This window comes from Marinococcus halophilus (assembly GCF_002265875.1).
GTDB lineage: Bacteria > Bacillota > Bacilli > Bacillales > Marinococcaceae > Marinococcus > Marinococcus halophilus.
Map to the genome: position 1 here is coordinate 1 of NZ_NPFA01000016.1, position 57,339 is coordinate 57,339.

Below are 57,339 nucleotides of genomic sequence, written 5' to 3' on the forward strand. Positions count from 1 at the left end.
ATGCAGGAGGAATATGATACGGTAGACATGAGGCAGAATCCTTTCTCGATGGTGTTTTCGTCGATGTCATCGTACCGTATCAACGGGGATTCTGTCTCTTTTTTATTTTTAATGGAAATAATTGTTAGCAAACCTGCAACATAAGAGGTCTTTATAATGATAATAGATAAAAAGGAGAAAATGCTGCTTTGAAGAAGGTCCTTTTTATAACAGTCGGGCTTCTGGTCTTACTTTTGGCGGGGGCAGGGGGATGGTTTGTAATGAAATCAAACGCTTCGCTTGGTAAAAATGCGGAGGAGACCGGACATTATCTCGGGGCTTCGGTGCGCTGGGACCCTCTTACAGAAAACGAAAAGTACGAAAGCCTGCTCGTTGAAGAATTCAGCAGCGTTACGGTGGAAAATGAGATGAAAATGGATGCTGCGCATCCAGCCCCCGAGGAATATAATTTTCAAAAAGCCGACGAGATTGTACAAGCTGCCGAACAGAATAACATGAAGGTTCGCGGCCATCCGCTCGTTTGGGGAGAAGCGCTGCCGGAGTGGGTTTATGAAACGGTAGTGGATGAACAAAGTGCCAGGAAGGTGCTGAAAGACCATGTACAGACCATGGCCGGCCACTACAGGGAACGTGTCAACGAATGGGACGTGGTCAACGAGGCATGGAATGATGATGGAAGCTACAGAGAAACAATCTGGTTGGAGCATATCGGGCCTGAATACATTCCTCTGGCTTTCGAGTGGGCACGTGAAGCGGCTCCGGAAGCAAAGCTGTACTATAACGATTACGGTAACGAAATGACAAATGAAAAAACAGAAGCCATGTTTGCAGCTCTGAAAAGGTGGAAAGACGAAGGTGTTCCAATTGATGGTATTGGCATGCAGACTCATATAGATGCTGCCGACCCGAGGTTTTCAAAGGAGAAAATGCAAAAAAACCTCCGGCGCTGGGGGGCGGAGGGCTTTGAAACAGCTGTAACGGAACTGGATGTAAAACTTCAGAACCTGGATGCTTCCCGTGAGGAACGCCTGGAGAAGCAGGCAGATATTTATGCAGATGTGACGAGCGCCTGTATGGAAGAGCCCTCCTGCAAAGGGCTTACCGTCTGGGGTGTCGGTGATACAGAAAGCTGGGTCACGGAGCAGGAGGCAGCAAGCGGCGAGCCGCTGCTCTTTGACAGCAGCTGGAAAGCAAAGCCTGCGTACGAACGGATCAAACGCACGTTTATTTTTAATCAAATGCTATAGTAGGGAGGCAGGACATGAACGACACATTCTGGTATATCATCACTGCAGAAATAATTGTACTAATGCTGCTGTATTTTTCAGCGAAAAGATGGACTTGGTCCCGGCACATACTGCTCTCCCTTTTTCTTATCGTTAATGCTGTTTATCTTTTTTGGCGGGCGGCTGAAACGATCCCGACAATTGGTGTTATCAGCTTCATCGCCGGGATTCTTTTACTGGCTACAGAAGTAATGGGGTATTTCCAGTCAATTGTGTTTACGATTTTATCCTGGAGACCATTCAAGCGAGAACATATTCCACTCTCAGAGCTGGAAAGCCTGCCTACAGTTGATGTGTACATTGCCACATATAATGAACCCGAAGACCTCCTGAAGCGAACCATGATTGCGTGCACAATGATGCGCTATCCTGAAGATCTGCTGAAGGTATACGTCTGTGATGACGGGAAAAGAGAATCAGTGCGCCGGCTTGCGGAAAGCTTAGGCGTGGGCTATATTTCCAGGCCCGGCAACGAGCACGCCAAGGCCGGCAACCTGAACGACGCGTTAACGAAAACTGATGGAGAAATAGTCGTCACGATGGATGCGGATATGGTACCGAAAGCCGAATTTCTGGAGCGTACCCTGGGGCAGTTTAAGGATGAAAAAGTGTCTTTCGTCCAGGCCCCGCAGGTATTTTATAACGCAGACCCTTTTCAGTATAATTTGTTTTTTGAAGACAATATTACGAATGAGCAGGACTTTTTCATGCGCAGGCTTGAAGAAGGAAAAGACCGCTTTAATGCCACTATGTACGTAGGCAGCAATGCTTTGTTCCGTAGGCAGTCACTTGAGGATATCGGCGGATTTGCGACGGGCGTGATCACCGAAGACATGGCTACCGGCATGCTCCTTCAGACCGGGGAACAAAAGACGGTATTTGTAAATGAAACACTGGCCGTCGGTCTTGCCCCGGAAACATATGCCGACCTTTTAAAGCAGAGAGACCGTTGGTGCCGGGGTAATATTCAAGTCACCCGGAAATGGAATCCGATGAAAATAAAAGGGTTGTCCTTCATGCAGCGGCTGTTGTATATGGACGGCATCAATTATTGGTTTTTCGGCGTGTACAAAATGATTTTCCTGCTTGCGCCACTGCTATTTTTGATTTTTTCCATTTACAGTCTGAATGCAGAGTTTGAAACGCTCGTGCTTTACTGGCTGCCGGCATTTCTTTCGTCCCAGCTGGCCTTCCGGTTAATGTCCGACCAAAAACGGACAGTTCTATGGAGTCATGTTTATGAAGTGGCAATGGCCCCGTATATGGCTATCTCGGTAATTACAGAAGCGTTTATGCGGAAAAACATCAAGTTTAATGTCACCGCCAAAGGAATTCAAAACGACCGCCGCCAGTTTCTATGGAGGGTCAGTATTCCTTATCTGGTACTGCTTGCGCTTACTTTTATTGCCCTGGCGAGAGTGCTATTGCACTTCGTTACACCACTGACACTTTTTCAAAATGAAGACGTGCTGTATATTAACATTTTCTGGATTCTTTATAATGCGATAGCTCTTGTACTGGCCTTGATGGTTTCCGTGGAACGTCCGCGTTTTCGCGGGGCTGAACGGCACAAAGTAGAACTGAATGGCACCGTTTCTGCCGGAGGAAAAAAGCTTCCTTGTAAAGTACTGGATTTAAGCGAGACTGGGGTGCGTTTTGAAGTAGCTAACCCGGAAGCAAAGGCTTGGCTTTCACAGGAAGAGCAGTTTACGCTAAGCGCCGGGCCGATTAACGGCCTTCGCGTACACAAATTATGGGTCGGCGATCAGGCAGAAAACGCTGCAGCTGCCGGAGGCAAATTTCAAAATGTGACCCTCGAACAGTACCGGAGCTTGATTCAGGTCATGTTTTTGGAGATGACAGATATTTATACGAAGCGAATTTACGAGCGGTCATCCCTCGGCAGAGCCTTCCTGAAATTTTTCAGGGGCACGGAAAAACAGCCGGCTCAGGCAAAACGAATGGCTGTCCGGGAGCAGGTGAATATGTCTGCCACTGTAAAAGTAAACAACGTTATTCATGAAGCAGTAGTTAAGGATTACAGTATGAGCGGCTGCCGGGTACAGGTGAAAAACATTAAAAGTATTCAGCCAGGGGATATTGTCTATATTTCGGGAAGCGAAGACCATTTTCCGGATAACTATGCGCGTACCCAGTGGATCCAGCAGCGTGGCCGCAAAACATGGGTGGGAATGCAGTTTTTACAGGAAAGCAGCACTCATCAGGCATCAGCTAAATAAAGCAAAAGAGGAAGGCTTCCTGGCAGCAGGAGCCTTCCTCTTGTTGTTTTTTACAGTAAAGGTAAAGCATATTAAGCTTTTAGAAAGAAACGGCAACTCCCGGGGTTACGTTTGTTCCGGGGACTCGGAAGAAGAGGAGGAGTTTCCTCGCCGGCGGTGGTAAATAACGTTCAGTTCAGCACCGATCATTAAAATCAACCCGGTCAGGAAAAACCAAAGCATCAGAATAATAATACCGCCAAGGCTTCCGTAAGTGGCAGAGTAGTTGCCGAAGTTGCTGACATAAAAGGAAAAAGTGAGAGATATTAGCTGCCAAAGCACGGCAGAAGTAATAGCACCGGGGAGAATTTCTTTCCATTTTAACGTTTTGTTAGGAGCAAAACGATATAATACGAGAAGCACAGCTGACATCACGGTCAAAGCTACGACCCACCGCAGAATTTGAAACAGCAGCGCCGTCTGTGGTGGAAGGCTGACAGTGGCATTAATAAAATTAATAATCAGATTGCCGAATATGGGAAGAATAAGAGCGGCAGCAAGCGCAATAATCATGCCGAGCGTCAGGGCAATGGAAAGGCCGCGGACTTTAAAGAAGGAACGTGTTTCTTCGACATCATAAGCTGTGTTGGAGGCATTAATAAAGGCGTTAATACCGTTTGATGCTGACCATAAAGCGCCGATCAGACCAACAGTGAAAAGCCCGCCCCGCGGTGTTTCCACGATACTCAGAATATTTTCCTCGAGAATAGATGTCATACCGCTTGGCGCAGTATTCTGTACAAGCGTGACTACGGCCTGGGAATCAATATTAAGGAAGGGGAGGATAGTGAGTATTAAAATCATCATTGGAAAAATGGAAAGCAGGTAATAGTAGGACTGGGCAGCAGCAAGTAAAGGGAGATCGTCCTTTTTAAATTCGCCCATCAGTTCTTTAATATAAGATTTGATAGTGTTCATATGTTTATACCCCTCTCTTTGCAGCTTGGTGATATATTATATACATCCTTTCCTTACCGTACCACCAGGAGGGCGGGCTTAAACTGCCGGGAAAGCAGAAGGGGCATATTTATTGTGCATAGGGGATTGATGGATCAAAATAAAGTGGAGAATGAAAGGAGGAAAAAGAATGATTTATATAGACAGCCGGGCGTTTCAGGAGGAAACGTTGCGGAGATACGATCGTACGGAAGAAGGAAAACAACTTGTTGAATTTACGTTTCTGGTCACCCATGAGGAATACCATGATGTAACGGTACTGCTCTACGAAAACGATTTTAACGTGCAGGTTGGGGAATCAGAACCATTCCAGGCTGAAATTCTGCAGTATTCTACGGATACGGTGAACCTGTACGAGCCCGGAAGCAGGAGCCGTTATACGCTGGCATTGATTGAAAAGCTAACCGAAGAGCCGCAGCTCTTCGGTTAGCTTTTAGAATAGTCCTTAATATGATAAGCTTCTGCAAGTTTTTCATTATCCTCCTGATACTTCAGCTGCAGCACTTTTTGAAGATTTACCGGAAGGGTGTAGCGTTTATAATGAAGAGCAAAGCTGGCGTTATTTTGAAGCAGCCGACGTGGAGACACAATGCCGATCTTTGGGATATCGGCGATGGGAATTTTTCCTTTTGGGTTCAGCGGCGTTTTAACGAAATAGTTCAGTTTGCGGGCGATTACCGCCTGCATGACGCCATAGCTCCGGTTCAGTTTGGAGCGGTTGTATTTTGGCACGCGGTCGATGCCCATATACTGAAGCAGCTGCAAAATCTGACCGTATTCATCATTGCGGAAATTTTCGTACTGGAGGAGATAATAATTCTCCGGGCCGAAAATCTCTTCAACCTTCTGAAGATAGTGGTAATAATGGTAATGATCCAGAATGCCGTGGTCTTCCCAATCTTTAAATAAGGTTTTGGCACTTTTGTACCCACCCTGATGAAGATATTGTACATAAAGGGAAGTTAACAGGTCAATCTGATCCCGGACGCCGACGATAATATGGGTGTCATATGTATCTGCTGGAAACGTGCGGCGGAGGTCTTCAAGCACCTTTAGATTATTTTTTGATTTCTTTTGGGAAAACGGGCTGCCCGAAAGGCCCTCATAGGAGATAAGCACCGGCTTGTCCGGCTCCATAAACGCTTCAATGTTCGTGCGGATCGTATGAATGTTTTCATCGTTCAGCCGTTTCAGCCGTAAATCATACAGTTCCTGATTAATTCGTTTTTTCCGTATGTATTTGATTTCCTGCTTTAGTTTAGGATATACATTCTGCTGTAGAAATGTAGTTGCTGTTTTATGAAAACCGATATGTATAAACACTTTTTTTCGCATAGGTTCCTCCGCATAATTTGTTTAATTATTATTATCATAACGAAAAAAATGAAGCTCCGCAAAGCGTTTAGCCGAGTGAAGTGCTAATGGAAAAAATGAAAGCGCAGGCCCGGCCGTGCGCCTGCTACTCGTAGGATTTCTTTTCAGCCCCGGCGCTTTCGCAAAGCTGTTGAAGAAGTTCCTTCGGAGAGGAGGAAACGATAACTTTATCGCGGTGGTCAGCGGGGAGGAACTGCTCTTGTTCCATATGATTGAAAAACTGAAGCAGATGATCGTAATAATGGTGAATATTTAAAAGGGCGCACGGTTTATGATGCAAACCTATTTGGGCCCATGTAAACATTTCAAAAAACTCTTCGAGAGTACCGGGGCCGCCTGGAAGTGCAATGAAACCATCGGCGAGCTCTGCCATCCTGGCTTTTCGCTCATGCATCGTAGATACCGTATAAAGTTTGCTTAAAGACGGATGGGCAATTTCGCGCTCGATAAGTTTATCGGGTATGACTCCAATAACTTCACCGCCTGCTTCAAGGGCGGCATCCGCCAACCGGCCCATGGTTCCGGCATCGGAGCCACCGTAGACCAGTACACAGCCGGAGGAGGCTATCTCCCGGCCAAGAGCTTCTGCCGAGTCTTTATACACAGGGTCGCGTCCGAGGCGGGAGCCGCAAAATACAGCAATGCTTTTCATCGGGCATTTCTCCTTTTATATCTCAATCACTGAATAGTATAGCACGAGTAAAAAAAGAGAAAGAACAGGCAAATTTTCATGTTAAGATAAAAAGGTAGATGAAAAGGGGGCGTAAATAACATGACTTCCCAACAGGATCAGCCTATTGTACGCATGGTACAGCAGCATATTAAGGGCCAACCGGCGTCCTTTCATGTACCGGGGCATAAAAACGGCGCTGTTTTCCCAGTATCATTGCGGGAATGGGAAAGAATACTTCCTTACGACCTTACAGAAATCACCGGACTCGATGATCTGCACGAGCCTGAAGAGGGGATTGCAGAAGCCGAGGGCCTGGCGGCGGAAGTGTTCGGAGCCGAAAAAACCTGGTTTTTAATTAACGGGTCTACAACGGGAAATCTTGCGATGGTGCTGGCCGCTTTTTCCCCGGGAGAGCAGGTGCTCGTGCAGCGTGACGCGCATAAATCAGTAATGAACGCATTAAAGCTTGCCGGTGTGCGAGCAGTATTTGCGCGCCCGGAAATAGACGAACGCACCCAGATGCCCATCGGTATTTCCCGGGAAATATTAGTGGAGGCATGGGATCGTTACCCGGAGCTAAAAGGGCTGATTATCACCTCCCCCTCGTATGAGGGATGGAGCAGTGATATTGCCTCCCTTGCAGAGTTTGTGCACCAGAAGGAGGGGGTGCTGCTGGTGGACGAAGCCCACGGAGCCCACTTTGCAGCAAGTCCGCTGTTCCCAAAGGGAGCTCTTGCCCAGGGGGCAGATGTGGTCGTCCAGTCCGCGCATAAAATGCTTCCGGCTCTTACCATGAGCGCGTATCTGCATGTCTCCGGCGCCCGCGTCTCCCGCGAACGTTTATCGCATTATTTGCGAGTACTGCAATCGAGCAGCCCCTCTTACCTGCTGCTTGCTTCCCTCGACGCTGCCCGTCATTACGTACATACGATACAGCATCAGGGCTGGAACGCTGAACAGCTTTCGTTTCAAAAGCAGCAGCTCGAAGCAGCCATTGGCCGCAGACTGATACAGCCGCCGGATGCTGTAGCCGCTGACCCACTAAAATGGGTGATACCAGTGCCTCCAGGATACACGGGATGGGAAGTGCAGCAGGCTCTCGAGCAAGAGCATATCTATTCCGAGCTGGCCGGAAGCAGTTATGTGCTCTGGACACTCCCTTTAACCAACGCTGACATTAATTTCCCCTGGCAGGCTGTTAAAAGGGTGTGGGAAGGACTTGAACGCCGGCCGGAACATCGGAACCAGGCTTCTTCTATGCTTGCATTATTTCCGCGGTTTTCCGAAGGAGTACGGGAAGAAAAGCGAGGTGAAGAAGAGTGGGTGAGGCTTGAAAACGCAGAGGGAAGAATCGCCGCAGCGCCGCTGATCCCCTATCCTCCGGGCATTCCTCTTTGGCTTGAGGGTGAAAGCTTGAAGGCGGAGAGAATCCGATATGTCCGTAATCGTTTGGAGGGCGGAGGACGCCTGCAGGGTGGCAGGAAAGAAGAAAATCGTTTTTTTGTAAAAGTGAAAATGACGAAGAAAGGATAGAGTTATATGCAGGATACCAGCAAAGGAAACTTTATTACATTAGAAGGGGGGGAAGGCTCCGGAAAAACGACGGTTATTACAGCTCTTGAAAAATGGCTTCAGGAAAACGGGTTCAAAGTGGTAAAAACAAGAGAGCCCGGGGGCATTCCGATTGCTGAAAAAATTCGGAGCCTGGTGCTTGAGCCGGAATATTCAGAAATGGATGCACGTACTGAAGCACTTTTATACGCTGCTGCAAGACGCCAGCACCTGGTGGAACGGGTTTTTCCGGCTCTTGCCGAAGGTGCTGTAGTACTCTGTGACCGTTTCGTCGATAGCAGCCTCGCCTACCAGGGGGCCGCAAGAGGCCTCGGCATGGATGCAGTGGCAGCTGTCAATGAGTTTGCTATTGAAGGATGCATGCCGGATCTCACGCTGATGCTGGACGTGGATCCTGAGGAAGGGATAGCAAGAATCCAGCGGGCTGAAGAAAGGGAATGGAATCGCCTGGACAATGAAGCCGCCCGGTTTCACTCAAAAGTACATGAAGCGTATATGACGCTAGCAGAAAAATACCCGTCACGCATTAAAAGAATTGACGCCGAGCAACCGTTGGAAAAAGTGTTCCAGGACTGCAGGGAAAAAGTCCAGAATTACTTAAATGCAAAAAATTAAGGACGAATATAAATTCAGTACATACTATAAAATAAAAACGGGAAAAGGTATTAGGAAAATATCGCAAGAAAGGAGCCGGACAGATGATTGCTATTTTATATGTAAGTATCGCTATTATTGTTTTGGCACTTGTCTGGTTAGTTATCGGTGTAGTGCAGGCTGTTAAAGCAGCATCTTCCCAGATGAAAACCATCAATGAAACAATGGAGCGCATTCAAAAGAAAACAGATGGTTTAATTAATGAGTCAGAGACACTGACCCAGCGCCTGGAGGTTATTAATGATTCCGTCAATCGGGATATGGAAACGATCCAGGAATTTACAAATACGCTGAAGGAGTCCAAAGAAGCTGTAGGTAAATATCATATAGCGACGCGTGCAGTAGCTACAGAAACACTTCACGAAAATCAAAAGCGTACGAAAGAAAATGAACAGGTGGCCCAAATACGCGATATTGGCGACACGGTGGTCGACCTGTATGCGAAATGGAAAAACCGTAAGCAGGCATAGATAAAAGCAGCCGGAGATATTTCTCCTGGCTGCTTTTTTACTGGGAGGAAGCTTTATATTCACGGATATTCAGACGATACGACTGGATTAACCCGAATAGAAATAAGATGCCGGTGCAGATTAAAAGCGGCACTATCAGCCCTGAACAGACAGCAGCAAGCCACGGGTAAGAGGCTTCCCCGATACGGCAGAAGACCCACACTCCCAGGACAGCTACGGTGCTTGCCGCCCCGACTAGAAGCGGGCGGTATTTTTTATGCGCAGCAATAATGAACCAGCTGCCAAACAGGGTATAGAAAAAACCAATCACATATACATTAACGGCTTTCTGGGCTGCCCCAAGCCCTGCTGCAAGAAGCGAATCACCGGCTTGATTCATATTGACGGGCACCACTTCATCAGCCCCGGTTTCGCTATTTACGATACGCAGTTCAAACTCCGCCGGTTCCTCCGGCCAGTTTTTCTGGTGCATGTAGGCAATATCCTTCGAGTGATGAAAGAAAGAAGGAGATTCAATGTTACTTTCATGATTGGTCAATCGTTTAGCCTGCATCTCTTCAAGATCATACAAAAATAAATCGTACTGGTAGCTTGGCTCCTGACTCGAAGCGACATTGGTTGTGTAGGCATAGAGGCTTTCTGACGGCGAAGCTGTCGGGTTGTACAGTCCTCCGGGGAGGTTATTCGCAAATTCAATATGTTCTTCGTATACTTTGTTATTCAGGGTTTTCATCCCTACGTGTATTTCATCTTCAGGGCCTTCGGTGTATGTGTATAAAAGCATGTTTCCCGTAGCGTCAGGAGAAATATTCCCCATCAAATACTTGCTTTCACTGGTAATTTTTTTATAAGCTCCCCCGTCCGCGGGCATGGAGTAAATATTAAATCCTTCCTCCGTGTTTCGGCCTGCCGATTTCCATGCCTCCGCTGGCATGCCTAAGAAGTAAATGAGCGTGCCATCCGGGGAATAGGCAGCATCACGCACATGAAGTTCACTGCCGGTTAATCGTTCAACCTGGCTGCTTGGTGTCTCTGCTGTATAAAGAGAGCGAACCGAGTTTTTCTGTTCGGATAAGAACAGAATATCGTCCGGCGAATGCGGATGAAAAGAGGGCGAAAACTGCGGCTGATCAAGGTCAGTAACCGGTTCGGGGTTTTTACCGCCAGTGGTGGAAGTGTAAATTTTTTCCTGTCCGTCCTTAATGTAAGTAAAAGCTAATTTATCATCAGAAGGAGCAACAGAGACACTGCTTCCCATTCCATTAAAGGACCGGTAAGGGTCTTCGGCCTTGGAATAACCGATAGCTGTTGAACCTATTAATAAGACGGCAGTAATAAGGACGGCCCGGATCAGCCAGCGGGGAAAGCGCATGAGTCTAACTTCCTTTCTTCGTTAATCTAATAGATCAGCAATGTCATAAGTAGGAAACTGTTACTTGAAGTATTCCATATTTTATATCTGGCTTCAATTCTGGTGTATTTGTTCCTGTATATTGATAAAAAAGTCGTAGGCTTAAGGGATCGATCCCGTGTGTAAAAAAACGGCTGTTTTGCTGGCATGCTTCACTTTTTCCTGTATATACAGTAAAATAAAAGTAATAAATATTGTGGAATTGGACGAAATAGGAGGTACGGAGCATGAAGCTGTTAGTAGCTGTGGTGCAGGATAAAGATAGTAACCGGTTGTCTAATGCGCTCGTAGAAGCAAATTTCCAGGCAACCAAGCTCGCGAGTACTGGTGGTTTTTTGAAAGCCGGGAGCACTACGTTTTTAATCGGCGTGGAAGATGAGCAGGTGGATGAAGTAAAAAAAGTCATCCAGGAAAACTGCAAAACCCGGGAACAGCTCGTCGCTCCTGTTTCACCTATGGGCGGAAATGCAGATTCCTATGTACCGTATCCTGTCGAAGTGCAGGTTGGCGGAGCGACTGTGTTTCAATTAAACGTAGAAGAGTTTGAAAAATATTAAAGACGGAGAGATCAATATGAGTTGGGAAGCCATGCAGGAAGAACAGCCTACAGTAATGTCGCTGTTGGAAAGAAGCATGAACAAAGACCGCGTGGCCCATGCTTATATATTTGAAGGAAAAGCGGGTGCCGGCAAGCGCGAAACAGCGCTTTTAATGGCACAGCGCTTTTTTTGCGTGGGAAAAGACGTCCCTGCGCCGTGCGGAGAATGCCGGGAATGCCGCAGGATCACGCACGGGAATCATTCGGAAGTAATGTTTTTACAGCCGGAAGGTGCTTCGATTAAAAAAGCACAAGTGGAGATGCTTCAAAAAGAATTCACTTACAAAGGAATGGAAGCCCGGTTAAAAATTTATATTATCGAAGACGCGGACCGGATGACGGCAAGTGCGGCCAACAGCCTGCTGAAGTTTCTCGAAGAACCGGAAAGCCCGACACTGGCAATTTTATTAACAGAGAATGCGCATTTCCTTTTGGACACTATCCAGTCCCGTGCCCAAAAGATTTCGTTCTCTCCCCCATCCATTGAACGGCGGCGCCGTCTGTTTCAGGAAAGGGAGGGCACAGGGGAAATTGCAGCCGGCCTGCTTGCAAAGCTTCCTCATGTGCCAGAGCGTGAAAACGAGGCGGCACAGGCTGAGTGGATTGTACAGGGCCGAAATCTAGTGATACAATTAACGGAAGAGGTGCATCAGCGCCTTCACAGTGCATTATTGACACTACAGGATAAATGGCTTGGACATTTTTCAGATAGAGAAGAACTGGACATCGGCTTAGATATGCTGCTTTTTTGGTATCGCGACCTCCTGTCGATCACATACGGTTCGGATGACATCACATACTTCGATCAAAAAGCGACGTTGGAACGAGTAGCCCTTCGTTTTTCAGAAATGGAGGTCGTTGCCCGACTGCAGGCAATTTTAGAAGCAAAGCGCCGGCTCCGGGCCAATGCGAATGCGCAGCTTCTAATGGAACATCTGCTGATCCAGTTACAGGAGGGATCATGACATTGCATGATGTAGTAGGCGTTCGGTTTAAAAAGGCGGGAAAGATTTATTACTTTTCCCCAAATGGTCATGACGCACAGGTAGAAAGCTGGGTCATAGTAGAAACGGCGAGAGGAATTGAGTACGGAAAAGTAGTGCTTGAAAATAAACAGGTCAGCGGCGACGACGTCGTGCTGCCGTTAAAAAAAGTCATGAGGCTTGCCAACGAAGATGATCATGCTGCTGTTAAAGAAAATAAACAGTTGGAGCAAGAAGCATATGATCTTGGCTGCGATAAAATTGCCACACACCAGCTGGATATGAATCTGGTAAACGTGGAGTATACTTTTGACCGAAATAAAATTTTGTTTTACTTCACGGCTGAAGGGCGGGTGGATTTCCGCCAGCTGGTGAAGGATTTAGCTTCTCAGTTTCGTACAAGAATTGAACTCCGGCAGATCGGTGTTCGGGATGAGGCCAAAATGCTCGGTGGCATAGGCCCTTGCGGAAGAATGCTGTGCTGTTCGACGTTCCTTGGAGATTTTGAACCGGTTTCCATTAAGATGGCAAAAGATCAGAATCTTTCCTTAAATCCGGCAAAGATTTCCGGTCTGTGCGGAAGGCTTATGTGCTGTTTGAAATATGAAAATGATCATTATGAAACAGCTAAGCGTGAAATGCCCGACGTAGGAGAACATATCAACACTCCGGAAGGCAAAGGAAAAGTAGCCGGCATCAATATTTTAGAACGCCTCGTCCAGGTAAATTATGCAGAAGAAGAGAGAGTGTTGGAATTTTCGCTGGACGAACTGCTGGATGAAGGCTTCATCGCAGGATAACAGCCATACGGACGGAAAAGGGGGGGTGCGAGTGGATAAAAAAGAAATCTTTTCCCAGGTGATTCATATGGAAGAGCGGATCGGAAGACTCCATGATGAATTGGGGGAGCTCAAAGAACAGCTGGCGATGCTGATTGAAGAAAATCAGGCACTCGTACTCGAAAATCAGCATCTGCGCCAGCGCGTGGAGGACAGCGGCGAAGAGGTGCAGGAAAAGGAATTAGCCGGGGGTACCTCTCAGCCAGGCCCGAGCCGCATTCAGGCAAGCAGTATGGGAGAAGGGTATGACAACCTTGCCCGCCTGTACCATGAAGGCTTCCACATTTGTAATATGCATTATGGGAGTCTGCGTACGGATGGAGACTGTTTATTCTGTCTTTCCTTTTTGAACCAAAAATAAAGCATAAGCTATCTGAAACCGCCTGTCTGTAAAGACAAGCGGTTTCGTTTATATCTTCAGGACGTTCAGGAAGACGTTTCTTAAATAGGAGGACATAAAGTGATCAGGCTAGTAGAAGATGAAGATTATGAAGCGGTGCGCCGGGTAGCTGAAATAACGTGGGAGCACACATATGAAAATTTAATCCCGGCCTCGACAAGGCAGGCGTTTATGGAAACTGCATATTCTAAAAAAATGTTTGACGTTAAACGCAGGGAATCCATTTTTTTAGCGGCTGTTACCGGGAGCAGGCTGATCGGCTATATCAATGTGGTGCAGCAGGAGGAGGCAGAGCTTGCAGCTCTTTACGTACTGCCGGAGCATCAACGGGCTGGGTGGGGCCAGAAGCTGTTTGATGTTGGGAGGGAATATGTTTCTGTCGAAAAAAAGTTAATGACGGTTTATGTGGAGGAGGGCAATGCCGGCGCCGAAGCTTTTTACCAGAAGCAGGGCTTTCTGGAAACGGAACGCTTCACAGAATTGTTTATGGAAACGCCGTTAAAAACGATAATAATGAAAAAACAGCTGCACAGGTAAAAAGTTTGACTTGCTTTTAAAGAAGCTCCCGGTGGTACAAAAAACAGAGTGAAAGGATGGATGACCCATGAGCAGCACCTCGAATACTATTAAAGAATATGTACAGGCGTGTACGGTAACTCTCCGGGACGGCACTGTACTACCATCACTTGGCCAGGGCACTTGGCATATGGGTGATGATTCCGGTTTAAGGCAGCAGGAAATAGAGGCTCTTCGTACAGGTCTTGATTGCGGAATGACGGTCATCGATACAGCGGAAATGTATGGCGGCGGTAAAGCAGAAGAGCTTGTCGGAGAGGCGGTGAAAGGCAGGAGGGAGGAAGCTTTCCTCGTTTCTAAAGTTCTCCCGAATAATGCCGGCGGCAAAAAACTTGAAGAAGCCTGTGAAGGATCTCTCAGTCGTCTCGGTGTAGATCAGCTGGACTTGTATTTACTTCACTGGCGCGGGAGTATCCCTCTCAAAGAGACCGTACGGGATATGGAAAAATTAAAGGCAGACGGAAAAATTAAGCGTTGGGGTGTTTCTAACCTGGACGTAAGGGATATGAAAGAACTGCTATCGCTCGAGCACGGAAACAACGCCGTCTGCGATCAAGTACTGTACCATCTGGCTTCAAGGGGCATTGAGTTTGATCTGATGCCGTGGATGAAGGAGCAGCAGATGCCGGTAATTGCCTATTGCCCGCTCGATCAGGGAGGAGGGCGAACGCTTGGGGAAAGCCGTACCTTACAAGAAATCGCTGAACGCCGGAGTATGACGCCGCTTCAGATTGCCCTCGCCTGGACCATTCAATCCGGTATGGTGTTAAGCATTCCGAAGACGTCCAATCCGGCACATGTGCGGGAGAATGCCGGGGCGGCAAGTGTGACGCTGGCAAATGAAGAACTGGAAATGCTGGACCGCGCTTTTCCAAAGCCGCAGACAAAACAACCACTCGACATCGTGTAGCTGCCAGCCGGCCTTTTCTTAGGAGAAGGCCGGTTTTTGTGCCGTACAGAGAAGAAATTAATCATAGGCATGTGCTAAAATATAAATAATTCATTACGCGGGCAGAAATGTGCAAGGAGTCTTTTGATGAAAACTATTTTACGTTACGTTCGTCCTTATAAAGCAGCAGCGGTGTTGTCTTTTTTTCTGCTTTTGATTGAATTGTCGGTTGAATTGTTTCAGCCGCTTCTGCTTGCGCGACTGATAGATGAAGGTCTCGCAAACAATGACCTTGGCCTGGTTGTGAGCCTTGGACTTTCGATGGCAGGCCTAGCCCTGCTCAGCTTTGGTGTTGGGGTACTGAACTGTTTTTTCGCTGACCATGTCGGGCACAGTACCGGCTTTGATCTGCGCAATGAAATGTATAAACGTCTCCAGGAGTCAAGTCTGGAAAAGCTGCAGGGCTTCCCGCAGTCCTCTTTACTTACCAGGCTGACCAACGATATTACCCAGGTCCAAAACATGATTGTAATGCTGTTGCGGTTTATGCTTCGTTCACCGCTTCTGTTGGTTGGCGCGACTATCATGGCTTTTGTGGTAAACGCCCGTATGGCTCTCATTCTGGTGGTTTTTATTCCTTTTTTATTGCTCATACTCGCATGGCTGATGAGAAAAGGAATGACTTATTTCGGCAGTTTGCAGCAGCGTATTGATGCAGTAAACAGGGTAATGAAAGAAAACCTTGGTGGTTTGAGGCTCGTTCGGGTATTTGGCCGGGAACAGCATGAAATTAAACGCTTTTTTATGGAGAATGAAGCCCTTCAGGCGAGCGCTCTCAAAGCATTTCGCTATACCGCTCTTACCTCGCCAATTCTGTTGTTTTTAATGAATGCTGCAATTGTGCTCATGCTCTGGATTGGAGGAGCTGCTGTGCAAAACAATGAAGCTCAGGTAGGCGAAGTGGTGGCGGTAGTTAATTACGCCACGCGAATGACCGGGGCTCTTGGTGTTGTAGGTATGCTAATCACGTTGCTGGCCCGGGCAAGAACTTCTGCTTCCCGGATTGAAGAAGTACTTGAAGGAACCGAAAAAGAAAATTCGGGGCAGTATAACGTGAAGGATGAAGGAAGCATAGATGTTCAGTTTGAGAATGTAACTTTTGCTTATAATGAGAGCCGGGTTCCGGCTTTAAATAATGTGACGTTTCACGTGAAACGCGGGGAACAAATGGCAGTTCTTGGGGCGACAGGAGCCGGCAAGTCTTCTTTGTTTCAACTGATGCTTCGTTTGTATGAGCCGGCCAGCGGCCAGCTTCTCATCGATGATTCGGATGCCCGGGAGCTTAATATTACTTCTTTAAGAAACCAGATTGGCTATGTGCCCCAGGAGGCAAAATTGTTTTCAGGAACGATCCGGGAGAATGTAGAATGGGGACTGGAGGGAGCGGAAACTGAGGAAATAAACAAAGCACTGGAAACGGCCCAGCTCGGGGAAACGGTGCGTGCGCTGCCGGAGCAGGAGGAGACATTGATCGGACAGAACGGGGTGAATCTATCCGGTGGCCAGAAACAGCGGGTGACAATTGCCCGGGCGTTGCTTCGCAACCCTGGCCTCCTGCTTCTGGATGACAGCACGAGTGCGCTGGATGCGGAAACGGAAGCAGAATTTCTGGGCGCGCTTGAAGCGTATTCTTGTACTTCCATTTTAGTGACCCAAAAGCTTTCCACAGCGCTGAAAGCAGATAAAATGCTGCTTCTCGAGCACGGGGAAGTCATTGGTTTTGGCACCCATGAAGAACTATATGGAGAGTCTGCATTCTACAGGCAGCTGTATCAATCACAGTACGGGAAGGAGGCGGCGACATGAAAAAGCACTGGCTCACTTCACCGTTTCGGTATAAACACCCGGACATTGATCCTTCTAAGAAAGACAGCCATCCCGGGACCGACAGGGTACAGAACTGGAAACAGACGACAGCCCGGCTTTGGTCTTATCTGGCCATTCAGAAATGGCGGCTTACCGCTGTTTTTATCTGTGTAATTTTTACTGCTGCCTTTATGCTTTCCGGCCCGCTGCTCCTTGGCCACATTGTTGATCATTATTTAGTCCCGCAGCAGCTCGACGGATTTGGAACGGTTTTATTACTATTATTTGCCGTGTATATTGGCTGGGGAGTCATGAGCACCGTCCAGACCTATGTGATGATCTCTCTCGCCCAACAGGCGGTTTTTAAGCTGCGTTACCACCTGTTTTCCCACTTGCAGACACTTCCGATTTCGTTTTTTGATAAACGAAAGCACGGAAATATCATGAGCAGAATGACCAATGATATGGATAATATATCGACAACGTTAAACACTTCAGTAGTACAGATCATGACCAGCCTGCTGACGTTTACAGGGATTCTCATTATTATGCTGGTGATCAGTCCTTTACTTACCTTTTTTACGCTCCTGTTTTTACCGATCATGTTTGTTGGCCTTCGCTGGATTACGAAACGGACCAGGCTGTTGTTTCAGAAACAGCAACAGGCAGTGGGAGCAGTAAACGGATATGCTGAAGAAACCATTTCCGGCCAGTCGATCGTAAAGGTGTTTTCTAAAGAACCGCGCGTGATGCAGGAGTTTGAGCAGGAAAGTGAAAGCCTTCGCCATGCAGGTTTCTGGGCTCAGACATATTCCGGGTTTATTCCGAAGTGGATGAACTTTTTAAACAATATCAACTTTGCGGTCACCGCAGGCGCAGGAGGCATTTTGGCGTATTACGGTATCGGGACAGTTACTATCGGTACAATCGTTATTTTTGTGGAGTATTCCCGTCAGTTCACCCGTCCGCTGAACGATTTAGCCAACCAATTTAATGCCCTTTTTGCAGCGCTTGCCGGAGCCGAGAGGATTTTTTCGTTTTTGGACGAAAAAGGGGAGGATCACCGGATAAAAGAAGGAACAGCAAAAACTGTTTCTGGAGAAGTGAAGTTTCAGGACGTTTCATTTGGCTATGAAAATGAACAAGTGCTTCATGGCGTTGATTTTCACGTAAATGCCGGAGAAACGGCTGCGTTTATAGGTCCTACCGGTTCGGGGAAAACGACCGTCATGAATTTAATTATTGGTTTTTATACGGCAGAAGCCGGCGAGGTCTACGTGGATGGGACTCCTCTTTCCGAGTGGAATATCAAACGCCTGCGGGAGCAGATGAGCGTGGTGCTGCAGGATGATTTTCTGTTTGAAAAAACTGTAATGGAGAATATACGCTACGGTAATTTGGAGGCTTCAGATGAACAAGTCATAGAAGCGTCGAAAGCTGCCAACGCCCATGCGTTTATTGAGCGGCTTCCGGAAGGCTACCAGACGATGCTTGGAAAAGAAGGCAGCGGGTTCAGTCATGGCCAGCGGCAGCTGCTTTCCATTGCCAAGGCAGTGCTGTCCGATCCGAAAATTTTAATTCTCGATGAAGCAACGTCAAGTGTGGACACAGTAACAGAAATGAGAATACAAGAAGCGCTGGGACGCTTAATGGAGGGGCGTACATCCTTCGTAGTGGCCCACCGCTTAAACACTATCGAAAAAGCAGACACTATTTATGTAATGGATAATGGAGAAATTGCAGAACAGGGCACACACAGTGAACTTCTTCAAAAACAGGGGCGCTATGCGGCGTTTCAGCAAGCAAATCAGCAGAAGGTAGACATATGAGGTGGGTCCTGGGAATAAGTATAAAATCAGGGGGCGGAGGCAGTGAAAGAAACATTACAAAAGGGAGAAAGAATCGATCACACTCCCTCCAAAAAGCCTATTATCCAGCAGGACAATGCTTTTGCGTTCTCCATTGATTCGGTGCTACTTGCGTATTTTTGCTCTGCACCGAAAACTGTTGGAAAGATTATCGATCTTGGCACTGGAAATGGGATTATTCCTCTTTTATTGACAGAGCGCAGCCGCGTCCCTATTACAGGGGTAGAGAGGCAGTCCGTACTTTGTGATATGGCGAGACGAACGATGGCCATGAACGGGGCAGGCGGGCAGGTTACTGTCGAGCAGGCGGACGTGCGGGAAGCCCGTGCCAATTATCATGGAGATCAGTGGTCACTGGTAACATGTAATCCTCCTTATTTCGATACTCGTCAGGAAGCGCTGAAAAATAAACAGGCAAAAATGGCAAATGCCCGCCATGAAGAGCATGGAAGTCTGGAAGAATTCGTTCAGGCGGCTGCTTTTTTAGCCAAGCAGAAAGGCAAGGTGGCTATGGTTCTCCGTCCGGAGAGGATTGCGGAACTGTTTGATTATTACCGGAAATATCGTCTCGAGCCGAAGCGGATGCAGCTTATTCATCCAAAGGCAGAGCGAGCGGCAAACATTGCGCTGGTCGAAGGAATAAAAGCAGGGAAGCCTGGTTTGGAATGCCTGCCGCCGATTATTGTGTATAATACTTCCGGCGAATATACAGAGGAGTTTCAATCGTACTATGGAACAAAATAAGCACGTTGTCTATATGCTTCAATGTCGGGATGGGAGTCTGTATACAGGCTATACGAACAATTTGCGAAAACGTCTGGAGGCGCACAATGCAGGCCGGGGGGCAAAGTATACAAAGGGCAGGGGGCCGGTGCAGCTCGTTTACCTTCGGCGGTTTACGACAAAAACAGAAGCGATGCAGGAAGAGTACCGCCTTAAGAAGCTTCCGCGAAGTCAAAAACAACGATTAATAAAGGAGGCGCACGATGACCCAGCAGTTCAGCTTTCAAGCTTCTGAGAGAACGGGCATGCTCTATTTAGTGCCAACGCCAATTGGGAACCTGGAGGATATTACTTTTCGTGCTGTCCGTATACTTCAGGAAGCGGACTATATTCTGGCTGAAGATACCAGGCAAACGAAAAAGCTTACCCAGCACTATCAGATAGAAACCTATTTAGAAAGCTACCATGAACATAACAAACGCCAGAAGCAGGAAAAAATTCTGCAATGGCTCACGGAAGGAAAACAGGTAGCGATGGTAAGTGATGCGGGCACTCCGCTTGTGTCCGATCCCGGGAATGAGCTTGTGCAGGAATGTATAAAAAAAGAGCTGCCGGTGGTGCCTCTTCCTGGCGCAAATGCTCTTCTGCCAGCTTTAACCGCTTCCGGACTTGGAGGAGGCTTTTATTTTCATGGCTTCCTGCCGCGAAAGAAAAAGGATATACGTTCAGTTCTGCACCGTCTCCCATCCGGTGTGCCGGTTATTTTGTATGAATCGCCGTACCGCCTGCTCGGTACAATTCGTTTTCTCCATGAAGAATGGGGAGATGGGCCCGCTGTCGTGGCAAGGGAATTAACGAAGAAACACGAAGAGTTTGTCCGTGGAAGCCTGCTTGAAGCGGCGGCCGCATTTGAAAACAGAGAGGTCAAAGGGGAATGTGTATTAATTGTAGAAAAGCCTGATTTGCATGAACCTGAAGAAGATGTGCCGATGGAGGAGGAAGTTCGGAAGTATGTGGAAGAGGGGGCTTCAAGCAAAGAAGCTATTAAAAAAACAGCCCAGCGTCGAAATGTTAAAAAGCAGGAAGTATATGCGGCATACCATGGGTTAAATAAACCCTAAAAAAAATCTTTCCCCGAAAGGAAAGACTTCTTATGAACTTAAGCGTTCGATTTATGATTTTGCACGTATTCCTGAAGATCCTTAATAATGGACTCAGCTCCTTCAGGAGAAAGAATGATTTTACCGTCGGCAAGGGAAAGGTTGTCATCAGACACTTCTCCGGTTACCTGGCAGGTCATGTTTGGTTTGTATTTTTTTAATACAATGCGGTCATGGTCCACATAAATTTCAAGAGCGTCTTTCTCTTGGATTTCAAGTGTGCGGCGGAGTTCAATCGGAATAACTACACGCCCTAATTCGTCAACCTTACGTACGATACCTGTTGATTTCATTGGTAGGTCCTCCTTAATTTTAGCTTTATTCGTCAAAATTCGACATTTTCTATCTGTATGCTAACAATACCAATGTTTTCTAATACCGTCAACGAATTTGAATCATGATTTCTGTGAAATTTAACAAAAATTTCAAAGTGATTTATTTAAATAATTCAATATTATTTATCATTTTTATACTTATTTTTGAAATAAAAAACTATAATTCAGGAATAAGAAAGAAATTTTTCATAATAAGGAAATATTTACTGTGTTGAAAACATTTTTGTCGAATTGTCGAATAAAAATATTTTTGACGAAAAGGGAAAAAACACATAGTATATTATTGTAGAAAATATATGGTCTGAAGAATGGATAAGTATCTATGGAGGTCGGCACAGAGAACCGGGAAGGCTGGAAACCGGTGCGGCATAAATGGAGAAAATGGTCCGGGAGGACGTCCGTGTGAGCTGAAACAGTAAAGACGGGCCGTCGGCGGCGTTAACGCTGAACTTCCGGGGCCGGGTGTGCCTGGAAATAAGCCGTTATTTGTAAAAATAGCGGAAATTTGGGTGGTACCACGTGAGCGCAGCTTTCGTCCCTTTGGCGGACGGGAGCTTTTTTATATTGGAAGGACCTTTACACATTTTTAAAGGAGGACATAAACATGCCAGAAGAAAAGAACACGTTTTATTTAACGACACCGATTTATTATCCGAGTGGGAAGCTTCATATTGGACACGCATATACGACAGTAGCCGGAGACGCCCTTGCCCGCTATAAACGCCTGAGGGGCTACGATGTAAAATACTTAACTGGTACCGATGAACACGGGCAGAAGATTGAAAGAAAAGCGGAAGAAAACGGGGTCAGTCCGCAGCAGTTTGTCGACGAGGCAGCACGAAATATTAAACAGCTTTGGGATAAATTAAACATCACCTACGATGATTTTATCCGCACGACTGAAGACCGCCATCGTGATGCTGTACAGATCATTTTTGAAAAACTAAAGGACAACGGGGATATTTATTTAAGCGAGTATGAAGGCTGGTATTCTGTGCCGGATGAGACCTTCTATACAGAAACCCAGCTTGAAGACAAACAGTACGATGAAGCTGGCAGCGTGGTTGCCGGCCTCAGTCCGGAAAGTGGTCATCCAGTAGAGAAGGTGCGGGAAAAATCGTATTTTTTCAGAATGAGCAAGTATGCGGACCGCCTGCTGCAGTTTTATGAAGATAACCCGGAGTTTATTCAGCCGGAGTCCCGTAAAAATGAAATGATTAATAACTTTATTAAACCGGGGCTTGGAGATTTATCGATTTCGAGAACAACATTTGAATGGGGCATTCCTGTCAAAAGTGACCCTGAGCACGTGGTATACGTATGGATTGACGCACTGAGCAACTATATTACTTCGCTCGGTTATACGACAGATCACGATGAAGAATATCAAAAATACTGGCCGGCAGATGTGCACATTGTTGGTAAAGAAATCGTGCGCTTCCATACTATTTATTGGCCGATTATGCTGATGGCACTCGATCTGCCGCTGCCGAAAAAGGTGTTTGGCCATGGCTGGCTGTTAATGAAAGATGGAAAAATGTCGAAATCCAAAGGGAACGTCGTTGATCCAATTCCTCTTGTTGACAGGTACGGTCTGGACGCCGTGCGCTACTATCTGCTCCGGGAAGTGCCGTTTGGCTCGGACGGGGTATTTACGCCAGAGGGATTTGTGGATCGCCTAAATTATGACCTTGCGAATGATCTGGGTAATCTGTTAAATCGGACTGTAGCGATGGTGAATAAATATTTTGACGGCTCGATCCCGGCCTACGTAAAAGATGCAAGCCCATATGACGCTTCTCTGCTTGAATTGATAGATTCTACTGTCGTCAAAGTGGAAGATGCGGTGGAAGAAATGGAATTTTCGGTAGCTTTAACAGCTATCTGGCAGCTTATTAGCCGCACAAACAAATATATTGATGAAACCCAGCCATGGATTCTTGCACGAGACGAGAGCGAGCGGGAAGTGCTCGGTTCTGTGCTTTACCATCTAGCAGAGTCTCTGCGGGTAATCAGCATACTGATTCAGCCGTTTATGACAGAGACACCGAAAAGTATTTGGTCGCAGCTTGGAATAAATGAAGAAATTATGGACTGGGAGACGACAAAATCCTTCGGGCATATAAAAGAAAGCACCAAGGTAGCCACCAAGGCCACTCCGGTCTTCCCTCGTCTCCAGCACGAAGATGAAGTGAAGTATATTATCGAGTCGATGGGCGGAACGGTAAAAGAGGAAGAAGACCAAGAGGAAGAAGCGGAAGAAAGCAATGAAATTACGATTGATGATTTCGGAAAAGTCGAGCTGAAGGTAGCAGAAATCATCGAAGCAGAGCCGGTGAAAAAAGCGAATAAACTGCTTAAAATCCAGCTCGACGTAGGCGATGAGAAGCGCCAGGTCGTTTCCGGCATCGCAGAGCATTATGCCCCGGAGGACTTGAAGGGCCGGAAGGTGATCTGTGTTACCAATCTGAAAGCAGTGAAGCTTCGGGGAGAATGGTCGGAAGGAATGATTCTGGCTGCTTCCAAAGGAAAAGAGCTTACGCTTGCTACCATCGACCAGACTCTTCCAAACGGGTCGGTCGTAAATTAAGGAAAGGACGAGAACGTGATGCTTTTTGATACACATGTTCATTTGAACGTAGAACAATTCGAAGGAGAAGTCGCAGAAACCATCGAACGGGCGAAAGAAGCCGGGGTTGGATACATGACGGTCGTCGGCTTTGACAGGGAGACGATCCCTAAAGCGATAGAACTCGCGGAAACGTATGATTTTATTTACGCAGCAGTCGGCTGGCATCCAGTTGATGCTGTCGACATGACCGAGCAGGACCTGGTCTGGCTGGAAGAGCTCACCGCCCATCCACGGGTGGTGGCTCTCGGGGAAATGGGACTCGATTACCACTGGGACAAATCTCCGAAGGACGTGCAAAAAGACGTATTCCGCCGGCAGATACACCTGGCGAAGAAAGTAAATATGCCGATCATTATTCATGACCGCGAAGCTCATGATGATATTGTCGATTTGCTGGAGGAAGAAAATGCAGGAGAAGTCGGCGGTATTATGCACTGCTTTGGAGGAACCGCCGAAACGGCTAAGCGCTGTATGGATATGAATTTTTATATCTCCTTTGGTGGACCGGTTACATTCAAAAATGCCAGACTGCCAAAGGAAGTAAGCAGAGAAATCCCTATGGACCGGCTGTTAGTGGAAACCGACTGTCCATTTTTAGCGCCCCACCCGTACCGTGGTAAACGAAACGAACCAGCTTATGTAAAGCTGGTGGCTGAAAAAATCGCAGAATTAAAGGAAATTCCGTACGAAGAATTGGCTGAACAAACGACGAAAAACGCTAAACAGCTTTTTCGTCTGTAAAAGAGGATCCGGCCCGCTATTTCCATAAAATGGGAAGGCGGGCTGTATCATAGAAATAGACTAAAATGGTTTCAAAGGAAGGTAGCCGTGCGTATTTATGAATGTATCGTAGTGGAGGGCAAATCTGATACCGCAGCTGTCCGTAATGCTGTGGAGGCGGACACAATTGAAACAAACGGTTCAGCAGTAAGCGAGGAGGCACTGCGGCGGATTGAACTAGCTCAGAAACGGAGAGGAATCATCATTCTAACCGATCCAGATGTGCCGGGCGAGAGAATCCGCCGAATCGTCAGCCGGCGTGTGCCGGGCTGCAGGCATGCTTTCTTAACAAAAGATAAAGCATCCGGGCGCCCGGGCGAGAGCCTGGGTGTGGAGCACGCCTCGGCGGAGACGATCCGGGAGGCGTTAAGACACGTTCGTAGTGAGAAGGAGCACCCAGAAGTGACAGCCGCAGTAACAAGGCAGGAGCTTCTGGAACTGGGATTGTTTGCCGGAAGAGGCTCAAGAGAGAAACGGGCCCGCCTGGGGGAAATACTGAACATTGGTTATGCCAATGGGAAGCAGCTTCTAAAAAGGCTGGAAATGTTTCAGATCAGTCAAGCTGAATTCACTGCAGCTTATGAACAATTAATGAAAGAGGAGGAAAAGGAGTGAAGGATATAGCGACCCCCGGCCGCACAAAAGACATCTTGGAGCGACACGGATTTTCGTTTAAAAAAAGCCTGGGACAAAATTTCTTGATCGACGCAAACATTTTAACGCGTATCGCAGAAGCAGGAGGTATAGAGCGGGAAGACGGAGTCATAGAAGTAGGGCCCGGCATTGGGGCCCTGACAGAGCATCTCGCAAAACAGGCAGGCCAGGTGGAGGCGTTTGAAATTGATCAGCGCCTGCTTCCGATTCTGGAAGAAACGATGGCTCCTTACCCGCATGTGCACGTGCACCACCACGATATTCTGCAGGTGGACCTCGGGCCGTTTATTCAAAACCGCATGAGTGAATGCCGCAGTATATCCGTGGTGGGAAACCTTCCGTATTACGTTACGACTCCTATTCTAATGGCTTTGCTTGAACAAAGGCTGCCAATTAAAAATATCGTAATCATGCTGCAAAAGGAAGTGGCAGAGCGGATGGCGGCCGTGCCAGGCACAAAAGCCTACGGCTCCCTGTCCATAGCGGTGCAGTATTTTGCAGAAACAGAGAAAGTAATGACTGTTCCTAAAACCGTATTTATTCCGCAGCCGAGAGTCGATTCACTGATCCTTCGTTTGAAAAAGCGCGAGGCGCCGCCAGTGCACGTAGTAAACGAGGAATTCTTTTTCCAGGTGGTGCGGGCGTCATTTACGCAGCGTCGAAAAACTCTTTGGAACAACCTGCTTCACCAGCTCACTGGAACAGAAGGGAAAGACAGGCTGATGCAGGTATTTGAACAAACCGGCATCGATTCCGGCAGGCGGGGCGAAACGCTTTCTATGGAAGAGTTTGCGCTTTTAGCCAATGAACTTGCTCCTTTTTCTCAAGAATTTTAAGACCTTGCCAAAAAGAAAGATTTAGTAATTGACATTCAAATTAAAGAATTGTTATAATGAAAAATTTTTGACAACTAACCCGAGTTATGTTAACATGATTTTTAGTGAGGTGGGTTAGACAATGGGAAAAACATTGGTGGAGATTAAAGAAGCGTTGGATTTAAAAGTAGGTAAACGAGTTACGGTGATTGCTAATGGCGGACGCAAGAAAACCGTCGAACGTTCCGGTTATTTAGAGGAAACATATCCTTCCGTCTTTATTGTCAAACTAGACAGAGCCCAGCATCCTGTCGAACGTCTTTCTTACAGCTATACAGATGTACTCACCCAGACAGTCAAACTGTATCTAACGGAAGAAGAAGAGCTTCAGGCTTAACTAACACATACGAATGCAGTCCCCGGACAGCATACAGGCTTTCTGCGCTAAGCGGAAAGCTTTTTTGCGTGGGCAGAGCCCTGCTGAAGTGGGCGTAAGACTTTAGTTTCCCGCGCTCCATGCTCCAGTCGCATCCTGGAGAGCTTTTCCTGCTGTACATGCTGCTGTTTTTCCACTAAAATGTTAGAAGGTTGAAAGTACGGTAAACGTGGAGGAAGATGAGAGAAGGAGAATGATGGTGAAGTTATCAAAAAAGGCTCCGGCGAAAATAAATCTGACGCTCGACGTTTTAGGTAAACGGGCGGACGGCTATCACGAGGTGAAAATGGTGATGGCCCAGGTGGATTTGGCTGATCGACTGGAGTTTGAGCGAAGAAAAGATGGAAAAATTGTCGTGCAGATGTCAGAAGGTTTTCTTCCGGAAGACCACAGAAACCTGGCCTACCAGGCTGCAAAACTGTTAAAGGATAAATACCAGATTGCTTATGGCGTGTCGATCTTCATACATAAAAACATTCCTGTGGCTGCCGGGCTTGCCGGAGGAAGCAGTGACGCTGCAGCTACGCTGCGGGGGGTTAATGAGCTGTGGGAGATCGGTGCAGATACGGAGGAGCTGGCGGAAATAGGAGCGCTGATCGGATCAGACGTATCCTTTTGTGTGCACGGAGGAACGGCGATCGCTACCGGACGGGGTGAGCGAATTGAACACATTGATCCGCCCCCGTCCTGCTGGGTAATTTTAGCTAAGCCTCCTACAGGTGTTTCTACCGGGGAGATTTACCGCAGAATCGACGCGGCTAAAAAACGTAAGGAAATGACGCCGGCAATGGTGGAAGCGATTCGGAACGGCAATTATGAACAACTTTGCCAGTCTTTATCCAATGCCCTTGAAGAGGTCACTCTTCCGCTGTATCCCGAAGTGGGCCAGATCAAAGCCCGTATGCTTGATTCGGGAGTGGATGCTGCGCTGATGAGCGGCAGTGGCCCTACCGTTTTCGGGCTGGTAGATAAAGAAAGTAAAGTGAGCCGTGTGTATAACGCGCTTCGCGGCTTCTGCTCCCAAGTGTACGCGGTTCGACTGTTGAACAACCGAAATGCTTGATAAAATCCGTATAAAAATGGTATATTCTTGCTAAATATTCGGATTTTACGGAGGTAAGCATGAAAAAACTGAAACGAAGCGGCCGATTGGTGGATATGACCAACTTTTTGCTGCAGCATCCACATGAACTTATCTCTCTTGGTTATTTTACAGAGAGGTATGAATCCGCCAAATCCTCGGTAAGTGAAGATTTGACTATTATTAAAGAAATTTTTGAAACGCAGGGCGTGGGGGCCCTGCGGACGGTGGCAGGCGCGAGCGGCGGTGTGCAGTATGTGCCGAAAGTGGAAAAAAGCACTGCAGAATTGTTTGTCGACGGGCTGTGCGAGAAGCTTGAAAACAAAGAACGGCTGCTCCCGGGAGGGTATTTATACATGATGGATATCCTTGGCCGTCCGCGCACGATGAATGAAGTAGGAAAGATGTTTGCTTCTGTTTTTGCGGACCGGCAAATTGATGCCATTGTTACTGTGGCAATGAAAGGTATTCCGCTTGGCTATGCAATTGGTACATACTTGGACGTTCCTGTAAGCATTGTGCGAAGAGATCACCGGGTTACGGAAGGATCGACGGTGAGCATCAATTATGTATCAGGATCATCGAGGCGTATCCAGACGATGTCTTTAGCGCGCCGGAGCCTGCCGGAAGGATCCAATGTCCTTGTAGTAGACGATTTCATGAAAGCAGGCGGCACAGTAAGCGGAATGATAGAACTACTCCAAGAGTTCCGGGCGAATGTGGCAGGCATTGGTGTGCTCGTAGAAGCTGAAGGCGCAGGCGAACGGCTGGTGGACGACTATGTAAGCATTGCTCGGGTAGAAGAGGTAAACGAAAAGACGAAAAACATCCGCGTAGTGCCCGGAAACTTTCTAACAAAGCTGGAAAAGGAGAGATCGAGATGAAGGAAGTATTTACTAAGCAGGCACCAGAGGCCATTGGGCCGTATTCCCAGGGGATTAAGGTAAATAACGTATTTTACAGCTCCGGCCAAATTCCTCTGACGACCGCAGGCGAAATTGTAAGCGGCGGCGTGGAAGAACAGACGCACCAGGTTTTTCAAAACCTGCAGGCGGTACTCGCTGAAGCCGGCTCTTCGCTGAATCATGTTATTAAAGCCACAGTGTTTATAAAAGATATGGATGAATTTCCGGTTATTAACGAAGTGTACGGATCTTACTTCCAAGAACATCAGCCGGCCCGCTCGTGTGTGGAGGTGGCCCGCCTGCCGAAGGATGTAAAGGTGGAAATCGAAGTTATTGCTTTACTGTCTTCATAAAAAAACAGCGCTCTTTGCTGCCTGCGTGAATCGCGCTAATGGCAGCTGGAGCGCTGTTTTTTTATGATAAGGGTAGAAAAGGCCACAAGATAAGCCGATAAGAGTTATAACGAAAAAAATTTTGAATACAGGACTTTTAGCTCGCGTAAAAAGATGTGGTAACATAATTAAAACATCGTTATACTGGATATATGTTTATATACTTAAAAATTAAATATATTTGCGGGTGATTACAGACCCAGGCAGGATTTTGCAGAGCAATATAGAAGTCACTAATCATCCTCTCCATGTTCAGCTGGAGAGATACATAGAGACAGGTGAGTTAATAAATCAAAGGTGGTGAAAACATGCAGGTAACAGACGTCAGGCTGCGCCGGGTAAATACTGATGGACGAATGAGAGCCATTGCTTCGATTACATTCGATGAAGAGTTTGTTGTTCATGACATCCGGGTCATTGATGGAAATAACGGTCTCTTTGTTGCTATGCCGAGTAAACGCACCCCTGATGGGGAATTTCGTGATATTGCCCATCCTATTTCGTCAGCGGCAAGAGAGAAGATCCAATCCGCTGTATTAGCAGAATATGAAGAGCAGGATGAACAGCCTACAGAAAAAAATTTTAACGAAGCCGGCGCTTCGTAACATTATAACGTACCACCGCAGCAATAACGGTCTCAAAGAGGGACCGTTATTTATTTTGGTCTGTAAGCGAAATCAGGTGGATAGGCGGGCTTTCATTATGTAGAATAGGTAATAGTGTATTCTTGAAAACCTACAGCTTTTAAGATATTATTCTTAATGGACAAAAATGCGCATATGGAGGAACCTACATGAACAATCGCTATGCCGTTATTTTAGCTGCCGGGAAAGGCACCCGTATGAAATCCAGTCTTTATAAAGTACTCCATCCTGTTTGCGGAAAACCGATGGTGGAGCACGTCGTGGATGAGCTCGAAGAAGCCGGTGCCGATCAATTAGTCACAGTGACCGGCCACGGGGCAGAAGCTGTCGAGGAGCGTTTACAAGAGCGTACTTCTTATGTGCTTCAGGAGGAGCAGCTCGGAACTGCTCATGCCGTGATGCAGACTAAAAAGCTGCTTGAAGGCAAAAAAGGCACAACCATCGTCGCTTGCGGAGATACCCCTTTGATCCAGGGGAGTACGATGCGGGCACTGATGGACCATCATGAACAAATGGAAGCAAAAGCAAGCATCCTGACAGCCATAGCAGATGAACCTGCCGGATACGGACGGGTCGTCCGGAACAGCAGCGGAGAAGTCGTGCGGATCGTGGAACATAAAGATGCAGACGAAACGGAAAAAGGGATACGGGAAATTAACACAGGCACATACTGCTTCGATAACGAAGCATTATTTCATGCGCTCAGCCAGGTAGATAACAATAACGTACAGGGGGAATATTACCTTCCTGATGTCATCGGCATACTTCAGGAAAAGGGCGAAACAGTAGCCGCCTGGACCACTCCGGATTTTTCTGAGACAATCGGGGTGAATGACCGGGTGGCTTTATCCCAGGCTGAGAAAGCTATGAGGCGCCGCATTAATGAACATTGGATGCGCCAGGGGGTAACTATTATCGATCCGGAGAATACTTATATCTCTAAAGAAGCCGTGATCGGTGCTGATACAGTCATTGAGCCGGGAACAATTCTTCGTGGCAGTGTGCATGTAGGAACCTCCTGCCAGCTCGGCCCTCATTCAGAAATCAGCAACGCTGTCATCGGCAGCGAAACGGTGGTCCGGCAATCGACAGTGACAGACAGCGAGGTAGGGAACTTGGTACAAATCGGGCCTTACGCTCATGTCCGCCCGGCCTCATTAATTGGGGACGAAGCTAAAATCGGCAACTTTGTTGAAATTAAAAAAGCTTCTATCGGCCAGGGAAGCAAAACCTCCCATCTAAGCTACATCGGAGATGCAGAGGTAGGGAAAAATGTGAATATCGGCTGTGGTTCCATTACTGTTAATTACGACGGTGCGGGTAAGCATTTAACGAAAATCGAAGATGAGGTATTTATCGGATGCAATTCCAATCTTGTAGCGCCGGTAAACGTGGGGAAAGGCGCTTACGTAGCGGCTGGCTCCACGATCACTTCGGATGTTCCGGAGGATGCCCTTTCTATTGCGAGGTCAAGGCAGACAAATAAAGAGAACTATGTAAGTGAAAAATTAAACACAGGTAAAAAGCAAAACAAGTGACGGAGGGAATTAAAAAATGTCCACGATGGATCGCTCCAATTTGAAAGTATTCACCCTGAACTCGAATCCAAGGCTGGCCGAAGAAATTGTTGAGCAGATCGGCACAACAATGGGGCTTAGTTCTGTAAAACGATTCAGCGACGGAGAAGTGCAGATAAATATCGAAGAAAGTATCCGCGGCTGCGATGTCTTTTTGGTCCAGTCGACCTCAGACCCGGCCAATGAGCATATTATGGAACTGTTAATCATGATTGATGCCTTGAAGCGGGCGTCGGCAAAAACGATCAGCGTTGTGCTCCCTTATTATGGTTATGCACGGCAGGACCGCAAAGCCCGGGCTAGGGAACCTATTACAGCCAAGCTGATTGCCAATCTGCTGGAGACAGCTGGAGCGACAAGGATTTTAAGCCTGGACCTGCACGCAACACAAATTCAGGGATTTTTTGATATTCCGGTGGATCAATTGCAGGGAGAACCTATTTTATCCCGTCACTTCAACGAAAAAGGTTTGGAAGACCTCGTTATTGTTTCACCAGACCACGGGGGCGTGGTGCGAGCGCGTAGAATGGCAGACCGCTTAAAGGCGCCTATCGCAATTATCGATAAGCGCCGGCCGCGGCCGAACGTTTCAGAGGTCATGAATATTGTCGGTGATGTAAAAGGCAAAACGGCGATTATTATTGATGATATTATTGATACTGCCGGAACGATTACGCTCGCAGCAGACGCGTTAATTGAGTCAGGTGCAAACCATGTGTACGCGTGCTGCACTCATCCGGTACTTTCCGGCCCGGCCATAGAGAGAATTGAAAACTCTAAGATTGAAGAACTTGTAGTAACGAATTCCATTGTGCTTCCGGAAGAGAAAAATATTGATAAAGTAACTCAGCTCTCCGTCGGCCCGCTTATGGCTAAAGCGATTATTAACGTCTTCGAGCAGACTTCGGTAAGCCGTTTGTTTAATTAATCGACAAGAAAATCAATGGTTTGAATAAGCCATTGATTTTTGATGTGGATTCTGGTATAATTCTGTCTCAAGTGGGCAAAATTACGCGAACACGTGAAAATAAAATTTAACTTATGAGGTGAATACCATGGCTACGCAGTTAACTGCAGCTCGTCGTCCTGAGACAAAACAGTCAGTGACGAAAAAACTACGCAGAGAAGGCACAATCCCAGCCGTTATTTATGGCAAGAAAACGGAAAGCCAGCCTATTTCTGTCGACAACATTACATTTTTAAAAACGATCCGTGAAGCTGGAAAGAATGGCATCATTGATCTGACTATTGAAGGCGAAAACAAAAAACACCAGGTCATTGTGCATGATATGCAGGTGGACTCTATTAAGGATTACTTTATCCATGTTGACTTCTTTGAAGTAGACATGACTTCCGAAATGGAAGCAGACGTTGCTGTAAACCTCGAGGGCGAAGCGCCAGGGGAAAAAGAAGGCGGCGTTGTCTCCCACATGATGTTCAATATTACTGTCAGCGCACTGCCTGCTGAAATTCCTGACAGCATCAGCGTGGACGTTTCAACATTGAACATCGGCGACTCCATCCAAGTAGCAGATCTGCCAGAAGGTCTGAATTACACGATCACGAGCGAGCCGGAAGAAACGATTGTTACTGTTCTTGTACCGGAAGAAGAGCCGGAAGAGCCAGGCGAAGAAGAAGTAGAAGAGCCTGAGCTTGTAGATGCGGATGAAGAATCCGAAGAAGGCGGCTCTGAAGAAGGCGGCAACGACAATAACAATTCATAATTTCTGTATCAAAGCGACGGAGGGCTTCAGGCTCTCCGTCATAAATAAAGATCGCAGGCAACGCTGCTCGACAGGCGCCCTGCGATCTTTATTTATGCTATGCTGTAAAGCTGAAATATCTTAAAATAAGACAAGCACTGCAATCGTTTCGAACGTCAAAAATCAGTTTTTTTAGTATAATACAAAGAAGCAGTCCAACCTATATGTACGAGGCAGAGCGGGGGTCCAGCATGAAATTTATTGTCGGGTTAGGCAACCCGGGAAAAAAATATAAAAAAACACGCCACAATATCGGATTTGAAGCTGTAGAAGAGCTTGCTTCCATGTGGCAGCTATCATGGAAAAAAAGCAAATGGAAGAGCGAAACTGCCGAAACAATGGCAGGGGGCGAAAAAGTAATACTGGTAAAGCCGGTAACTTATATGAATTTATCAGGAGAAGCAGTAGGCCCGATGCTTGATTTTTACAAAGCCGCGCCAGAGGACATTTTAGTAGTATATGATGACCTGGACCTGGCGCCCGGTACGGTTCGCCTGCGCAAGAAGGGCGGTCACGGAGGCCATAATGGTATACGGTCATTAATTGAACATTTAGGTACGAAGGAGTTTAAGCGCCTGCGTATTGGTATCGGGAAACCGGAGAAGGCGTCTGTCATTGACTATGTTCTGGGTACTTTTCCGCCCGGGGAGCGAAAGCAGATGGATGAAGCTGTGAAGAAGGCGGCAGCGTCAGCAGAAGCGTGGAGCAGTAAATCATTTGATGAAGTAATGAACGAGTTTAATTAATAGAGGGCCGGAGTGGGACTGAAGCGTTCCGCTCTCCTTTTGCGTGATAAAAAAATAACATCATGAATAGGGAGGAATGAGCATGAAGGGTTTACCATCAATATTGGTCTCCAACCCAGAGATCGAAGCAGTTGTCAGTGATCTCCAAAACGGTGTGCCGGAGCAGCTGATTTCAGGGCTCAGCGGCTCGGCAAGAACACTATTTATGGCGCTTGCCCAGGATAAGACACAAAACCCTCAGCTGGTTGTGACACATACGCTGTATCAGGCGCAAAAACTGTACGATGATTTGTTGGAATGGTCGGAGAAGGAAGTGCTGTTATACCCGGTTAATGAACTGATTTCTGCTGAAATTGCGGTGGCGAGCCCGGAAATGAGATCGCAGCGGATCGAAGTGCTCGACCGTCTGGTCAGCGGCTTTGATGGAATTGTCGTAAGCCCGGTTGCCGGCCTGCGCCGCCTGCTGCCGCCTGCTGCCGTGTGGGAAGCAGCCCAATGGCCGCTGCATACTGGGGAGGATCTTGACCTGGATAAGTTTCAGCAGTTTCTTTATGCTTCGGGATATCAGCGGGCCGATATGGTAGCTGCACCCGGAGAATTCAGCATACGGGGCGGTATTATCGATATTTATTCGCTTACGGCGGATAACCCGGTGCGTCTGGAGCTGTTTGATACAGAAATTGACTCCCTCCGCTTATTTAACCCGGAAGACCAGCGAACAATTGAGCAGATCACCGAAGTGAATATCAGTCCTGCCCAGGAAACGATTCTTTATCCGGAGCAATTTCAGCGTGCAGCAATGGAGCTCGAAGCGGGACTCAGCAAAACGCTGAAAACGGTTAAAGACGAGACAGTAAAGCAGAAGGTGCAGGAGCGCCTTTCGGAAGAAAGGGAGCAGCTGCTGCAGCACGTACGTTTTCAAAGTTTATACAAATATATGCAGTTTTTCTATGAACAGCCGGCTACCTTGAGCGAGTACTTTCCTCAGGAAACAATCCTTTTTATCGATGAAGTGAGCCGGGTGCAGGAAACCGCAGAACGGTTAGATGAAGAAGAAGCCGAATGGCGTACAAATATGGTGGAACAGGGAGAGCTGCCAGTAGAGATGCAGCTTTCATTACCGTTTCATACGCTGATAAAAAATATTGATTTTCCGAAGGTGCTTTTTTCTTTATTTACCCGCAGTTTATCCTATTTTCATCCGCGCCGGGTGGCCAATATCACGAGCAAGGCCATGCAGCAGTTTCACGGCCAGCTGCCGGTGCTGAAAAATGAAATTGAACGTTGGCAGAATGGCGGATTTCGTATCGTCTTTGCTGCTGAGACAAAGGACCGGCTCGAACGGCTGCAGAGAATTCTTGATGACTACGGAATAGAGGCCGAACGGGCTGCGAAAGACGGACCATTTACACCGGGGCGCCCGGCCATCGTGCAGGGACGGCTCGACAGCGGGTTTGAGCTGCCGCTTGAAAAGCTTGCTGTTATCACAGAGCAGGAGACGTTTACAAAGCAGGTGCGCCGGTCAAGAAGACGGGAAAAGCTGAATAATGCTGAACGCATTAAAAGCTATTCAGAGCTTCAGGTGGGAGACCTGGTCGTTCACGTAAACCACGGCATCGGGAAATACCTGGGAATGGAAACGCTTGATGTTGGGGGCGTGCACCAGGATTTCTTAAATGTATCCTATGCGGGTAACGACAAACTGTATGTGCCGGTCGAGCAGATTGACCAGGTTCAAAAGTATGTAGGTTCTGAAGAAAAGGACCCTAAAATCTATAAGCTCGGCGGCAACGACTGGAAACGTGTTAAACGTAAGGTGCAGTCCTCGGTGGAAGATATCGCTGACGACCTGATCAAGCTGTATGCAGAGCGGGAGGCTACAAAAGGGCACGCCTTTAACCGGTACGAGATGGAGGAGCAGGCATTTGCTGCTGCGTTCCCTTACCAGGAAACCGAGGACCAGATAAAAGCAATTGAAGAAATCCGCGAAGACATGGAACGCGAACGCCCGATGGACCGTCTTTTATGTGGGGATGTTGGTTACGGAAAGACAGAGGTGGCGATACGGGCAGCGTTCAAAGCAGTGATGGATGGCAAGCAGGTGGCCATTTTAGTGCCGACAACGATTCTGGCCCAGCAGCATTTCGATACGCTGACAGAACGTTTCGCCGACCAGCCGATCAACATCGGCTTAATGAGCCGCTTCCGGACGAAAAAACAGCAGAACGAAACGACCCGCGGACTGAAAGCAGGAAGCGTTGATATTGTTATCGGGACGCACCGTGTACTTTCCAAGGACGTACAGTTTCATGATTTAGGGCTGCTGATCGTCGATGAAGAGCAGCGGTTTGGGGTTACTCATAAAGAAAAAATCAAACGGCTCAAGGCAAACATTGATGTGTTAACGCTGACGGCGACACCGATTCCAAGAACGCTGCACATGTCGATGCTCGGCGTTCGTGATTTATCAGTAATCGAGACGCCTCCGGAAAATCGTTTTCCTGTTCAGACGTATGTGATGGAATATAATCCAACGCTTGTCAAAGAAGCCATAGAACGCGAAATCAGCCGCGGCGGCCAGGTGTATTTTATGCATAACCGGGTAGATAACATCAGTCGGATGGCAGACCAGATTTCTATGCTTGTGCCGGAGGCGGAGGTTGCTTACGCTCATGGACAGATGAATGAGCAGGAGCTTGAGTCGGTCATGGTGGAATTTTTAGAGGGAAATAAAGATGTGTTGGTTACGACAACGATCATAGAAACAGGGGTCGATATCCCGAACGTAAATACGCTTATTATTAACAATGCAGACCGGATGGGGCTCTCCCAGCTATATCAGATCCGCGGCCGGGTCGGTAGATCTAATCGCGTAGCGTACTCGTATTTCACGTACCAGCGTGACAAAGTGCTTTCTGAAGTGGCAGAAAAGCGTCTGCAGGCAATTAAGGAATTTACGGAACTCGGCTCCGGTTTTAAGATTGCCATGAGAGACCTCTCCATCCGCGGGACGGGTAACCTGCTCGGCGCGGAGCAGCATGGCTACATTGAATCCGTGGGCTTTGACTTGTATTCGCAAATGCTCAAAGAAGCTATTGAAGAACGTAAGGGCGATCAGCCAAAGCAGCAGGAGCCGGAGATGGAAATGAATATGAAAGCAGATGCCTATATCCCTGATTTCTATATTGACGACTCCAAGCAGAAAATAGAGATGTATAAGCGCTTCCGGGGGCTTGAAACGCTTGATGATATGGAAGACCTGCAGAGTGAAATGATGGACCGCTTCGGGGAATACCCGGTGGAGGTGGAAAAGCTGTTTATTCTCAGTAATATTCGTCTGCGCGCGGTAGCTTCCGGAGTGGAATCCATTTCCCAGGAAGCAAACAAAACCATTATTCTGGTAGGAGAAGCAGCAAGCAGTGAAGCAGATGGCGCTTCGCTGTTCGGACTTGTAAATGAGCTGGGACGTCATATCGGTATTGGCACCAGCGGGAAAAAGATTCAAATATCAGTACAGCACCAGCGGCTCGAAGAGATGAAAATTCTCACCTCTGTGCAGGCGGTCGTTAAAGGCGTACAGGAAGCAAAAAAAGAGCCGGAAGAAACAACGTCTTCGAAGTAGAGCGGGAAGATTGAGGGGATAGAAGATGACAAACGACAGACGCTCGTTCGCCCATCTGCTGAAAAGCGTTTCTCTGCTGACAGCAGCTGCCCTGATTGGAAAAGTATTCAGCGCCGTTTACCGGATTCCATACCAGAACATGACTGGAGATATAGGGTATTATGTGTATCAGCAGGCGTATCCGTTTTATGGTATAGCAATGATTCTTGCTCTCTACGGGTTTCCGGCGGTACTGGCCAGGGAAATGGCACAGCAGAAAAAAGCATTTGACCGGCTGGAAACAATGAAAGCAGCCGGTGTGGTGCTGACTTCTGCGGGTGCTGCGGCTTTTATGCTTCTTTTTTTTCTTGCGCCGGCGGTGGCGGCCAGCATGGGGGACAGGCAGCTTACGCCGGTGCTTCGGATAACTTCGTTCGTATTTCTCCTCGTGCCAGTGCTTTCACTTGGACGTGGATACTATCAGGGCATAGGGAAGATGGAGCCGACCGCTATGTCGCATGTAGTGGAACAGGTGTGCCGGGTAAGCTTTATTTTGTTATTTGTTTGGGCGGCCGTGTCAGCCGGCCAGGGAGTATATGATATAGGAGCTGGAGCGATGGGGGCGTCCGTAGCCGGCGCTGGCGTCGGAGCGGTGATTCTGCTGCTTCTCTGGTGGTCTCACCATCGTCGTGCATCGTTGCCTTTTCATTTTCGGGACTTTGTCGCAGGTTACAAAACTATGGTAAAGAAACTGCTCGTGCCTGGCGTAGTCGTATGCCTTGGGGCAATGGTTTTTATATTTTATCAGTGGATCGATGCATTTACTGTAGTTCCTGGCCTCGAGGCGCACGGTGTTTCGGGCCGGGAGGCGAAAGAAACAAAAGGCGTACTAGACCGGGCACAGCCGCTTCTTCAGTTCGGCACGGTGGTATCTACGGCGCTAGCAGCAGCTGTACTCCCGTCGTTGCGCGGAAACGAAGGAGTTTTTCTTGGTGGACTTTCACTCCGGATCAGCCTGGTTATTGGTGGAGCGGCAGCTGTGGGCCTGTATATGGTGGCTGATTTTGTGAACGTGATGCTGTTTGAAAACAGCAAAGGAACGGAGCTTATGGCTGCACTCGCTGTGTCACTTTTATTTAGTGGATGGATTGTAACCGCGAACGCGATTCTCCAGGGGGCGGACCACGTCCGTACGGCGGCGGGGGCAATATTGGCCGGAGGCGGACTGAAGCTTGTGGGAAATATAGTGCTTATTCCGGCCTTCGGCGCTATGGGGGCAGCTGCGGCTACGATTGCCGGGCTTGCTATGACGAGCCTTCTGCAGGTAGTGCTTTTACAGAAACACCGGCTGGTCTTATGGCCTTCCAGCAGATGGTGCTTTCGATGGCTGGTTCTTCTAGTTTTACTTAGTGCTGTTCTATGGTTGTTGAAGCTGCCTGCCGAAAGCGTCCGTGGGCGTCTGGATGCAGGTGTATGGTCTCTTGGCCTTGCCGGGTCCGGAGTAGTGCTTTGTCTTGTTCTCGTCAAAGGCTTAAAACTGTTCGGGCACCAGGAGTGGAGCATGTTTTCCGCAGGGCAGAAACACGAATGAAACGAGGGAGATTTCCTAATGAATGATACAAACATACGACCGGTTATTACTGTCTTAGGACTTGGAGCCGGAGATGCTGGACAGCTTCCCCTGGACGTTTACCGTCGTCTCCGTGCAGCTTCACCTTTATATTTACGTACCAGAGAACACCCGGTGGTCAAGGAGCTTGAAGAAGAGCTTCCGGAATATAAAACCTTCGACCAGATCTACGAACAGACAGATTCATTTGAACAGGCGTACGGTTTCATGACGGAAGAATTGCTGAAGGCTGCCGGGATGTCCGGGGACATCTGTTATGCTGTGCCGGGTCACCCGCTGGTGGCGGAGATGGTGGTCCAGCAGCTGCTTGAGGCAGAAAAGGCAGAGAAGTGCCGGGTGGTTATCGCAGGCGGCCAGAGCTTCCTGGATCCGGTTTTTGCGGCACTCCGGCTTGACCCGAGTGAAGGGTTTCAGCTGTTGGATGCAACAGCGCTGGAAAGAGAGGACGTACAAGTCTCCACCCACCTGCTGCTTACACAGGTGTATGATCGTATGACGGCTTCAGAAGTGAAGCTGACGCTGATGGAGCTGTATCCGGAAGAGCATCCGGTGCACATGATTTCCGGAGCGGGCACTGCCGCAGAACGGCTTCGGGAACTTCCGCTGTATGAGCTTGACCGGGAGGATTTTGTCGATAATCTAATGTCAGTCTATGTGCCGCCATTGCCTTTTTCAGCCCGGTTCGGCAACTGGGAAAAACTCCGCAGCGTTATTGCCTCTCTTCGAGCGCCGGACGGGTGCCCGTGGGACAGAAAACAGACGCATCAATCACTGAAAAGGTATCTGCTCGAAGAAACCTACGAAGTATTAAGTGCTATCGATGCAGAAGATGACGACAACTTGCAGGAAGAGTTGGGAGATATTTTACTTCAAGTAATGCTTCACGCCCAAATCGGGGAAGAAGAAGGCTTTTTTACTATCGATGACGTAGTGGAATCAGTAACGGAAAAAATGATCCGCCGCCACCCGCATGTTTTCGCAGACGCCGCAGCGACGACCCCGGAAGAAGTAAACTCTCAATGGGAACAGATTAAAAAAGCCGAAAAAGGCAGTGAAAGTGGAAAAACTTCTATACTGGCCGATATTCCGCCAGCAATGCCGGCGCTGATGAGAGCCTATGAAATTCAGAAAAAAGCGGCAAAGGCTGGATTTGACTGGGGCAATGATGCTCCAATGTGGGATAAGCTCCAAGAGGAAATAGAGGAATGGAAAGCAGAGCTTCGGGCAAAGAATGAACAAAACAGTTCGAAAGAGTTTGGGGACGTTTTGTTTGTACTCGTTAATCTCGCCCGGTTCTTCCGCGTACACCCAGAAGAAGCGCTTGAACAGACAAATCAGAAATTCTTTCAGCGTTTTTCCTATATTGAACAGAAAATGATCGAAGAAAACCGGGATTGGAAGGAAAAAAATTTTCTGCAGACAGCGGAAGCATGGTGGCAGGAAGCGAAGAAGGAGGAGCGGTAGCATGAGAATAGATAAGTTTTTAAAAGTGTCCAGGCTGATCAAACGGAGAACACTTGCAAAAGAAGTAGCTGCTCAGGGGAGGATTACAGTAAACGGCAATCAGGCAAAAGCTGGCACAGAGGTTAAACCAGGAGATGAAATTGTCGTACGCTTTGCTTCAAAGACATTGAAGTTAAGAGTAGAAACTATTAAGGATACAACGAAAAAAGACGAAGCTGAATCTATGTATACGTTGATGGAAGAAGAAAGTAAATAATACGAACGGCCGTTCCTTTTGGGACGGCTTTATTAATTTATGTGGAAGAAAATCTGCGAAAATAGAAAAAATAAAGCGAAAAACTGGCATAAAGAGGAAAAACCGTGTTGAAACTCTTTCGCTGCTCCGTTATGATTAACATAACTAAAATTGTAAATAGTTTGTAAAGTCCGGGATTTACAACAAAGCTTGCATAGACGAGCGAAGGAGGGGCTCTTGATTGATTGAAGAAAAGAAAAAAGTAACAAACATTCATCGACCGCACTCCCACCAAAAAACACAGACCGATGCCTGGAAAGAAGCTGCCGTCCAAAAACAGCGCCGGGGACTGAAAAAAAGAATGACTGCTTTAACGGTCGTTACTGCCTTTGTAGTTATATTGATGGGCATTACGTTGTTTTCACAGTGGCAGACCATTGCAGCCAATAATGAAGAACAACAGCAGATGGAAGAGCAGATGGTGAGCCTTGAAGAGAAAGAAGCAGACTTGAAACAACAGGTAAAGGATTATAATGACCTTGATTACATAGCGGAAGTTGCACGGGAAGAATATTATTTAACTAAAGAAGGGGAAACACTTTATAAACTCCCGGAAAGCGATTCATCTAATTGACATTGTTTTTTTGCTTCAAGTATAATTACTTGGACACAAAGAAATTGAAACGTGATGCGTTTCTCTTTCTTTTGCATTTATCTCTTTTTTTATTTCATATAGGATCCATAAGGGGGAGCATTTTTTAGATGGCAATTGAAGTGGGCAGCAAGGTACAGGGTAAGGTTACCGGCATTACGAAGTTTGGTGCTTTTGTAGAAGTGGAGCCGGGAAAAACAGGTCTCGTTCACATTAGTGAAGTCGCGGATAAATACGTGGAAAACATCAGTGATTTTCTGTCCGTTGGGGATGAAGTGACAGTGAAAGTGATGAAAGTAGAGGATGATGGAAAGATAGGCCTCTCTATCCGTAAGGCGCAGGACCGCCCTCAGGAAGACCGCCCGAAAAGCAGCGGCAGTGGCCGTCCGAAAAGCGGTGGAGACCGGCCGCGCGGTGGCTCGAAGCCTCCTCAACGCCCAGCAAGCTTTGAAGACAAAATGAGCAGCTTCATGAAAGACAGTGAAGAGCGATTAGCTACGATCCGTAAGCATACAGAAAAACGAGGGAAAAAATCCCGTAAGTAATGCCGGAATTGTCCAACCCTGGAGAGAGCCTGCCAGTGCACGGCAGGCTCTCTTTGCTTGGAAAATGTTTGGCCGGAAAACTAATTTCATTTTGCATATTGACTTTTAGTATAAAAACAATTTATAATCGTCAATGTCGCAATAAATGGCGGCGTAGCTCAGCTGGCTAGAGCGTACGGTTCATACCCGTAAGGTCGGGGGTTCGATCCCCTCCGCCGCTACCAATTTATAATTTGAATGTTTCCACTGCTAATCAGGCAGTGGTTTTATTTTGTGCCAATTAATTAAAGCGGTTTCAATAAGAAAACTACTTTTGTTCCGCTGGCGAGTATTCTATACTTTAACCCAAAGCACATTAACATAATAATTGAGGAAGGACGGGGAGGCACGTGGAAAAAACAGAGGACATTATGGCCATGTGTCTGCATGCCGGACAGCTTATGCTTCGGTACGGTTCAGAAACGTTCCGGGTGGAGGATACAATGCGTAGAATGGGACGAGCTGCCGGAATGGAGCAAGTGAACACTTTTGTTACGACAACAGCTATTTTTTTGTCATTTAAATCGCCTGTAGACCAGCGTGATCATATACAAATGCTCCGAATTGATGAGCGTTATCAGGATTTAAGTAAAGTGACTTCAGTCAACCAGCTCTCGAGGGAATATGTGAATGGCCTTCTCACTTCAAGAGAAGTAAAGAAGCAGTTAAAAGAAATTGAAGAGGCTCCGATGAATTATCCCGTATGGTTCATTTATCTGGCTTCAGGTATCGGCGGCGGAGCTTTCTCCTATTTAATTGGCTCAAGCGTTATGGATATGCTGCCAGCCGCCCTCGGAGGACTTGTAACAGCGATTGCGCTCGTGCGCTACCAGATGAGGCTGAAGGTGAAATTTTTCTCTGAATTTCTGGCGTCCTTCACGGGTGCTTTAATTGCTCTGCTGATGGTGCGGATGGGCCTTGTAATAAATACCAATCAGGTAATTATAGGTACTATTATTCCCCTGGTGCCAGGTGTGCCGCTGACAAACGCAGTGCGTGATTTAATGTCGGGAGATTTAGTTGCAGGGGTGGCCAGAGGGGCAGAGGCGGCCGTTTCAAGTATGTCTATAGCAGGCGGGGTAGCAGTGGCACTCACAATTTTTTTCGTATAGTTTGAGGGAAAGAGGTAAATAACAATGGCGATGTTTGCATTTGAACTGGGTTTTTGTTTTGTGGCAACAGTCGCTTTTGCGATTATTTTTAATATTCCGCTCCGGCTCGTCTGGTGGGGCGGGTTTATCGGTGTGTGTACGTGGGCAATTTATTCGCTGATGCCGGTTCTGGGACTTTCGCTCGTTTTTGCAGCAGCGGTGGCGGCTTTTTTTGCTTCGTTTGTCAGCCAATGGTTTGCCCGGTTTATGAAAGTACCGGTAACAACCTTCAGCCTGCCCGGGATTATCCCGCTCATCCCGGGCAGCCGGGCGTATGAAACAATGCTTGCATTTGTGCAGGAGAGGTATTTGTATGGCCTCGAGCAAGGCGTGGAAACAGTACTCCAGGCGATTGCGATTGCAGCGGGGCTGGTGTTTGCCTTTTCGGTATTTTCTATTGGCAAAGGGGTGGGCCAGCGTTATGAAACGCATCGTTGATGATTGGATCACCAGGTGGGAAATGATACGCCCGGGATCGAAGGTGCTGGCTGCAGTGTCCGGAGGTCCAGATTCCATGGCAGCTGCTTCCATCTTAGAGAGCTTACAGAATAAATATAATTTTACTCTCGGGGTTGTCCATGTAAACCATGGTTTCCGGCCGGAGGCCTCCAGGGCAGAGGCACAGATGGTAAGGGAATGGGCTGAGCGCCATCACCTGCCTTTATTTTCTGCAGCGCTGTTTATGAAAGAAGACCCCGAAGAAAAAGCCACACAGGCAGCGGCACGGCAAAAGCGATATGATTTTTTCTTTCGTATCATGCAGCGGTTTGACTACAATGTGCTGATAACTGGCCACCATGCAGATGATCAACTTGAAACAATGATCATGCAGGCAGCTTCCGGCCGGTCGCTTCTGGGTGAAGAAGGGATCGCTCCAAAGCGTGCAATGAATAACTTCGAGGTTGCGCGTCCTCTGCTTGGTGTGAAAAAAACTGAAGTGCTGGCCTATTGTAAAGAGCTTGGCGTACCTTATGTGGAAGACGAAAGCAATTATTCGGACGATTACAGGCGTAATCGGGTGCGCCGACATATTATTCCAGCACTGACTAAAGAATTTCCTTCGATCCACCGGCATGTGCAGGAAAAATATGAATGGCAAAAGGATCAACAGCACTATATGCGCAGCCAGGCTGAGGCTTCACTGCATTTTTACGGAGAAAGGCTCGAACGCAATTATGCAGTATTATGCATAAACTTTTTTCATGAAACCCCTCTTGCTTTACAAAGGGAAACGGTTTCGCTACTATTGAATTATTATTTTTCTGCAGAAGAAACAGGCATTTCGGCTTCTTTAGTAGATTCCTGTATTCGCTTTGCTTCTGCTTTTAATTCTTCAGGAGAACTTCATTTGCCAGGAGAGCTGCTGGTCCGGAAGTCTTACGGAAGACTGGAGTTTTTAAGCAGGAAAGATGCGGATGCATCTTCTCCTGAACAAATATTAATCCCCGATTTTGGCACTTATCAATACGGCAGCGGCAGTGCCTCAGTGATCCGGGAGCGGCCGGAAGGCGCGGATTTTTGGGTGGCCGTACCGGAAGAAAACCTTTCGTTCCCGTTATACGTAAGACCTCCACGAGCAGGAGATCGAATACATATACCAGGTATGAAAGAAGCTAAAAAAATCCACCGTCTGTTTATAGACGAAAAAGTTCCAAAGCATGAGCGTGCACGCCGCCCCGTATTTACAGATGAGCAGGGAAGCATTTTATGGGTCCCCGGCCTCCGTGCCTCCTTTCACCATGAAAAGGAAGCGGCATACCTTGTATGGGAAGAGGGTGGACCAGCCACTTAAAATAAGAAGTGACAATTTCGGAAAATTTTTTGCGCAGGGAAGCAAATTCCCTTTATACGTGCTATGATTAAAAACGGACCATTTTTAATGATGGCGGCTTATAATGTGGTAGTACGGCTTCTGTTTTGTGACTATAGTTTTACAAAATAGGGGTTATTAAAAAACAGCCCGGATGAAAGAATGAAATTCGCTTGGGAGGGTAAAGACATTCAGATGCACGATGAAATACAGGATATACTAATTTCGGAAGAAGAGCTGCAGACGAAAATTAAAGAACTAGGCACGACGCTTACAGAAGAATACGACGGGCGTTTTCCTTTAGTGATTGGAGTATTAAAAGGAGCGCTTCCCTTTATGGCAGATATCGTTAAGCGTATGAACATACATCTTGAAATGGATTTTATGGATGTTTCGAGTTACGCCGGGGGCACGGTGTCTACCGGGGAAGTAAAAATTATTAAAGACCTGGACACAACGGTTTACGACCGGGATATCGTGATACTTGAAGATATTATCGACAGCGGGCGTACGCTTAAATACTTAATCAGCCTTCTGCAGACCCGGGGGGCAAGGTCATTAAAAGTAGTAACGCTTCTGGACAAGCCGGAGGGACGCGTTGTGGACCTCACTGCAGACCTGGTCGGCTTTACTGTGCCGGACGAGTTTGTTGTGGGGTATGGTCTGGACTACGCAGAAAGATACCGGAACCTGCCGTATATCGGTGTGTTGAAGCCGGAGATTTATCAAGGCGGATGATTAGGAACAGACAAGTGAATATGATACTATTATTGCAGCTTTCGATGTATGCAGGAGGAGGTCAGGAATGAACCGAATTTTTCGTAACACTGTGTTTTGGCTTTTTTTATTCCTGGTAATTATAGGGATTATCAGCTTTGCCCAAAACGATGGTGGAGATACAAATACAATCAGCAGCACAGAGTTTAATGAACGCCTTAGTGAGAACGAATTTGCTACTATCACGCTCCAGCCTGAGGGCGGAGTTTATAATGTAACAGCTGCTACGAGTGAAAACGCCGAAAATGCGGAGACATACGAATCGTATCTTCCGATGACGAATGAATCCACACAGCAGCTGCAGACAGCGCAGGGCCCGAACGGCAATGCTGTCGAATTTGATACACAGCCGGAAGAAGAAACGAGCGGCTGGGTTACCTTCCTTACGACGATGATTCCATTTATCATTATTTTCCTTCTGTTCTTCTTCCTGCTCAGCCAGTCCCAGGGCGGCGGCAGCCGAATGATGAACTTTGGTAAAAGTAAGGCGAAGATGTACCAGGAAGACAAAAAGAAAGTGCGCTTTAAAGATGTAGCCGGTGCGGAAGAAGAGAAGCAGGAGCTTGTAGAAGTCGTTGACTTTCTGAAGGACGCCCGGAAATTCTCCAATATTGGTGCCCGTATTCCAAAAGGTGTACTTCTTGTCGGCCCTCCGGGTACAGGTAAGACGTTAATTGCCCAGGCAGTTGCCGGAGAAGCAGACGTACCGTTCTTTTCCATCAGTGGTTCAGACTTCGTGGAAATGTTTGTCGGTGTCGGTGCTTCCCGTGTACGCGACCTTTTTGAAAACGCGAAGAAAAATTCACCGTGTATTATTTTCATCGACGAGATTGACGCAGTAGGACGCCAGCGTGGTGCCGGTGTCGGCGGCGGCCATGACGAACGGGAGCAGACGCTGAACCAGCTCCTGGTGGAAATGGACGGCTTTGCCGGCAATGAGGGTATTATTATCATTGCGGCAACTAACCGTGCCGATGTGCTGGACCCTGCACTGCTCCGTCCGGGACGTTTTGACCGCCAGATTCTTATCGGCCGGCCGGACGTAAACGGCCGGGAGGAAATTCTTCAGGTGCATGCGCGTAACAAGCCGCTCGCAGAAGACGTTAATTTCCGGGCTATCGCCCAGCGTACGCCTGGTTTTACCGGGGCAGACCTCGAAAACCTTCTGAACGAAGCGGCGCTTGTGGCAGCCCGGGCTGATATGCAGAAAATCAGAATGACGCATGTGGAAGAAGCGATCGACCGCGTTATTGCCGGTCCTTCGAAAAAATCACGCGTTATTTCCGAAAAAGAACGTAACATCGTGGCCCACCACGAGGCAGGCCATACAGTTGTCGGCATGAAGCTTGAAAACGCGGATATGGTTCACAAAGTAACGATCGTGCCACGTGGCCAGGCCGGCGGTTATGCAATGATGCTTCCGAAGGAAGACCGCTACTTCATGACCAAACCGGAGCTGTTAGACAAAATTGTCGGCCTGCTGGGCGGACGTGTAGCAGAGGAAGTTATGTTTAACGAAGTGAGCACAGGTGCTCACAACGACTTCCAGCGTGCGACAGACATTGCCCGTCGTATGGTTACCGAATATGGTATGAGTGAAAAGCTTGGCCCGCTGCAGTTTGGCTCGAGCAGCGGAGGCCAGGTATTCCTCGGCCGCGACATGCAGAACGAACAAAATTACAGTGACGCTATTGCGCATGAAATTGATAATGAAATGCAAAGAATCATTATGGAATCTTATGAACGCTGTAAACAGATTCTTACGCAGTACAAAGACCGGCTTGAGCTTGTAGCTCAAAGTCTTCTGGAACTGGAAACGTTGGACGCAGAGCAGATTCGCTCCCTTGTTGAAGACGGTAAGCTTCCAGAGGATCACTATTCGAATAAATCGGATGAAGAGATGGGCGCTACAAAAAGCGAAGAGCAAAAGCGTGAAGAGGAACAGGCTGACCATGTCCTAAAAGACGACAGCGGTGAATCTTCTTCGGAGGACAATTCCTCTGAAAAAACGACAACCTCTTCAGATTCGAGCTCCGATAGTGACGATACGAACCGTCGTGATTAATATAAAAGGGTGCCTGTAAGCAGGCATCCTTTTTTGTATGCGAAAAGAAGTAAATGTTTTCTCCTGCCTGTTCTGCGGTATAGCATAAAAGAAAGAATGCAAGCGGATTAGTTGTTTTTCGAACAGTTTTGTACAATACTATAAATCAGGTTTTCAAAGATAATATAATGATATAGAGAGCAAGAGTGGAAAGGAAGGAAATAAAGCGATGAAAGATTATCTCGTAAAAGCAACAGCGTTTAATCACCAGGTCCGTGCTTACGCCGTGCACACGACAGAAATGGTGGACGAGGCGGTCAGACGCCATCAGGCCTGGCCCACGGCATCGGCGGCTCTAGGCCGTGCGATGACGGCAGGTTCCATGATGGGGGCAATGCTTAAAGGCGACGACAAACTAACCATTAAGATTGAAGGTCACGGCCCGATGGGACCAATTATTGTTGATAGTAATTCTTCCGGCGACACCCGTGGGTATGCTCACAATGTGCAGGTGCATTTCGATTTAAATGAACACGGTAAATTAGACGTAGCACGCGCCGTCGGCACAGACGGCACTCTGTCAGTCGTTAAAGACCTCGGCATGCGTGATATGTTTACCGGCAATGTGCCGATTGTCTCCGGGGAGCTTGGAGATGATTTTACGTATTACTTCGCAAATTCCGAGCAGCTGCCTTCGTCTGTGGGACTCGGAGTACTTGTGAACCCGGATAACTCCGTAAAAGCAGCCGGAGGTTTTATTATTCAGGTACTCCCGGATGCTGAAGAGGAATACGTGGCCCGCCTCGAACAGCAAATCCAGCAGATGCCGCCGGTATCTAAGCTGATTGAGCATGGCAAAACCCCGGAGGAAATTCTTCATGTTATCCTCGGCGAAGAAGTAAATGTGCTTGATACGCAACCGGTACAGTTTGCCTGCCAGTGCTCCAAAGAGCGGGTAGAAAATGCGATTATTTCCCTTGGCACCGATGAACTTCAGGATATGATCGAAAAAGACGGGGGAGCAGAGACTACATGTCACTTTTGCAATGAGGTTTATCACTTGAGCGTAGACGATCTGGAGCGCCTGAAAGAGCGAACTGCAGAAATTGAAAACCGTTCCTAGATTATTTCTGCGTCTTTTGATCTACAGATTGACAGAAGTTGACCAAATTGATACGATTAAACTATTATCAAACCAATAAATTTACTTGGTGTTTGAAGGAGGAGCATGAATGAAGGCTGCAAATAACGTTACAGAACTCATTGGAAATACTCCCGTAGTAAAACTAAACCGTTTAACCGGGGAAAACGATGCAGATGTTTATTTGAAACTCGAATATATGAACCCAGGGAGCAGCGTAAAAGACCGTATTGGTCTTGCGATGATCGAAGCTGCCGAGCGGGATGGCCGCTTAAAAGAAGGGGATACAATTGTTGAACCAACAAGCGGTAACACAGGCATCGGCCTGGCTATGGTAGCTGCTGCCAAAGGCTACCCAGCGGTATTGGTAATGCCGGAGACAATGAGCATGGAGCGTCGCAATCTTCTTCGTGCCTACGGCGCAGAATTGGTGCTTACACCTGGCCCTGACGGCATGGGTGGTGCAATTTCCAAAGCGAATGAACTCGCTGAAGAAAAGGGCTACTTTATGCCGCAGCAGTTTGAAAATGAAGCGAATCCGAAAATTCACCGTGAAACCACTGGCCGTGAACTGCTAGAGCAGATTGACGGACCGATTGATTCCTTTGTATCGGGTATTGGCACCGGCGGCACGATTTCCGGTGCCGGCGGTCTCCTGAAGGAGCACTACCCGGATATGCGTATTGTTGGTATTGAGCCAGCCGATTCTCCAATTCTGAATGGCGGAAATAAAGGCCCTCATAAAATCCAGGGTATCGGCGCTGGCTTTGTACCGGGCACGTTGAATACGGATATTTACGATGAAGTTGCGGAAGCAACGACGGAGCAGTCGTTTGAATATGCCCGCCGTGCTGCCCGCGAAGAAGGCATTTTAGGCGGTATTTCTTCCGGATCGGCTATTTACGTTGCACTTGAGGAAGCGAAAAAGCTCGGCAAAGGCAAGAAGGTCGTGGCTGTGATTCCTAGTAACGGGGAGCGGTACCTGAGTACACCGCTGTACCAATTTGAAGATACTGCAGACTAACAAAAAACCCTTAAAGAGTCCGTGTCCCGTAATGGGCCGGGCTTTTTTTAGGTTCTATACTATTGGTGGGAGGATCACAGCGTTCTGATTGTTTTTTTATAAAAAATTTCGTAGACTTGGAGAAAATATAAAGAGAATTTTCTGTGAAAGAGAGAGAATTGGATAAAACCGGGGGCATAAACATAATGGATGAGCGACTGGCCCGAGGGCCTCAAGCAGAAAAATCATATACACAGACTACGACATCGTTTTTTCAGACGAATGACCAGTTTTTTCAGGCGTTTGAGTTTCTTGCCAGGGAAGAACCTTATCACGTACTGCTTGAAAGTGGACGCCAGGGCGAACTCGATATCGCCGCTCTTCGCCCTTTTGCGGTAATAGAAGGAAAAAATGGGGAGACGAGTTTTCATAGACATGAGAGTACTGAAATGCACGCGGGAGACCCGCTTGAAGCGTTGGCGAAATGGATGGAGCCGTACCATCTGCCCACGGCTTCAGCTCTCCCGGCTTTCCAGGGAGGTGCAGTCGGCCAGATAAGCTATGACTATGTCAGATACGTAGAACATTTGCCGGAGCTGGCGGTGGATGATTTGAGGATGCCGGATGTCTATTTTCTTCTTTACGATTTGTTTTTCATCCATGATAAAAAAACGGGGGAAACTTGGGTATGGCATTTACATGCCGAAGGGGAAGATACCGTTAAATTCGTTGAAGGATGGAAAAAAGCATGGCTGGAGGCGGCGGAAAAGTCTTCCGGGCAAGAGTGTTTAGAAGCGGAGAAGGCTGTCTCCGCTGAAAAGTCGGTACCTTCTTTTTCCGAGGAATTGTTCGGCGGAGCAGTGGAACAGATTAAAGAGTATATTACCGCCGGGGACGCGTTCCAGGTGAATTTATCTACCCGCCAGACCCAGCTGTTGCATACCTCTGCCTTTCATATTTATCAGAAGTTAAGGGAGCTGAACCCATCCCCGTATATGGGATACATGCATACCCCGGATTGGCAAACGGTCAGTGCCTCCCCCGAGCTGCTGGTTAAAAAACGAGGCGCGGAGGTATCCACCCGCCCGATTGCCGGAACTCGTTCGCGAGGAAAAGACGAAGAGGAGGACATGGCGCTTGAACAGGAATTAATGGGAACGGAAAAAGAGCGGGCCGAGCACGTCATGCTCGTCGATCTTGAAAGAAATGATCTCGGCCGGGTCTGCCGTTATGGTTCGGTAACAGTAGATGAATTAATGGCAGTGGAGCGGTATTCTCACGTAATGCATATCGTTTCCAATGTAAGAGGAATACTTGCTGAAACAGAGCAGGTATATGATATGATAAGAGCAGTATTTCCTGGAGGAACGATCACCGGAGCCCCTAAAGTGCGTACGATGGAAATTATCGAAGAGCTTGAGCCGGTGCGCCGGGGCTTCTATACAGGAGCATTTGGCTGGATCGGCTACAACAAGGATGCGGAGCTGAACATTTCGATCCGGACGATGCTTGCCAAGGACGGGTATGCTCACGTTCAGGCAGGGGCCGGCGTTGTGATCGACTCCGATCCGAAAGCAGAATACAAAGAATCAATCAAAAAAGCCAAAGCGCTATGGGAAGCGAAAAGACAGAGTGAAGCAGAGGCCGGCATTACTTACGAGCAGAGCTGAGATTAGAATAGAAAGGAAGATTTTCGCATGATTTTAATGATTGATAACTACGACTCGTTTACGTACAACCTTGTGCAATACCTCGGAGAAATGGGAGAAGAACTCGAAGTACGGCGTAACGACCAAATTACGGTGGAGGAGATCGCCCAATTAAATCCGGACGTCCTGATGATTTCCCCGGGACCCTGCAGTCCGGATGAGGCGGGGGTCAGCGTCGAAGCGATACGCCGCTTTGCCGGAGAAATCCCGATTTTTGGGGTGTGTCTGGGCCATCAGGCGATTGCGCAGGCCTTTGGCGGCGATGTTGTACGGGCGGAGCGGCTGATGCACGGAAAAACGTCGGAGATCCACCATGACGGTGTAAGTATTTATACCGATCTCCCTAATCCATTAACAGCTACAAGGTACCACTCGTTAATAGTGAAAAGAGAAACGCTGCCGGACTGCTTTGACATTACCTCTGAAACGGAAGCCGGAGAGATTATGGGGATCCGTCACCGGGCGCTTCCTGTGGAAGGCGTGCAGTTTCATCCCGAATCGATTATGACCGGTGAAGGAAAACAGATGCTCAAGCGCTTTGTGGACCGGCACCGGCAGTCAGAAGAGGTGCTGTAGCATTGTATGTATATATAGACGGGGAGATAAAGAAGGCGGGCGAAGCTCGTCTTTCTGTATTTGATCATGGTTTTATGTATGGCCTTGGCTTGTTTGAGACGTTTCGGGTGTATAATGGGCATCCGTTTTTGCTGAACGCTCATATGGAAAGACTCGAAGCCAGCGCAGAAGAGCTCGGCATTGTCTTTCGCTATGAACGCGAAATGGTCATGGAAGAAATTCAGCAGCTGCTCGATGCCAACGGGCTGCACAATGCCTATGTACGCTACAACGTCTCTGCAGGGCCCGGGGATCTGGGGCTTCAAACAACACCCTACCTTGATCCGGTTATTGTTATTTACATGAAGCCGCTTCCGGCAGCGGGAGCGGAACCTATTCAAAAGGACGCCTTGTGGCTCCAGCTGAGACGGAACAGCCCGGAAGGACGGGAGCGCATGAAGTCCCATCATTATATGAACAACTGGCTTGCCAAGCAGGAAATGAAAGACCGGCCGGAAGCGGAAGGTATTTTCCTCAACGAACAAGGATATGCTGCTGAAGGAGTGGTGTCCAATATTTTCTGGCGCAGGGGAAATACTTTGTATACGCCGGCAGTGGACACAGGTATTTTAAACGGCATTACACGTCAATTTGTGATACAGTTAGCACATGAAAATGACTACATCGTGGAGAAAGGTTACTTTCTCCCGCAGGATATAGAAGCAGCAGAAGAAATGTTCGTCACGAACTCTATTCAGGAAATTGCACTCGTACGTGCCCTTGAAGATCGTTATTTTCCGAGCTGTTCAGCGGCCCAGCTGCTGCACAGCCGCTACCGGGAAGAAAGAGAGACAAAATAACAGCTGGCACGACAGGGAGGAGAGAAAATGCGTAATCAGGTAATGCGATGGAAAAGCTGGGAGCTTGATTTTTCCAAAAAAACGTTTGTCATGGGAATTTTAAACGTGACGCCGGATTCTTTTTCTGACGGAGGCCGGTACAGCGAGGTGGAGCGGGCTGTCGTGCAGGCAGAAAAGCTGGTGGAGGACGGAGCGGATATTATCGATATCGGCGGGGAATCAACCCGCCCAGGGGCAACATTTGTAGAAGCAGAAGAAGAGCAGCGGCGGATCCTTCCGGTACTCGAAGCCCTGAGGGGACGGATAGGCGTGCCTGTCAGTGTGGACACCTACAAAGCCTCCACGGCCGAGGCAGCTCTCAGAGCCGGAGCGGACATCATTAACGATGTATGGGGAGCGAAAGCAGATCCCGATATGGCCCGGATAGCAGCTGAATACGATGTGCCGATAATTTTAATGCATAACCGTGATAATACGGAGTACGAGGATTTGATGCCTGACATGATTCAGGACGTTTATGAAAGCATAGCTATCTGCGACCGGGCCGGGGTCAAAGCAGACCGCATTATTCTGGATCCAGGCATTGGCTTTGCAAAAACCTATGAGCAGAATCTGGAAGCTATGCGGAAAATGGATCAGTTTACGTCGCTTTCGTACCCTGTGCTTCTTGGCAGTTCCCGTAAATCGCTCATATCAAAAACACTTGAGCTTCCAGCTCATGACCGTGTGGAAGGCACAGGTGCGACGGTGAGCCTCGGTATTGAACGCGGGTGCGATATCGTCCGTGTGCATGAGGTAAAAGAAATGACGCGCGTAGCCCGGATGATGGACGCTATGCTTGGAGTAAGAAAGGAGCATTCGGTTGGATAAAATTCATTTGCAGGGAATGGAGTTTTACGCTTATCACGGGGTGTTTGAAGAAGAAAACAGGCTAGGCCAGCGGTTTCGTGTGAATTTAATATTGGAAGCTGATTTAAAGCCGGCCGCTGCTAAAGATGATGTAGAAAAAAGCGTCAATTATGCCGAAGCATTTGAAGCGGTTAAAGAGGCAGTGGAAAATCAAACGTACCGTCTGGTAGAAACGATTGCTGAAAAGATTGCGGAAACAATATTTGAGCGTTTTAATATTGTGGAGCAGCTTCACGTGAAAGTGATTAAGCCGGATCCGCCCATCCCCGGCCATTATGATCACGTCGCCATCGAGATGACCAGGGTTCGTCCATAATGCCCCAGGTTTTTATTGCGCTGGGTTCGAACCTTGGGAAGCGGGAAGAGTATTTAAAGCGGGCGGTTCTGAGTATGAAGCAGGAAGAAAAGATGAAGCTGACAAAGCTTTCACCGGTGTATGAAACCGCGCCGGTGGGAGTGACCGATCAGCCGCATTTTCTGAACATGGTTTCTGAATGGAATACTGATTACGGACCGGAGGAACTGTTGGAGAGGCTTCACCGGATTGAGCATGAACTTGAGCGCATACGTGAAGAACGGTGGGGACCGAGGACAGTGGACCTTGACATTCTTATCTATGATGAAGAAAATATGAACAAGGAGCATTTAATTATTCCGCACCCCCGGTTAACTGAGCGGGCGTTTGTGCTGGTGCCGTTTTTTGATATTGCCCCGGACCGTTTTGTTCACGAGGACAGGACGGTTCGTTGGTATGTGAAAAAACTCCCGGAGAAGGAACGGGCCGAGGTAGTCTACTGGGGCGATCTGTTAATAGAAGAAGACGCGTGAAAATAAAGACAACACATAGGAGGTTGCTGTGGTGTTAAAAATTCGTGACATAGAAATGAATAACCCGGTGGTGCTTGCTCCGATGGCGGGAGTCAGCAACCCTGCTTTCCGACTGATTGCGAAGGAATTTGGGGCAGGCCTGGTGTGCGCAGAAATGGTAAGCGACAAGGCAATACTGCACGAAAATGAAAAATCGATGCGGATGCTCTACGTGGATGAAAGGGAAAAACCGCTCAGTCTCCAGATTTTCGGCGGAGACCAAGAAACGATGGCTGGAGCTGCTGAAGTAGTGGATCAGCATACAAATGCAGATATCATTGATATAAATATGGGCTGTCCTGTCCCGAAAATCACTAAGTGTGATGCAGGGGCCAAGTGGCTGCTTGACCCGGACAAAATTTATCAAATGGTAAAAGCAGCTGTGAGCGCAGTAGATAAGCCCGTAACGGTGAAAATGCGGATGGGCTGGGACGACGAGCATATACTGGCTGTGGAGAACGCCCAGGCTATTGAAGCAGCTGGTGGTGAAGGCGTTGCGGTACACGGGCGCACCCGGGTGCAGATGTATGAAGGCGTGGCGAACTGGGACATACTGAAGGAAGTAAAAGACTCAGTGAATATTCCGGTAATTGGCAATGGGGACGTATCTACCCCTCAGGATGCCCGGGCGATGCTTGATACAACTGGAGTGGATGGGGTCATGATTGGCCGTGCTGCTCTCGGGGACCCTTGGATGTTCTACCGCACGGTCCAGTATTTGGAGACAGGAAAGCTTGTGGAAGAAGAACCGACTCCGAAGGAAAAAATGGATGTATGCATCGTGCATATGGACCGTTTGATAGAGTTGAAAGGCGAAGACGTAGCTGTAAGGGAAATGCGCAAGCACGTGGCCTGGTATCTGAAGGGAATGCACGGAGGTTCTAAGGTACGGGGCAGAGTAAATGAATTGAATACACGCGATGAAGTGGCGGAAACACTATATAATTTTGTCGGTTCTACGGAAGCTCCCAGTATGGCATAAGTATTTGTACTAAGAGCGGCTTCTTCCAGGGAAGCCGCTCTGTTTATGACTGCCGGAATAAAAATGGAAGCAAAAGGTATTTATATAGAAGGAAAATTAAAACGATCTAAAGGGGAGACTACTATGAGCCAGGATCAAGAGCTGAACGACCAGTTCCGTGTACGGCGGGAAAAAAGAGAAGCATTGATTAACGAAGGGAGAAATCCTTTTGGGCAACGCTTCGCGCGTACGTATGATTCAAAAACCATGCACCGGGAGTTCGACGCTTTCTCTAAAGAAGAGCTAAGTGAAAAAAATACGGATATTACGATTGCAGGACGCATGGTTACTAAGCGGGGAAAAGGAAAAGCGGGGTTTGCACACCTGCAGGACCTTGAAGGGCAGATCCAGATTTACGTGCGGAAAGACGAAGTCGGCGACGAAGCGTACGAAGGCTTTAAGGATATGGATATCGGAGACATTGTTGGGGTGCGGGGCCGTGCATTTAAAACAAATGTAGGGGAATTATCTGTGCGGGCAACAGAAGTAACGCTTTTAACAAAGGCTCTTCGCCCACTGCCTGATAAATACCACGGACTTCAGGATATTGAGCAGCGCTACCGTCAGCGTTATTTAGATCTTATTGCGAATCCGGAAGTAAAAGACACGTTTATCATGCGGAGTAAAATTATCCAATCTATGAGAAATCATTTGAACCGCCAGGGTTTTTTGGAAGTGGAAACACCGATGCTGCATACGATACCGGGCGGAGCATCTGCGCGGCCGTTTGTTACTCATCACAATGCCCTGGACATGGAGCTTTATATTCGTATTGCAATTGAATTGCATCTAAAGCGACTCATTGTCGGAGGCATGGAAAAGGTCTATGAAATTGGACGTGTCTTCCGTAATGAAGGAATTTCGACCCGCCACAACCCCGAATTTACTATGATGGAATTGTATGAAGCTTTTGGAGACTATGAAGATATTATGGATTTGACCGAAAGCTTAATCGTGCAGATTGCGGAAGACGTGCTCGGGAGCACGACTCTTCAATATGGGGAAGAGCAGATTGAACTCGGCAACCAGTGGAAAAGAATGCACATTGTAGACGCTGTTAAAGAAGAAACTGGTGTGGATTTCTGGCAAGAAATGAGTGACGAAGAAGCGAGAGCGCTAGCTAAAGAACATAATGTGCCTATCCGGGAAACGATGTCCTTCGGTCATGTGGTTAACGAATTTTTTGAGCACTTTGTTGAAGAGAAACTAATTCAGCCTACATTTGTGTATGGGCATCCGCTCGCTATTTCTCCACTTGCGAAGAAAAACGAAAAAGATCCCAGATTTACAGACCGTTTTGAGTTATTTATTGTAGGGCGTGAGCATGCAAACGCCTTTAGTGAATTAAACGACCCTGTAGATCAGCGGGAGCGTTTCGAAAAACAGGTGGAAGAAAGAGAAGCCGGAGATGAAGAAGCTCACATGATGGACTATGATTATCTTGAAGCAATGGAATACGGACTCCCACCAACGGGAGGGCTCGGAATAGGCATTGACCGGCTGGTTATGCTGCTGACGAACTCTGCTTCTATCAGAGATGTGCTCTTGTTTCCGCAAATGCGGAGCCAGGCTCCCCACGAAGAGTAGATAGTTTTTTGCCGGCTTTCTGACTCGAAAGCCGGCATTTATATAAAAAATTAAAAGAAAATATAAAAATGGGTTGCGTACAAATAAGAAACGATGATATATTATTTTTTGTCGCCGTAACGAAAGCGGCAAGCTGCTTAGGCAGTTGAAAAAAAGTTATTGACTTATTAACACTGCGGTGTTAACATATAAAAGTCGCAAAAATAACGACAGATTGTTCTTTGAAAAGGAAAGACAAGCCAGAGCCCCAATTAAAAGCAACACTTTTTTAGGGCATCACTGATGCCACAGCATCAAACTTTTTACGGAGAGTTTGATCCTGGCTCAGGACGAACGCTGGCGGCGTGCCTAATACATGCAAGTCGAGCGCGGGAAGCCGGCGGACTCCTTCGGGAGGAAAC

Annotated in this window: 56 protein-coding genes, 1 tRNA gene and 1 rRNA gene; 53 read left to right on the plus strand and 5 right to left on the minus strand. The window is 47.7% G+C overall.

What is annotated here, in order from left to right; genetic code table 11:
* Window positions 1-260 precede the first annotated feature (260 nt).
* Together CHL76_RS13745 and CHL76_RS13750 are read left to right on the plus strand one after the other, a co-directional pair.
* Window positions 261-1,247 (plus strand): endo-1,4-beta-xylanase, encoded by a 987-nt coding sequence (locus tag CHL76_RS13745; RefSeq protein WP_094908842.1) that lies wholly within the window; start codon window positions 261-263, stop codon window positions 1,245-1,247.
* 14 nt (window positions 1,248-1,261) lie between these two features.
* Window positions 1,262-3,526 (plus strand): glycosyltransferase, encoded by a 2,265-nt coding sequence (locus tag CHL76_RS13750; protein ID WP_094908843.1) that lies wholly within the window; start codon window positions 1,262-1,264, stop codon window positions 3,524-3,526.
* A 105-nt stretch (window positions 3,527-3,631) separates the two neighbouring features.
* Here the strand turns inward: CHL76_RS13750 and CHL76_RS13755 are convergent, their stop codons facing one another.
* A complete protein-coding gene (locus tag CHL76_RS13755) occupies window positions 3,632-4,483 on the minus strand; it encodes a YihY/virulence factor BrkB family protein (RefSeq protein WP_094908844.1) in 852 nt (283 codons plus the stop codon).
* Window positions 4,484-4,652: 169 nt separating this feature from the next.
* Between CHL76_RS13755 and CHL76_RS13760 the strand changes: the two genes are divergently transcribed.
* On the plus strand, window positions 4,653-4,952 hold the full coding sequence (locus tag CHL76_RS13760) for a DUF3219 family protein (protein WP_143747466.1): 300 nt from the start codon (window positions 4,653-4,655) through the stop codon (window positions 4,950-4,952).
* On the opposite strand, the gene CHL76_RS13765 is transcribed toward CHL76_RS13760, so the two are convergent.
* Both CHL76_RS13765 and CHL76_RS13770 read right to left on the minus strand, forming a co-directional pair.
* A complete protein-coding gene (locus CHL76_RS13765) occupies window positions 4,949-5,857 on the minus strand; it encodes a sulfotransferase (RefSeq protein ID WP_094908845.1) in 909 nt (302 codons plus the stop codon). The two genes, CHL76_RS13760 and CHL76_RS13765, sit on opposite strands and share 4 nt — an antisense overlap.
* A gap of 124 nt (window positions 5,858-5,981) precedes the next feature.
* Window positions 5,982-6,548: an LOG family protein gene (locus CHL76_RS13770; protein WP_094908846.1), complete on the minus strand. Its 567-nt coding sequence runs from the start codon at window positions 6,546-6,548 to the stop codon at window positions 5,982-5,984.
* A gap of 120 nt (window positions 6,549-6,668) precedes the next feature.
* On the opposite strand from CHL76_RS13770, the gene CHL76_RS13775 reads away from it, so the two are divergent.
* From CHL76_RS13775 to CHL76_RS13785, 3 genes are all read left to right on the plus strand, one after another.
* Entirely contained in the window at window positions 6,669-8,102 is a 1,434-nt protein-coding gene (locus CHL76_RS13775; RefSeq protein ID WP_094908847.1) for an aminotransferase class I/II-fold pyridoxal phosphate-dependent enzyme, read from the plus strand.
* Window positions 8,103-8,108: 6 nt separating this feature from the next.
* Entirely contained in the window at window positions 8,109-8,756 is a 648-nt protein-coding gene (gene tmk / locus CHL76_RS13780) for a dTMP kinase (protein WP_094908848.1), read from the plus strand.
* Window positions 8,757-8,839: 83 nt separating this feature from the next.
* On the plus strand, window positions 8,840-9,265 hold the full coding sequence (locus CHL76_RS13785) for a DUF948 domain-containing protein (protein WP_079474418.1): 426 nt from the start codon (window positions 8,840-8,842) through the stop codon (window positions 9,263-9,265).
* Window positions 9,266-9,302: 37 nt separating this feature from the next.
* Here CHL76_RS13785 and CHL76_RS13790 read toward each other — a convergent pair whose 3' ends face one another.
* Window positions 9,303-10,637 (minus strand): TolB family protein, encoded by a 1,335-nt coding sequence (locus CHL76_RS13790; RefSeq protein ID WP_079474417.1) that lies wholly within the window; start codon window positions 10,635-10,637, stop codon window positions 9,303-9,305.
* A gap of 266 nt (window positions 10,638-10,903) precedes the next feature.
* Here CHL76_RS13790 and CHL76_RS13795 point away from each other — a divergent pair, with 266 nt between their 5' ends.
* The 11 genes from CHL76_RS13795 to rsmI all read left to right on the plus strand — a co-directional run bounded on the left by CHL76_RS13795 (window position 10,904) and on the right by rsmI (window position 20,539).
* Window positions 10,904-11,233, plus strand: coding sequence for a cyclic-di-AMP receptor (locus CHL76_RS13795; protein WP_079474416.1), 330 nt, complete (start codon window positions 10,904-10,906; stop codon window positions 11,231-11,233).
* A gap of 16 nt (window positions 11,234-11,249) precedes the next feature.
* Entirely contained in the window at window positions 11,250-12,239 is a 990-nt protein-coding gene (gene holB / locus CHL76_RS13800; protein ID WP_079474415.1) for a DNA polymerase III subunit delta', read from the plus strand.
* A gap of 2 nt (window positions 12,240-12,241) precedes the next feature.
* Entirely contained in the window at window positions 12,242-13,057 is an 816-nt protein-coding gene (locus CHL76_RS13805; RefSeq protein WP_079475040.1) for a PSP1 domain-containing protein, read from the plus strand.
* Window positions 13,058-13,088: 31 nt separating this feature from the next.
* Window positions 13,089-13,457 carry a DNA replication initiation control protein YabA gene (gene yabA / locus CHL76_RS13810; protein WP_079475039.1) on the plus strand — a complete coding sequence of 123 codons (369 nt, stop codon included), beginning with the start codon at window positions 13,089-13,091 and terminating at the stop codon, window positions 13,455-13,457.
* A 99-nt stretch (window positions 13,458-13,556) separates the two neighbouring features.
* Window positions 13,557-14,033 (plus strand): GNAT family N-acetyltransferase, encoded by a 477-nt coding sequence (locus CHL76_RS13815; protein ID WP_094908849.1) that lies wholly within the window; start codon window positions 13,557-13,559, stop codon window positions 14,031-14,033.
* Window positions 14,034-14,100: 67 nt separating this feature from the next.
* On the plus strand, window positions 14,101-14,982 hold the full coding sequence (locus tag CHL76_RS13820; protein ID WP_079474413.1) for an aldo/keto reductase: 882 nt from the start codon (window positions 14,101-14,103) through the stop codon (window positions 14,980-14,982).
* A 126-nt stretch (window positions 14,983-15,108) separates the two neighbouring features.
* Window positions 15,109-16,827: an ABC transporter ATP-binding protein gene (locus CHL76_RS13825; protein WP_094908850.1), complete on the plus strand. Its 1,719-nt coding sequence runs from the start codon at window positions 15,109-15,111 to the stop codon at window positions 16,825-16,827.
* Complete coding sequence (locus CHL76_RS13830; protein WP_094908851.1) at window positions 16,824-18,656, plus strand: ABC transporter ATP-binding protein; 1,833 nt, start codon at window positions 16,824-16,826, stop codon at window positions 18,654-18,656. The genes CHL76_RS13825 and CHL76_RS13830 overlap by 4 nt, the downstream gene beginning before the upstream one ends.
* A gap of 42 nt (window positions 18,657-18,698) precedes the next feature.
* A complete protein-coding gene (locus tag CHL76_RS13835) occupies window positions 18,699-19,439 on the plus strand; it encodes a tRNA1(Val) (adenine(37)-N6)-methyltransferase (protein WP_079474410.1) in 741 nt (246 codons plus the stop codon).
* On the plus strand, window positions 19,426-19,713 hold the full coding sequence (locus tag CHL76_RS13840) for a GIY-YIG nuclease family protein (protein ID WP_094908852.1): 288 nt from the start codon (window positions 19,426-19,428) through the stop codon (window positions 19,711-19,713). The genes CHL76_RS13835 and CHL76_RS13840 overlap by 14 nt, the downstream gene beginning before the upstream one ends.
* The gene (gene rsmI / locus CHL76_RS13845) at window positions 19,682-20,539 is read left to right on the plus strand and encodes a 16S rRNA (cytidine(1402)-2'-O)-methyltransferase (protein WP_094908853.1); all 858 of its coding nucleotides are present in this window, start codon (window positions 19,682-19,684) and stop codon (window positions 20,537-20,539) included. Before CHL76_RS13840 ends, rsmI begins: the two co-directional genes overlap by 32 nt.
* Window positions 20,540-20,577: 38 nt before the next feature.
* Here the strand turns inward: rsmI and CHL76_RS13850 are convergent, their stop codons facing one another.
* Window positions 20,578-20,871 (minus strand): AbrB/MazE/SpoVT family DNA-binding domain-containing protein, encoded by a 294-nt coding sequence (locus CHL76_RS13850; RefSeq protein ID WP_079474407.1) that lies wholly within the window; start codon window positions 20,869-20,871, stop codon window positions 20,578-20,580.
* Between the two features lie 646 nt (window positions 20,872-21,517).
* Here CHL76_RS13850 and metG point away from each other — a divergent pair.
* The 36 genes from metG to CHL76_RS14030 form a co-directional block, all read left to right on the plus strand.
* Window positions 21,518-23,503, plus strand: a complete 1,986-nt coding sequence (gene metG, locus CHL76_RS13855) for a methionine--tRNA ligase (protein WP_079474406.1) — start codon at window positions 21,518-21,520, stop codon at window positions 23,501-23,503.
* 18 nt (window positions 23,504-23,521) lie between these two features.
* Window positions 23,522-24,286, plus strand: a complete 765-nt coding sequence (locus CHL76_RS13860) for a TatD family hydrolase (protein WP_079474405.1) — start codon at window positions 23,522-23,524, stop codon at window positions 24,284-24,286.
* 87 nt (window positions 24,287-24,373) lie between these two features.
* The gene (gene rnmV, locus CHL76_RS13865) at window positions 24,374-24,940 is read left to right on the plus strand and encodes a ribonuclease M5 (RefSeq protein ID WP_079474404.1); all 567 of its coding nucleotides are present in this window, start codon (window positions 24,374-24,376) and stop codon (window positions 24,938-24,940) included.
* Complete coding sequence (rsmA, locus tag CHL76_RS13870) at window positions 24,937-25,815, plus strand: 16S rRNA (adenine(1518)-N(6)/adenine(1519)-N(6))-dimethyltransferase RsmA (protein WP_094908854.1); 879 nt, start codon at window positions 24,937-24,939, stop codon at window positions 25,813-25,815. Before rnmV ends, rsmA begins: the two co-directional genes overlap by 4 nt.
* A 121-nt stretch (window positions 25,816-25,936) precedes the next feature.
* Window positions 25,937-26,191 carry a Veg family protein gene (locus CHL76_RS13875; protein ID WP_022792872.1) on the plus strand — a complete coding sequence of 85 codons (255 nt, stop codon included), beginning with the start codon at window positions 25,937-25,939 and terminating at the stop codon, window positions 26,189-26,191.
* A 238-nt stretch (window positions 26,192-26,429) separates the two neighbouring features.
* Window positions 26,430-27,293, plus strand: a complete 864-nt coding sequence (ispE, locus tag CHL76_RS13880) for a 4-(cytidine 5'-diphospho)-2-C-methyl-D-erythritol kinase (protein WP_079475038.1) — start codon at window positions 26,430-26,432, stop codon at window positions 27,291-27,293.
* 59 nt (window positions 27,294-27,352) lie between these two features.
* Window positions 27,353-28,195, plus strand: a complete 843-nt coding sequence (purR, locus tag CHL76_RS13885; protein WP_079474402.1) for a pur operon repressor — start codon at window positions 27,353-27,355, stop codon at window positions 28,193-28,195.
* Window positions 28,192-28,569, plus strand: coding sequence for a RidA family protein (locus CHL76_RS13890; protein WP_079474401.1), 378 nt, complete (start codon window positions 28,192-28,194; stop codon window positions 28,567-28,569). Before purR ends, CHL76_RS13890 begins: the two co-directional genes overlap by 4 nt.
* A 347-nt stretch (window positions 28,570-28,916) precedes the next feature.
* Window positions 28,917-29,213: a septation regulator SpoVG gene (gene spoVG, locus CHL76_RS13895; RefSeq protein ID WP_079474400.1), complete on the plus strand. Its 297-nt coding sequence runs from the start codon at window positions 28,917-28,919 to the stop codon at window positions 29,211-29,213.
* A gap of 188 nt (window positions 29,214-29,401) precedes the next feature.
* Window positions 29,402-30,790, plus strand: a complete 1,389-nt coding sequence (glmU, locus tag CHL76_RS13900) for a bifunctional UDP-N-acetylglucosamine diphosphorylase/glucosamine-1-phosphate N-acetyltransferase GlmU (protein ID WP_079474399.1) — start codon at window positions 29,402-29,404, stop codon at window positions 30,788-30,790.
* A 16-nt stretch (window positions 30,791-30,806) separates the two neighbouring features.
* Complete coding sequence (locus CHL76_RS13905; protein WP_079474398.1) at window positions 30,807-31,757, plus strand: ribose-phosphate diphosphokinase; 951 nt, start codon at window positions 30,807-30,809, stop codon at window positions 31,755-31,757.
* 127 nt (window positions 31,758-31,884) lie between these two features.
* A complete protein-coding gene (locus tag CHL76_RS13910; RefSeq protein ID WP_079474397.1) occupies window positions 31,885-32,553 on the plus strand; it encodes a 50S ribosomal protein L25/general stress protein Ctc in 669 nt (222 codons plus the stop codon).
* Between the two features lie 230 nt (window positions 32,554-32,783).
* Window positions 32,784-33,338, plus strand: a complete 555-nt coding sequence (gene pth / locus CHL76_RS13915) for an aminoacyl-tRNA hydrolase (RefSeq protein ID WP_079475037.1) — start codon at window positions 32,784-32,786, stop codon at window positions 33,336-33,338.
* 82 nt (window positions 33,339-33,420) lie between these two features.
* On the plus strand, window positions 33,421-36,960 hold the full coding sequence (mfd, locus tag CHL76_RS13920; RefSeq protein ID WP_079474396.1) for a transcription-repair coupling factor: 3,540 nt from the start codon (window positions 33,421-33,423) through the stop codon (window positions 36,958-36,960).
* 25 nt (window positions 36,961-36,985) lie between these two features.
* Window positions 36,986-38,530 carry a polysaccharide biosynthesis protein gene (locus CHL76_RS13925; RefSeq protein ID WP_094908855.1) on the plus strand — a complete coding sequence of 515 codons (1,545 nt, stop codon included), beginning with the start codon at window positions 36,986-36,988 and terminating at the stop codon, window positions 38,528-38,530.
* An 18-nt stretch (window positions 38,531-38,548) separates the two neighbouring features.
* Entirely contained in the window at window positions 38,549-40,033 is a 1,485-nt protein-coding gene (gene yabN / locus CHL76_RS13930; protein WP_094908856.1) for a bifunctional methyltransferase/pyrophosphohydrolase YabN, read from the plus strand.
* Between the two features lies 1 nt (window position 40,034).
* Window positions 40,035-40,289 carry an RNA-binding S4 domain-containing protein gene (locus CHL76_RS13935; RefSeq protein ID WP_079474393.1) on the plus strand — a complete coding sequence of 85 codons (255 nt, stop codon included), beginning with the start codon at window positions 40,035-40,037 and terminating at the stop codon, window positions 40,287-40,289.
* A gap of 220 nt (window positions 40,290-40,509) precedes the next feature.
* Window positions 40,510-40,902, plus strand: coding sequence for an FtsB family cell division protein (locus tag CHL76_RS13940; RefSeq protein WP_094908857.1), 393 nt, complete (start codon window positions 40,510-40,512; stop codon window positions 40,900-40,902).
* 128 nt (window positions 40,903-41,030) lie between these two features.
* Window positions 41,031-41,465, plus strand: a complete 435-nt coding sequence (locus tag CHL76_RS13945; protein ID WP_079474391.1) for a S1 domain-containing RNA-binding protein — start codon at window positions 41,031-41,033, stop codon at window positions 41,463-41,465.
* A 147-nt stretch (window positions 41,466-41,612) separates the two neighbouring features.
* Window positions 41,613-41,689, plus strand: a tRNA-Met gene (locus CHL76_RS13950).
* 165 nt (window positions 41,690-41,854) lie between these two features.
* Window positions 41,855-42,616, plus strand: a complete 762-nt coding sequence (locus CHL76_RS13955; RefSeq protein ID WP_079474390.1) for a threonine/serine exporter family protein — start codon at window positions 41,855-41,857, stop codon at window positions 42,614-42,616.
* Window positions 42,617-42,640: 24 nt separating this feature from the next.
* Window positions 42,641-43,093, plus strand: coding sequence for a threonine/serine exporter family protein (locus CHL76_RS13960; protein ID WP_233133439.1), 453 nt, complete (start codon window positions 42,641-42,643; stop codon window positions 43,091-43,093).
* Window positions 43,077-44,447 (plus strand): tRNA lysidine(34) synthetase TilS, encoded by a 1,371-nt coding sequence (tilS, locus tag CHL76_RS13965; RefSeq protein ID WP_094908858.1) that lies wholly within the window; start codon window positions 43,077-43,079, stop codon window positions 44,445-44,447. The genes CHL76_RS13960 and tilS overlap by 17 nt, the downstream gene beginning before the upstream one ends.
* Before the next feature lie 213 nt (window positions 44,448-44,660).
* Window positions 44,661-45,203 (plus strand): hypoxanthine phosphoribosyltransferase, encoded by a 543-nt coding sequence (gene hpt / locus CHL76_RS13970; protein ID WP_179124044.1) that lies wholly within the window; start codon window positions 44,661-44,663, stop codon window positions 45,201-45,203.
* 67 nt (window positions 45,204-45,270) lie between these two features.
* Window positions 45,271-47,307: an ATP-dependent zinc metalloprotease FtsH gene (gene ftsH / locus CHL76_RS13975; RefSeq protein WP_079474386.1), complete on the plus strand. Its 2,037-nt coding sequence runs from the start codon at window positions 45,271-45,273 to the stop codon at window positions 47,305-47,307.
* Window positions 47,308-47,515: 208 nt separating this feature from the next.
* Window positions 47,516-48,409, plus strand: coding sequence for an Hsp33 family molecular chaperone HslO (gene hslO / locus CHL76_RS13980; RefSeq protein WP_079474385.1), 894 nt, complete (start codon window positions 47,516-47,518; stop codon window positions 48,407-48,409).
* A gap of 109 nt (window positions 48,410-48,518) precedes the next feature.
* Complete coding sequence (gene cysK / locus CHL76_RS13985; RefSeq protein WP_079474384.1) at window positions 48,519-49,451, plus strand: cysteine synthase A; 933 nt, start codon at window positions 48,519-48,521, stop codon at window positions 49,449-49,451.
* Window positions 49,452-49,636: 185 nt separating this feature from the next.
* The gene (locus CHL76_RS13990) at window positions 49,637-51,100 is read left to right on the plus strand and encodes an anthranilate synthase component I family protein (RefSeq protein WP_094908865.1); all 1,464 of its coding nucleotides are present in this window, start codon (window positions 49,637-49,639) and stop codon (window positions 51,098-51,100) included.
* A gap of 27 nt (window positions 51,101-51,127) precedes the next feature.
* On the plus strand, window positions 51,128-51,715 hold the full coding sequence (pabA, locus tag CHL76_RS13995) for an aminodeoxychorismate/anthranilate synthase component II (protein ID WP_094908859.1): 588 nt from the start codon (window positions 51,128-51,130) through the stop codon (window positions 51,713-51,715).
* A gap of 2 nt (window positions 51,716-51,717) precedes the next feature.
* Window positions 51,718-52,554 (plus strand): aminodeoxychorismate lyase, encoded by an 837-nt coding sequence (pabC, locus tag CHL76_RS14000; protein ID WP_094908860.1) that lies wholly within the window; start codon window positions 51,718-51,720, stop codon window positions 52,552-52,554.
* Between the two features lie 27 nt (window positions 52,555-52,581).
* Entirely contained in the window at window positions 52,582-53,424 is an 843-nt protein-coding gene (gene folP, locus CHL76_RS14005; RefSeq protein WP_094908861.1) for a dihydropteroate synthase, read from the plus strand.
* The gene (gene folB / locus CHL76_RS14010; RefSeq protein ID WP_079474379.1) at window positions 53,417-53,779 is read left to right on the plus strand and encodes a dihydroneopterin aldolase; all 363 of its coding nucleotides are present in this window, start codon (window positions 53,417-53,419) and stop codon (window positions 53,777-53,779) included. Before folP ends, folB begins: the two co-directional genes overlap by 8 nt.
* Window positions 53,779-54,291 carry a 2-amino-4-hydroxy-6-hydroxymethyldihydropteridine diphosphokinase gene (gene folK / locus CHL76_RS14015; protein ID WP_094908862.1) on the plus strand — a complete coding sequence of 171 codons (513 nt, stop codon included), beginning with the start codon at window positions 53,779-53,781 and terminating at the stop codon, window positions 54,289-54,291. Before folB ends, folK begins: the two co-directional genes overlap by 1 nt.
* Window positions 54,292-54,322: 31 nt before the next feature.
* Window positions 54,323-55,312: a tRNA dihydrouridine synthase DusB gene (gene dusB / locus CHL76_RS14020; protein ID WP_094908863.1), complete on the plus strand. Its 990-nt coding sequence runs from the start codon at window positions 54,323-54,325 to the stop codon at window positions 55,310-55,312.
* A 123-nt stretch (window positions 55,313-55,435) separates the two neighbouring features.
* Window positions 55,436-56,938 (plus strand): lysine--tRNA ligase, encoded by a 1,503-nt coding sequence (gene lysS / locus CHL76_RS14025; protein WP_079475032.1) that lies wholly within the window; start codon window positions 55,436-55,438, stop codon window positions 56,936-56,938.
* A gap of 301 nt (window positions 56,939-57,239) precedes the next feature.
* Window positions 57,240-57,339, plus strand: a 16S ribosomal RNA gene (locus tag CHL76_RS14030); the annotation flags it as partial.

Excerpts from the sequence above, each read along its gene's own strand:
- CHL76_RS13745 (WP_094908842.1), top strand. The coding sequence starts at position 261 with ATGAAATCAAACGCTTCGCTTGGTAAAAATGCGGAGGAGACCGGACAT.
- CHL76_RS13750 (WP_094908843.1), top strand. The coding sequence starts at position 1,262 with ATGAACGACACATTCTGGTATATCATCACTGCAGAAATAATTGTACTA.
- CHL76_RS13755 (WP_094908844.1), bottom strand. The coding sequence starts at position 4,483 with ATGAACACTATCAAATCTTATATTAAAGAACTGATGGGCGAATTTAAA.
- CHL76_RS13760 (WP_143747466.1), top strand. The coding sequence starts at position 4,653 with ATGATTTATATAGACAGCCGGGCGTTTCAGGAGGAAACGTTGCGGAGA.
- CHL76_RS13765 (WP_094908845.1), bottom strand. The coding sequence starts at position 5,857 with ATGCGAAAAAAAGTGTTTATACATATCGGTTTTCATAAAACAGCAACT.
- CHL76_RS13770 (WP_094908846.1), bottom strand. The coding sequence starts at position 6,548 with ATGAAAAGCATTGCTGTATTTTGCGGCTCCCGCCTCGGACGCGACCCT.
- CHL76_RS13775 (WP_094908847.1), top strand. The coding sequence starts at position 6,669 with ATGACTTCCCAACAGGATCAGCCTATTGTACGCATGGTACAGCAGCAT.
- tmk (WP_094908848.1), top strand. The coding sequence starts at position 8,109 with ATGCAGGATACCAGCAAAGGAAACTTTATTACATTAGAAGGGGGGGAA.
- CHL76_RS13785 (WP_079474418.1), top strand. The coding sequence starts at position 8,840 with ATGATTGCTATTTTATATGTAAGTATCGCTATTATTGTTTTGGCACTT.
- CHL76_RS13790 (WP_079474417.1), bottom strand. The coding sequence starts at position 10,637 with ATGCGCTTTCCCCGCTGGCTGATCCGGGCCGTCCTTATTACTGCCGTC.
- CHL76_RS13795 (WP_079474416.1), top strand. The coding sequence starts at position 10,904 with ATGAAGCTGTTAGTAGCTGTGGTGCAGGATAAAGATAGTAACCGGTTG.
- holB (WP_079474415.1), top strand. The coding sequence starts at position 11,250 with ATGAGTTGGGAAGCCATGCAGGAAGAACAGCCTACAGTAATGTCGCTG.
- CHL76_RS13820 (WP_079474413.1), top strand. The coding sequence starts at position 14,101 with ATGAGCAGCACCTCGAATACTATTAAAGAATATGTACAGGCGTGTACG.
- CHL76_RS13825 (WP_094908850.1), top strand. The coding sequence starts at position 15,109 with ATGAAAACTATTTTACGTTACGTTCGTCCTTATAAAGCAGCAGCGGTG.
- CHL76_RS13830 (WP_094908851.1), top strand. The coding sequence starts at position 16,824 with ATGAAAAAGCACTGGCTCACTTCACCGTTTCGGTATAAACACCCGGAC.
- CHL76_RS13840 (WP_094908852.1), top strand. The coding sequence starts at position 19,426 with ATGGAACAAAATAAGCACGTTGTCTATATGCTTCAATGTCGGGATGGG.
- rsmI (WP_094908853.1), top strand. The coding sequence starts at position 19,682 with ATGACCCAGCAGTTCAGCTTTCAAGCTTCTGAGAGAACGGGCATGCTC.
- CHL76_RS13850 (WP_079474407.1), bottom strand. The coding sequence starts at position 20,871 with ATGAAATCAACAGGTATCGTACGTAAGGTTGACGAATTAGGGCGTGTA.
- metG (WP_079474406.1), top strand. The coding sequence starts at position 21,518 with ATGCCAGAAGAAAAGAACACGTTTTATTTAACGACACCGATTTATTAT.
- CHL76_RS13860 (WP_079474405.1), top strand. The coding sequence starts at position 23,522 with ATGCTTTTTGATACACATGTTCATTTGAACGTAGAACAATTCGAAGGA.
- CHL76_RS13875 (WP_022792872.1), top strand. The coding sequence starts at position 25,937 with ATGGGAAAAACATTGGTGGAGATTAAAGAAGCGTTGGATTTAAAAGTA.
- purR (WP_079474402.1), top strand. The coding sequence starts at position 27,353 with ATGAAAAAACTGAAACGAAGCGGCCGATTGGTGGATATGACCAACTTT.
- CHL76_RS13890 (WP_079474401.1), top strand. The coding sequence starts at position 28,192 with ATGAAGGAAGTATTTACTAAGCAGGCACCAGAGGCCATTGGGCCGTAT.
- spoVG (WP_079474400.1), top strand. The coding sequence starts at position 28,917 with ATGCAGGTAACAGACGTCAGGCTGCGCCGGGTAAATACTGATGGACGA.
- glmU (WP_079474399.1), top strand. The coding sequence starts at position 29,402 with ATGAACAATCGCTATGCCGTTATTTTAGCTGCCGGGAAAGGCACCCGT.
- CHL76_RS13905 (WP_079474398.1), top strand. The coding sequence starts at position 30,807 with ATGTCCACGATGGATCGCTCCAATTTGAAAGTATTCACCCTGAACTCG.
- CHL76_RS13910 (WP_079474397.1), top strand. The coding sequence starts at position 31,885 with ATGGCTACGCAGTTAACTGCAGCTCGTCGTCCTGAGACAAAACAGTCA.
- pth (WP_079475037.1), top strand. The coding sequence starts at position 32,784 with ATGAAATTTATTGTCGGGTTAGGCAACCCGGGAAAAAAATATAAAAAA.
- mfd (WP_079474396.1), top strand. The coding sequence starts at position 33,421 with ATGAAGGGTTTACCATCAATATTGGTCTCCAACCCAGAGATCGAAGCA.
- CHL76_RS13925 (WP_094908855.1), top strand. The coding sequence starts at position 36,986 with ATGACAAACGACAGACGCTCGTTCGCCCATCTGCTGAAAAGCGTTTCT.
- yabN (WP_094908856.1), top strand. The coding sequence starts at position 38,549 with ATGAATGATACAAACATACGACCGGTTATTACTGTCTTAGGACTTGGA.
- CHL76_RS13935 (WP_079474393.1), top strand. The coding sequence starts at position 40,035 with ATGAGAATAGATAAGTTTTTAAAAGTGTCCAGGCTGATCAAACGGAGA.
- CHL76_RS13945 (WP_079474391.1), top strand. The coding sequence starts at position 41,031 with ATGGCAATTGAAGTGGGCAGCAAGGTACAGGGTAAGGTTACCGGCATT.
- CHL76_RS13960 (WP_233133439.1), top strand. The coding sequence starts at position 42,641 with ATGGCGATGTTTGCATTTGAACTGGGTTTTTGTTTTGTGGCAACAGTC.
- tilS (WP_094908858.1), top strand. The coding sequence starts at position 43,077 with ATGAAACGCATCGTTGATGATTGGATCACCAGGTGGGAAATGATACGC.
- hpt (WP_179124044.1), top strand. The coding sequence starts at position 44,661 with ATGCACGATGAAATACAGGATATACTAATTTCGGAAGAAGAGCTGCAG.
- ftsH (WP_079474386.1), top strand. The coding sequence starts at position 45,271 with ATGAACCGAATTTTTCGTAACACTGTGTTTTGGCTTTTTTTATTCCTG.
- hslO (WP_079474385.1), top strand. The coding sequence starts at position 47,516 with ATGAAAGATTATCTCGTAAAAGCAACAGCGTTTAATCACCAGGTCCGT.
- cysK (WP_079474384.1), top strand. The coding sequence starts at position 48,519 with ATGAAGGCTGCAAATAACGTTACAGAACTCATTGGAAATACTCCCGTA.
- CHL76_RS13990 (WP_094908865.1), top strand. The coding sequence starts at position 49,637 with ATGGATGAGCGACTGGCCCGAGGGCCTCAAGCAGAAAAATCATATACA.
- pabA (WP_094908859.1), top strand. The coding sequence starts at position 51,128 with ATGATTTTAATGATTGATAACTACGACTCGTTTACGTACAACCTTGTG.
- folP (WP_094908861.1), top strand. The coding sequence starts at position 52,582 with ATGCGTAATCAGGTAATGCGATGGAAAAGCTGGGAGCTTGATTTTTCC.
- folK (WP_094908862.1), top strand. The coding sequence starts at position 53,779 with ATGCCCCAGGTTTTTATTGCGCTGGGTTCGAACCTTGGGAAGCGGGAA.
- lysS (WP_079475032.1), top strand. The coding sequence starts at position 55,436 with ATGAGCCAGGATCAAGAGCTGAACGACCAGTTCCGTGTACGGCGGGAA.